Genomic DNA, 45,323 nt, shown 5'->3' with positions numbered 1-45,323 from the left:
GGCGCCTCCGGTGGGCGCAGCCGCGCCAGAAGGTGCCGGCTGGGCCTCGGCACTCTTCAGAGCCGTGCCGCCCTTAGCAGCTGCATCCGCCGGATCCTCACCGGCAATTGCCTGCGGCTCCGCTGTTCCAGTATTCCCGGCGGTGCCGGCAGGCGCTGTGTTCCCGGCCTTGGCAGCAGCGCCTGGCAAACCCGCTGTTTCCGTCGCCCCGGATTTGACTGGCACGCCAGTTGCCGTGGCAGCATCTTCTGCATCCGCAGACTGCGGGTTAAAGCCTGCACCAGCAGCCTCTGCTCCGGTCCGGGCTGCCGGATTTCCCGGCATTCCTGCAGGTGGGGTCCCAGCCGCTGCAGGTCCAGTAGCCGGCAATTCCTTGACGGTTGCTCCTTTAACAGCCGCCGTTGCTCCGGCACCATTATCGGGCAATCCTTTACCAGCTGCCGGCTCTCCGGCTTCGTTATCCGCTGCCATATGCCCGGCATTATCCTCCACTGCCAGTTCTCCGGCTTTACCCGCCGCTGCACGCGCAGCATGATCAGCAGCTCCGGCACCCGGCACCTGTGTGCCCGCTGGTGCTGTGCGGGAGCCGCTCTCAGCAGCGGCAGTCGAAGCTGCGGTCTTGGCAATGCCGGCAGCTTCCTCCGGCTCTGCAGCCGGGTTGCCAGCCACTACAGTTCCGGCAGTATGATCCACTGCCGCAACGCCCGCCCCCTTATTCAAAACCGGACCGCCAGCTTTTCCGCTCTCCGCCTCCCCTGCCTGCTGTGCCCATACACCAAGCTCCGTTTCAAGCTTTGACAGCAGCTCATGCAGCTTTGGCCCAAAGACTGCCTGCTGAAGGCCCTTCACACTCTCGGCGGTTACCGGCAGCCCGCGCTTCACTGAGAGAACAGCCGCCTCCAGCCACTCCGAAGCCGGTACTCCCTGAGGCTTGGCGTTCATAATCGCGTCCAGTTTGGCTGCGGTTTCTTTGGTCAGCGGTATTCCTCCGGACTGCATTGCTATTACAATCTCTTTACCGGCCTTCGCGTCTTTGAGACCCAGTGATTCCAGCGCCTCGCCCATACTTTGCGGAGACACCAGCGCAGCTTCACCAGGCGAAAGCGCCTTTAGCACCGGCAGGCCGCCTTCTCCCGGAGGTGCGACCTGGAGTGTCATTGTCTGCCCCGGTGCCAGCGGTGTTTCCAGCTCAGCACGGACAGGGGTTCCCTGAATCTGCACCACTGCCTCCTTGCCGGATTCCGAAACACTCAGCACCACACCCCGGACAACCTGACCTTCCTTCAGCTCCAGTGACTTGGCCTCCCCGGGTCTGCTGTCACCCAGCAGGCCGCGGAATAATGACCCGATATTCATGCCGCACTCCCTCCCCTCTTGATATTCTGATATTTAATTATATCGACATTTACCGTCCATTTTATAAAAGGTTGCCGCTTTAAAATAAGGTCTGCTGCTCAGCCAGAATTTTTCCGATAAAGCTGCGCCGGTGCATCGGGGTTGGCCCCAGTGACAGGATTTGCTCCCGGTGGAGCTTAGTCGCATAGCCTTTATGTATTTTGATGCCGTAATCCGGATATAACTCCTCCCACAGCCCTTCACACAGCCGGTCCCGGGTCACTTTGGCGACAATCGATGCTGCAGCGATGGACTGGCTGTTAGCATCCCCTTTAATGATCGCCTGCTGCGGCAGCGGCAAATCCACCTTTTCCGCATCAACCAGCAGATAATCGGCAGCTTCACCAAGTCCCTCAACCGCTTTTTTCATTGCCAGGCGTGAGGCTTGCTTTATGTTAATCTCATCAATTATTGCAGATTCCACATGACCTACACAGACAGCCAGCGCCTGCTCCATAATGATCTCGTACAGCGCATCCCGCTTCTTCGCTGTCAGCTTTTTCGAATCGTCAACCCCGTCTATAATCAGGCCTTCCGGCAAAATTACCGCTGCTGCCACCACATCGCCAAACAGACAGCCTCTGCCTACTTCATCCACTCCGGCAATCCTGCGGTATGACTGTTCCCATCCCGCTTTTTCAAAACTCAGCATATCTATGCTACTCATCAATTTCCCACCGCCATATCTTTTTTAAGGCCCTTCTCTATTTGCCAGCTTATCACAAGAGGACTTCCGGGGTCATCCATCTTTCTGCTTATAAAATAATCCAGGACTCCCCGCCCCTGTCACCGGCCAAAACATAAAAAAGCCACCCAATAGATTGGATGGCTCTCATCACTTTAATATCTGCCTGTTATGGTGTTTCCAGTGTGAACGTCCCCAGCTTGCCGGCGCGCAGCTCGTGAAGCAGTGTCCGGGAAGCCTTCTCCAGATCGACACGGCCGCCGCTGATCAGACAGCCGCGCTTGCGTCCGACCGCTTCCATAACGGCCACAATTTCATCCGGATTGTCCAGATCCTCAGGAAGCTTCTCAATGCCGAAACGTTCCTGGAAGCGTGAACCGTAATCCTTGATCAGATATTTTACCGCGTAGTAAGCAATGTCCTCAACGTTAAGAACCTCTTCCTTAATCGCTCCGGTGATCGCCAGACGTAACCTACTTCCTGATCCTCGAACTTGGGCCACAGAATTCCCGGTGTATCAAGCAGCTCGAGTGTGCCGTCCGTCTTGATCCACTGCTGGCCTTTGGTTACACCGGGGCGGTCACCGGTAAGGGCGATGTTGCGTCCGGCCATCTTGTTAATCAGTGTGGATTTGCCGACATTCGGAATGCCGACGATAAGCGCACGGTTCGCCCGCGGGTTCATGCCCTTGGCAATCTGCCGGTCAATCTTCTCCTTAAGAAGCAGCTTGACCTGTTCGGGAATTTCCTTTATGCCGGTTCCTGTGGAAGCATCCACCGGATGGGCTACATGCCCCTCAGCCCTGAAATATGCCAGCCACTTACGTGTCACTTCAGGATCGGCAAGATCGCTTTTGTTAAGAATAATCAGCCTTGGCTTATCCCGCAAAATATCGTCAATCATCGGATTGCGGCTGGAAAGCGGCAGACGGGAATCGAGCAGCTCAATCGCAACATCAATCAGCTTCAGCTTATCTTCAATTTGCCGTCTTGCCTTCGTCATATGACCGGGAAACCATTGAATGGCCATAGCCGTCACCTCCTCTGACTTTTGTCAGCATCATTTAGTGGTTAATAATCGAAATATCCTGAATCGGCCAGAATATCAGATCTGCACGGCCGACAATATCGTCAAGCGGCACGTAGCCGATCATCCGGCTGTCTGTACTATCTGAACGGTTATCCCCCATTACAAATACATGACCCTCAGGTACAGTACCGTCCGGAACCTCTTCATTCGGGAAGTCCTTGTTATTATAAAGGGAGTTAATAGCATGTCTGGCGTCAATGGCCTCCTGGATATACGTTTCGTCCACCGGTTCGCCGTTAACAGTAACAACATCCCCTTCAACCTTTACCGTATCTCCAGCTACCGCAATAACGCGTTTAATAAAATCTCTGCCTTCGGAAGGCACATGGAACACAATAACCTCACCGCGCTGCGGAGAACGGATGTCGTATAAAATTTCATTCACAATGACCCGCTCACCTGTATGGAAATTCGGCTGCATCGAAGGCCCGTCCACAATAAACGGCTTGAACAACAGCCATCTTATCAGGACCACCAGAACCAGTGCAATTGCTATGGCCTTGATCCATTCCAGCACTTCATTTTTTGCTTCTGGGGTGGCTGCCCGCCCGGGTCCACCGTTTCTCCTTGTCCCTGCTGTAAATCCTGCTGCATAGTTCACCGTCCTCTCTTTATGCTACTCTCACCATACCTCCAATATACAACAAAAAAACTTCTGCCAAAAACTCCTCCACGAATACTCCTTCAGGAGGCCTTTTCGGAAGAAGCTGATCCTAAGGCATTTATGTTAAAGTCTGGCTTTGTATACAAGGGCCGGAGATGCCTGTAAGAATAAAGAAAAGGGCTTGAAATCAAGCCCCTTTCTTTGCCGCTGATTCTAGCGACGGATTTCTTTAATTCTTGCAGCTTTACCGCGAAGTTCACGCAGATAGTACAGTTTCGCACGGCGAACTTTACCACGACGAGCCACTTCAATTTTCTCGATCTTAGGCGAGTTGATTGGGAAAGTTCTTTCCACACCAACACCGTAAGAGATTTTACGAACCGTAAAAGTCTCACTGATTCCACCGCCGCGACGTTTGATTACAACGCCTTCGAACAACTGGATCCGTTCACGAGTTCCTTCGATAACTTTTACGTGCACCTTCAAAGTATCACCTGGACGAAAACTAGGGATATCTTTACGAAGTTGCTCTTGTGTAATAGCTTGTAGGATATTCATTTAGGACTTCCTCCTTCCGTACAGGTGTTCATGCCTCTTCCGGAGAGACCCAAGCTCTCCCTCATTATCCGCAGCGGACCACCGTATTCCACACAACAGAAATAATATTATCATAAAAGATAGGCTTGTGCAATAGTGAGTTTTTCAGGTTAAAGCGGCATCATATCCCGCTTCTTCGCTTTCACCTTGCAGTCTTTGCATAGCCCGACCACACTTCCGTCATCCTGGGCATAAAAAATCAGCTTTCCGTTCTTTTTCCTGCACGAGGAACAGGGCTGTATGGCAGCACTCTGTTTGGCTTTGCGGTGTCTGTCCATGGATATAACATTGCTGGGCACGCCCTGCTTCGGGCTCTCCGGCTTGCTGCTGCGGCTCCGGGATCTGAAAGAAACAGCAACAATAACAAGCAATACCACAAAAACCGCTGCATATCCCATTTGCTCATCCGCTCCCTTAACCTTTACTGACTGCGTGGTTGGCAATTTTCCTGCCGGCTGGCTCCGCTGCACTTGACAGTTCATCTTTTAGCTATTTTACCATAAAAAAAGTTCGAGATACAGTTGGTCTAACAGCCCCCGACTTTAGTCCAGTGAGCAACCCGTCTACGGCCCGTTCTTCAATTATTTACCATAATATATACTTATGACTATACATAAGCAAATCAGAGATTACACTAGGAGGGTTACCATTGAGAAAAAAACATAACACAGCTATTATAGCTGCCGTTACAGTATTCTCGCTTGTTCTGCTTGCCGGCTGCCGTGAGCTTCCGGGCAAGGAAGCTGCGGACCAGCAGCTCGAAGAGAGCTTATCCGGCAGCAACAGCGCAGGTTTTTTCGAGTCACTAAGTCTGGACGCCGGCATTGCTGCAGAGGATCTTGGCAGGGAGATTGCCGAGGCGGCAGACGACGTGCATGATGCTGTTAAGGAAACGGCAGCAGAAACGGCGGAACAGATTAATGAGAACAGCCTGAGGCAGGAGCTTACCACCTCGCTTACAGCGGGCGGGTCTACCAGACTTCAGCTGGACAATGCAGTGGGCAAGATTGAGCTTATTCCCGGGAAGGGCGACACCCTTTCTGTATCAGCAACCCTCATCGCGCATAATCCGCTTACCCGTGACACAGACCACAAAATTTTGGACAACGCCGAGGTTTCAATCGAAAATAAAAACGGCAGGCTGACCGTCTCCGCCCATTCCAAAGACAATCCTGACAAAAACCTCTGGACATGGGCACAAAGAGAATACGGCCATTCCGATTTCAGCATCAATTATGTAATTGAGGTTCCTGAAATTGTCACAGCCTATGATATTACCAATAACGTCGGCTCCATAGAAGCAACCGGCCTTGAAGGCAGCTTTGATATTACCAGTGATGTCGGTACCATCACCCTTAAGGATGCGGTAATTACCGGCAAATCCAAAGTACAATCCGAAACAGGAAGCATTGTATTGGACCTTGAGGGAATGGAAAGCGGCAGCAGCCTTAAAGCCAGCAGCACAATCGGTGCCATCAAAGCCAGTCTCGCCGGCGGTTTGAACTGCACTGTTAAAGCTGACAGCGAGCTTGGAGCCATTAGCGGAGTAACGGACGGGAGGCAGGATTACAACGGGGGCGGCCCCATGCTCTCACTCTCTACGGAGATCGGAGCCATCTCTGTTCAGCAGTAGCCAGGATAATTAGCATTTATGTATAAAAAAAAGCGGGCTGCCCCGGAATACCGGGAAGTCCGCTTTTTTGATGTCAGATCAGCGCAATGGCCAGCAGAGTGAACAGGCTCAGGGTTAATATTTCGCTGCCATAACCGTAATATCCGCCGTAATAGCCGCCAGGATAAAAGGCCGACGTTTTCATCCGCCCGTTACCCTTGGTTTTCAGATACACATTATTCTGGTCAACATCGACGATGATTCCTTCATGCTTTTTTCCGTCTGTTGTCAAGATACGCACTCTTTTGTTTTTGCAGTGCAGACAGTTGTAATAAGCTTCCACCAGAGTATCCCTCCTCCTTCGTTTGCTGTATTTTATGAGGGACGTGATATTGCGGCAACGGCAGGGGTACAGGTATACGGTAGAAGGCATCTTTTTTTTGAAAATCGCACTACAAAGTGAATTTATTGTGAAATAAAGTACTTGTGAACAAAGTGTGTCTTTTTCTGCCAAAAAGGTTTATAATGATTACAAATAGTAAAACGCTTACGGACTTGTACATCTACTATTATAATGACTTTGAGGAGGCAGGAATCATGAGCACAGCAAGCAGAAAATTTATGAATGAAGGGGTCCTCCGGATCGCCATCTTCATCATGTTCGCGTCCCTCACCTATAGCGTGCGCAATTACACCTGGGCCATTGTTGCCCTGCTGGCTGTGGGAACCTATTCACTGGTTACCGGTATTGTTCAGCTGAGACGCAGTCGGCATACGATAGAGTAGCCGGACATTACAACAAACCAAAAACCGCTTCTCCAGGATGCTAATTCCTGAGGAAGCGGTTTTTTATCGGAGTAACAGGATTTGAACCTGCGGCCTCACCCACCCCAAGGGTGCGCGCTACCAGACTGCGCTATACCCCGACGACTATGTATTTCTTCACCTGTATTTATATATACTCCAGAAAGGGTTTTCATTCAAGAAAAATTTTCTTTCTCTGCAAAAATATTATTTGAAATTATTGTTTAAATTTTATAGATTTTCAGATTTGGCTGTGCTATACTCTTGTCACAAGGAAAGGAGGTGCGTTCACATCTATCATGATATGCTGAACGTATCCCTTACCCGGACCAACGGCTGATTGATTTAGCCTTGGTGGCGCGGGATACGGATCACAGTTTTACAAAGCGCCTCGGGTAGAGAGACCGTCTTCGGACGGTCTTTTTTATGTTTTGCGGCAATCCCTCGAATCACAACAAAAAAACTTTAAAGCTGCACCCGCCGGGTACGTCTTTAAAAGTTTTTTGATAAACCCTGTCCTGCCTTTATTCAACCTGTCTCCAGGTTATTCAAATGGAGAATTTCGATTTACGGTTTGTATAAAACTCAATAATATCGTTAACGGTGCGGAGCGGCTCCGCTTCCTTGTGGACAGTGTCCACGTCAGGCTTGAGTGGTTCATGCGTATTCGTAGTCACTAGTGTTCATTCCTTTCGATAGTTAAACTGCTTCTGTAAAAGTGGTGTACTGCGGCACCTCTATTCATTACCCTAAAATAAGGATGTTAACGCACATTTGCTCGCATTTCTTTGTGAAGCTTCTGTGTCTGCTCTCACAGGCCTGCATCTGATCCGCTGAGATTTATATACCCGTCTGGACATAACAAAAAACGCCTCCTCAACGTAATATACGTTAAACAGACGTTAAAAATGACTACTTTTACAAAATATGCTTAAGCCTTACCTTGCCGCTGCTGCTTAAGCACCTCCAGCGTCTTCTTGTCCTTCGCCGTTAGCTCAGCCGTCTCCAGCAGATCGGGTCTGCGCTCCAGCGTGCGCTGCAGAGCCTGCTCCCGCCGCCACAGCTCAATATTGGCATGATGGCCGCTCAGCAGCATATCCGGTACCTTCCAGCCGCGGAATTCCGCAGGCCGTGTATAATGCGGATACTCCAGCAGCCCGGTGCTGAACGAATCCGTTATGGCCGAGGTCTCATTGCCAAGCGCTCCCGGCTGTAGCCGTACTACAGAGTCAATAACCGTCAGCGCTGGCAGTTCTCCACCCGTCAGCACATAATCCCCGATTGACAGCTCATCAGTCACCAGATGTTCTCTGATCCGTTCGTCATAGCCCTCATAATGACCGCATATAAAGATCAGATGCTGCTCCATGGCCAGTTCCTCGGCGATTTGCTGGTTGTACGTCTTCCCTTGCGGGCACATGAGAATAATCCGCGGCTTAACCGGCACAGCAGTAACTTCAGCCTCTTCAGCCAGCTCTTCGATATCCTGAACTGTCCCTGTTGTACCGCCCGCTTCTGCTGCACCTGCTTCTTGGGCCCGCACAGATTCTGCTGTAACCGGAGGAATACCCAGCACATGCTCCACCGCTGCAAAGATGGGGTCCGGCTTCAGCACCATCCCTCCGCCTCCGCCGTATGGCGTATCATCCACCGTATTATGCTTGTTGCCCGAGAAGTCACGAAAATTGACCGCATTCAAGGAAACGATGCCTTTGTCGCGCGCCTTGCCCAGAATGCTTGTGCTGAATACGCCCTCACACATTTCCGGGAAAAGCGTCAGCACATCGATCCGCATCATGGCAGCAGCCCTTCCATCAGATGCACGGTAATCTTCTTGGCGGCAATATCCACATCCAGCACCACATCATTAATAACCGGGATCAGGATATCCTGCCCCTTGGCAGGCTTCACTACCCAGACATCGTTAGCGCCTGGCTGCAGAATATCTGTAATTGTACCCAGCGGCTTGTCCGCATCCTGATCGGTATAGACTTCACAGCCGACGATCTGATGGAAATAATATTCGTTCTCCGGAAGCTCGACCAGATCATCGCCGGGAACCTTCAGCAGACTGCCTTTATACTTCTCGATCTGATTGATGTTCGTGTAGCCCTTGAGCTTGGCAATATACATGCCCTTATGTTCTCTGGCCGATTCCACAATAACCTCGAATTTCGGGCTGCCGTCCGCCGGAATGACCAGCATCTTTTTACCAGGTGCAAACCGCACTTCCGGAAAGTCGGTATGCGACAAAATTTTGATCTCTCCGCGGATGCCGTGTGTGTTAACGAGCCTGCCTACGGTTAATTCTTCTGCCATTGTATCCACTCCTTTAAAGGTCACTTCTCTATATTTGAACAAAAAGGAGCCGGGATATACTATCCCTAGCCCCTCCTTGTGCGTATCAGTTATGATAAAATATCCACGGTTACGCGTTTATCGCTCTTGACTGCTGCTGATGTAACTACTGTGCGGAGCGCTTTGGCGATCCGTCCCTGCTTGCCGATGACCTTGCCGACATCATCAGGATGTACGGAGAGCTCATATACAATCAGGTGATCCTTCTCCACAGTCCGCACCGTCACATCTTCCGGATGATCCACTAAAGCCTTAGCAATTACTCCAACTAATTCTTCCATAGAGGACCCTCGCAATCAGTCATTATTTCTGTTGCTTCAGCTCATGGAACTTCTTCAGCACACCAGCTTTGGAAAGCAGGTTGCGAACGGTATCAGATGCTTGTGCACCTGTCTGAAGCCATTTAAGAGCTTTTTCCTCATCGATCTTAACTACTGCCGGTTGTTCAACCGGGTTATAGTAACCGATTTCCTCGATGAAACGACCGTCACGAGGGGACCGGGAATCGGAAACCACTACACGGTAGAAAGGCGCTTTATGTGCACCCATTCTCTTCAAACGAATACGTACTGCCACGAAATTCACCTCCTTAAAAAAGTATCAAAAAGTATGGGAAGAGTTTAGTGATAAACCTTTTTTCGAACCCTCCCAAACCCTCCCTTCCAAGGGAGGGCCCCAAGGGCTCTGCCCTCTGGACACCCGCTTAAGTGCAACTAGCGTGGGCGTTCAGACTGGCGGGATCTTGGGATAGGGGGAATAAGGATCGCTTTTCGTCCCTTACGGGACCCGCTTGACTACGGCGTTACCGGGCGACGGGTTTAACACAAACTACTGCTTAAAAGATTAAGGTCAAAAGATTAAGGTCAAAAGATTAAGAGCGAAAACCGCTCGATCATCTGATGTTGTACTATGTCTGATCTGGAAAGATCAAAACCTTAACGGAACGGGAACTTCATCCCGGCCTTGCCGCCAAGACTCTTGAGCTGCTTCATGGCGTTTTTCTTCCCGCCCTTGCCGCTCATTCCGCCCATCATACCGGAGAACTGCTTCATCATCTTGCGCATCTCATCGAACTGCTTGATGAGGCGGTTGACCTCGGCCACGTTCGTTCCGCTGCCGGCGGCAATCCGCTTGCGGCGGTTGTGGTTGATGATCTCAGGCTGGGCTTTCTCGGCTTTGGTCATGGAATGAACAATCGCCTCGACTCGTCCCATCTGCTTGTCGTCCACCTTCAGGTCCTTCATGCCCTTGGCCTTGTTCATGCCAGGCAGCATGTCGAGAATCTGGTCGATCGGGCCAAGCTTCTTGACCTGGTCCATCTGCTCCAGGAAATCGTCGAACGTAAATTCCGCATTGCGCATCTTACGTTCCATTTCCTTTGCTTTCTCGGTATCAATGTTGGCCTGGGCCTTCTCGATCAGGGAGAGCATGTCGCCCATACCCAGGATACGGGAGGCCATCCGTTCCGGATGGAACGGCTCCAGCGCGTCGATCTTCTCGCCGAGAGCGGCGAACTTGATCGGGCAGCCGGTTACAGCCTTGACAGACAGCGCGGCACCGCCGCGGGTGTCGCCGTCAAGCTTGGTCAGCACAACGCCGGTAAGCTCAAGCTGCTTGTTGAAGCTCTCAGCTACGTTTACGGCATCCTGACCAGTCATAGCATCGACTACAAGCAGCACTTCATCAGGCTTCACTGTACTGTGGATCTGCTTTAGCTCATCCATCAGCGCTTCATCTATATGCAGGCGGCCTGCGGTATCGATGATGACATAATCCAGATTATTATCCTTCGCATGCTGGATAGCCTGTCTGGCAATCTCTACCGGACTGACCTGGTCACCGAGTGCGAATACCGGAACCTTAATCTGCTCACCCAGGATCTGCAGCTGCTTGATCGCTGCCGGGCGGTAAATATCGCCTGCTACGAGCAGCGGGCGGTGGTTGCCCTTCTGCAGGAGCTTAGCCAGCTTGCCTGAGGTGGTCGTCTTACCCGCCCCCTGCAGACCCGCCATCATAATAACGGTTGGCGGCTTGTTCGCTTTGGCCAGCTTGGACTGGCTTCCACCCATCAGCTCGGTCAGTTCCTTGTTAACGATGTCGATGATTACCATGCCGGGAGTAAAGCTGTCCATTACTTCCTTGCCAACGGACTTCTCCTTCACCTTGGACACGAAGTCCTTAACTACTTTGAAGTTAACATCGGCTTCCAGAAGCGCCAGACGTACTTCACGCATGGCTTCGTTTACGTCATCTTCGGATACCTTCCCTTTGCCGCGCAGCTTGCTGAACACATTCTGCAATCTTCCGGTTAAACCTTCAAATGCCATATGCGGCTTGCTCCCTTCATGCTACTCTAACCTCTGCAAACGATCCACAAGCTCCTTGAACCGCTGTTTATATTGCTCAGGCAGCATCCCATTATCAGGCAGTCTGCGCAGTTCTTCTAAATACCGGTTGCGGTCGTCATGCTTGGCCAGCAGGCCAAGCTTCTCTTCATAATTCTCCAGCACCTGCTCGGCACGCTTGATATGCTCATACACGGCCTGGCGGCTGATCTCAAATTCCGCGGCAATCTCTCCCAAGGAGAAATCATCGTGGAAATAATATTTCAGAAACGTTTGCTGTTTATCAGTAAGCAGCCGTTCATAGAATGCGAATAACAGGTTGATCCGGTTCGTCTTCTCGAGCCTATTCTCCTGACTCATCAAGGGCACTCCCTTCGTCAAGGAAAAACACTTTACAGCTTCACAACGTCCCTTATGATACCGAAAACAAAGAAAGATGTCAAGCTTTTTTGCTTGTCATCTTTTTTTGTTTGCAAAATGCAGGATCTCCCTGTTATTTTCAGCACTTTTAACGGATCGGAAGCAGATAAATCAGTACGGCGAAGAAGTGCGTCACACTTCCGGCCAGCACGAAAACATGCCAGACTGCATGGTGAAACGGAAACCCTCTCCATACATAAAAGATCGTGCCCAGCGTGTACAGGATACCGCCAGTCATCAGCAGCGCCATTCCGCCGCCGGCAACAGCCGCAGACAGCGGGTTCCAGGCAATGACGATCAGCCAGCCCATCGCAATGTAGAAGATAGTCGACATGAACAGGAATTTTTTGACGAAAAAGGCCTTAAAGGCCACTCCGAACAATGCCACTCCCCAGACAATCCCGAACAGGCTCCAGCCCAGCGGTCCGCGGATCGCAACGAGCAGGAACGGCGTGTAAGTACCGGCGATAAACAGATAAATGGAGGAATGATCGAAGAATTCGAACAGGTCCTTCGCCTTGCCCTCCCGCAGACTATGCACCAGTGTAGAGTTGAGATACAGCAGCAGCATCGTTGTCCCGTAGATCGAGAAGCTGACAACATGCCAGGCCGTTCCCTTCAAACTGGCAAAAACAACAAGCAGAACAAGTGCAGCAACACTCAGTACCGTTCCGATACCGTGAGTAATGGCATTTGCGACCTCTTCCCTGCGACTGTAGGTATACGTATTAGCCATAACAAAATCCTTCCGTGTGCGGTTTCCTTCTATTATACCGTTAACCCGGAGCTCATTCCAGCCTATCTGCGCACAGACAGGCCGGAGTTCGATTACAGCTTATAGAGCTCCGTATATTTCGCTTCCAGATAATCGGCCAGATAATCCGGATTAAGCGGCTCACCGGTTACCCGTTCAATAATTTGCGCCGGAGTCAGACTCTTGCCGAAGCGGTAAATTTTGTCCGTCAGCCATTCTTTAACCGGAATCAGGTTACCTTCAGCAATCAGACTGTCGAATTCAGGCAGCTCTTTGCGGAGGGTATTCAGAATTTGGGCGGCATACATATTTCCCAGCGAATAGGAGGCAAAATAACCAAAATCACCGCCGGACCAGTGAACATCCTGCAACACACCCAGTGCATCTGAAGGCGGAGTAATGCCCAGATATTCCTGATATTTGGCATTCCAGGTCTTAGGCAGATCCTTGACTTCCAGCCCTTCATTAAAGATCAGCTTCTCGATTTCATAACGGATAATGATATGCAGGTTATAAGTCAGCTCATCCGCTTCAATCCGGATAAAGGAATTGGCAACGCTGTTAATCGCCCGGTAGAACTGCTCCACTTCAACCTCTGTTAGCTGTTCCGGGAAATGCTGCTGCAGATCGCCATAGTAACGCTGCCAGAAGGCGCGGCTGCGGCCGATCATATTTTCCCAAAGTCTTGACTGGGATTCATGGATACCCATGGAGGTTCCCCCGGACAGCGGAGTTCCAATCAGTTCCTTGCTGATATTCTGCTCATAGAGGGCATGCCCGCCTTCGTGCAGGGAGCTAAAAATCGCACTCGTTACATTATCCAGCAGATAATTGGTCGTAATGCGCACATCCCCCGGATTGAGCCCGGTAGCGAACGGATGCACACTCTCATCCAGACGTCCTGCCTCAAAGTCATAGCCCATCTGCTCCAGCACGAACAGGCCGAACTTTTCCTGCTGCTCCTTGGCATAGATTTGGCTCAGAAATTCCGTATCCGGCTTGTTTGGAGAAGCGCTGATTGCCTCCACCAGCGGGACAAGACGGCTGCGCAGGCGGTCGAACAGCTCGTCCACTTTGGCAACGGTCAGATCCGGCTCATACATGTCGAGTAGCGTATCATAACGGGTATCCTTTACACCCCAATAGTCGATAAACTCCTGCTTGAATGCGACAATTTTGCTTAAAAACGGTTCAAAGGAGGCAAAATCATCATTCGCCATCGCCTCCTCCCAGATGCTCTGGGAATGGGCAGCCAGCGCGGCATATTCTTCGAATTTTTTGGACGGAATGCTCTTGCTGCGCTCGTACTCCTTGCGGCAGTCCTTGACGATTTTGTTCTGGACATCGCTCAGCTGTGAAGCTACCTCCGGCGTGCCGAAAAAGGCTGTAAATTCGCCCATCTCCTTAGACGTCTCCAGCCTGAACAGCTCACCAGTGAGTACCCCGATCGTTCCGGAGCGGACCTCTATCCCTTTACGGGGTGCACCTGTCTGCAAATCCCAGTGAAGAAGTCCGATGGCTTCATTATAGCTGCTAATTTTAGATAATAATTCCTGAAAAGCTTCCCATTTGTCTTTAACTGCCTGTTCCATTTCCATCCACCTGCTTTCTCTGTTTTCCTTATTCTTCTTGATGATACTTTTTTGGCTGGGGATAAGCAACTTTGCCTGTCACATACGAAAATGAACCGCTTCCGGCAGTTGCAATCACACCTGGTTATTGACGTCCGTGTTTTATTATCCTTATAATCATTTCAGAGCTTTCCGCTTCAAATTTGAAATAGTTCATTCATTACCAAACCGGTGAATAGACCTTACGTACATACGTAAAGCCTACATTACACAATATTATTTTTAGGAGGAAGCATGGTCATGACACACGTATCGGAGATTTTGAATTTTAACAAGAAATTTGTGGAGGAAAAAGAATACGAAGCCTATCTGACCAGCCGCTTTCCGGATAAAAAAATGCTTGTCATCACTTGTATGGATACACGGCTGGTAGAGCTTTTGCCGAAAGCCATGAATTTCAAAAACGGTGATGTCAAAGTTATCAAAAACGCCGGCGCCGTCATCTCCCAGCCCTTCGGTTCAGTTATGCGAAGCGTTATGGTCGCGCTGTATGAGCTGGATGCGGAAGAGGTTATTGTAGTTGGACACTATGAGTGCGGCATGGCATCCCTGAACGCGGACAAAATGATCAACTCCATAAAAGAACGCGGCGTATCCGATGAAGTCCTGTCGACACTTGAGAATTCGGGAATCAAGCTGACCAAATGGCTGCGCGGGTTTGACAATGTGAAGGACGGGGTAATTCAGACTGTGGAGCTTATTAAGCGCCATCCCTTACTCCCCCCAAACGTACCTATTCACGGCATGATCATCGATCCGGCTACCGGAGCGCTTGAGCTTGTCTCGGACGGGTATGTGGAGAACAAGGCAACTCTCTGAAAATGTTTTTGGCGTGGACGTGATGTCCACGCACTTTTTTTGTCCAAAAAGCGGCCAAAAAATAATCCCAAAGATTTTTAATTAAAATTGAAACCTCCTTGGGCATACTGCGTATTACCGGGCAGAACCACAAAATTTTGAGACAACCTTAGGAGGGTACTCGTACTAAATGAAATCCATGAAACGCGTAATGATGATCGTAATGGCCTTTACCCTGTTCTTTGCTGTAACCGCTCCCGATTTTGCGGATGCGAGACGCGGAGGGGGTTTTAAATCCGGCAGCCGCGGCTTTACCACGACTCCGAAGAAATCAACTACGGATAATGTTAGAAAAAGCGATAGCACTACTGGTACTACAGCCGGAACTGCCGGTACTGCAAAACGCGGATTTTTCAGCGGCGGCTCACTGATGAAGGGATTGATGATCGGCGGACTCGCCGGCTTCCTGTTCGGCAGCATGTTTGCCGGAATGGGCGCTTTCGGCAACATCCTCGGTTTCCTGGTTAATATGCTTGCCATCTATCTTGTTGTGGTGCTTGTAATGTCCTTCTTCCGCCGCAGAAGAGAAAGACGCAGACTTGAGGAAAGAGACGGCCGCTACTAATGTCTACAACTGTTCTCAGTATGGATGAAATTATTAACGCCATCTGCCTTCATATGGCTGAGCGTAAAGGCGTCCGGGTTCAGGAGGTCCAGGTTGAGCTTAGCTGGGAGGAAGACACCGGCTATACCGCAGAGGTCTGGATCCAGGGACGCAGCCAATACCTGGTCGAATCCAACATGATTGAAGCGATTCTCCGCTATCTGCACAGCGAGTACGGTATCCGGGCTTACCGTGAGGATGTACGGCTGGATCTGGATGAGGAAATTACGGCAATTGTGAATACCTAAAGCAGATTGTGTAAAAGAGACAGCCCATACGCTGTCTCTTTTTTCTATGTTTATACAGCCGGTTCGCTATTCACGGAAATATTGTATCAATGTGCCCCGGCCCCCTGCCAGCTCCACCTCGGCATAAGCACCGTTAACCAGCGTCATCTGAGGCGGAACATGACCGAAGTCCAGATCATAAAGAACCGGCAGCTGCAGCTCTTCCGCCAAATCCCGGTACACTTCCTCTGTGGTATATCCGTACAGCTGCTGATTGCCCTCGCACCGCCCGAACAGAATCCCCGAGCAATTGTCAAACCAGCCGGCATATTTCATATGTACAAGCGATCTGCGGAGATCCGCCGTATTCAGTTCACAATTTTCCAGATACCAGAGAATCGGCTCCCCCTGGATGAAATTCCGGCTGAATTGCTGCACATTGCCATACGGCGTTCCGATGATATGCCGGATAATGTCAATACAGCCGCCGAGCAGACGGCCCTTTATTGAAACATCCTGACCCGATACGCTCTTCCATAAGGTTGGAGTATTAAGGTTAAACAGGTAAGGCGACGGGCTGACTGTTCCCGCTCCTGCTCCCTGATGCTTTTGTGAGGATTGCTGTACAATGCTGCCGCCGGGCGGGGTTGAAAGCACCTTTTGCCACATGACACTCGTCTCATCGGTCTTCTTGCCGCGCAAATCCCCGAGACTTGGGCCGTGTGCGGTAGCTATGCCCGTGCGCAAGGTGATCGTAAGCAGCAGCAGGCTGATATCGGAGAATCCCAGCACCCATTTGGGTCTGAGCTGGTCAAAATCAATAAACTCCAGCATCTCAATCAGCAGCTCGCCGCCCCAGGGCGGTATGATCAGGCCGATGGATTCATCCTGCATCATCTCGATGAACTCCATCCCCCGCTCCCTGCCCGAAGCGGATCTTGCTTTGTCATGCTTGTACACCGTCTGGCCGAGACTCACCTGGTAGCCTCTTTCCGTCATCCGCTCCACAGCCTCGTCTAAAACCTCCCGATGCTGCTCGTCCGCCCCAAACGATGAAGCAGTTACACCTATAACCGCTCCAGGTTTAAGGATTGGATATGTAATCATTCCGATTCCCCCCTCGATTTGGCTGTCCCTGTACCCGCAACCGGCCTGGAAATGGTACGCTAAGCCTATGTTTACGGTTCTTTCCAGTTTATCATCTTACCTGCTTACCCTGAAAGCAGAATAATTCTGCTTACGAGGATTAAACTGGCCGAGCCGCACCAACCAGAGGAGTTCTCCATAACATTAAAAGACATGACCGGTTATCCTGCAACGCTGCAGCAACCCGGATCATGCCTTTTTTTCATATACCAGAAACCTGAGGTTAAATCAATGAGATGGCAAGCAGCTCGAACAGGACCAGCGGCAGAATGACATTGTTGTTAACAGGACCCGGATAAGGCGGATAAGGATAAAACGGCCCAGGGTACGGCTTGTAGTAAGGGTTATAGAAGCCGCGCGGCGTGTCCATGGTGACTGTGACCATGAGGTACATATTTTTGCTGTCCATCCCGGCAATGATGCCTTCATGCGTCATTCCGTCGAGAGTCTGAACCTTCACCTTATGATTTAAATAGGGTTTACAGGAATGATGCAGGGACTCGCGAACCCCATGTAAATGCTGCACAACCGCCGGATCTGCCTGATAGATAACCGTAGCTGTCTGGCCGGTACTGTATGTCGACATAGCATCCTACCTCCGTTATTGGATTTGCTCCATTCTATGCAGATGCCTATATGATGGTGTCTTTGGAGAATCCGCCCCGTTGTCCGGCGCTCAGCCGTTTCCGGGTATTGACTGCTTCACCCACGCCAAAAAACCGCACATCGGCAGCAGGCCAGGTACGGTTCTACGGGCTTTAAACACTAGGCAAACCAGAACGGCGCAGCTTAAAAAGCCACTCCAATCCCGCCTTCACCGGCATACGTCCCCATAACCGGGCCCATGCTGGAGAATACCACCTCTTTGAAGGGGTGTTTTTCGAGAATACGTGCTTTGATCTCCAGCGCCAGCTTCTCGCAGTTGCTGTGAACAATGGCAATCGCCGCTTTCTCGTAATCGTACTGCTTCTCGTCGAGCTTGCTTAACAGAAGATTCAGCGCTTTTGGCAAACCGCGTGTCTTCTCTACTACCTCAACTCTGCCCTCATCACTGATCTTCAGCAGCAGCTTGATGTTGAGTACAGACGCTACCGCGCCAGACAAACGGTTCAAGCGTCCGCCTTTTATAACGTTTTCTAAAGTATCCAGCGTGAAATAGGCTGTAGTTTCTTCAACTTGTTTAAGTACGCTTTCCTTCAGTTCGGCCAGGCTGCAAGTTAGTGACAGACGCGCCGCCGTTGCCACAAGAAGTGACAGGCCTCCGGAAAATCGTTTCGTATCTATAATTTCGATCGCGTTTGGATGTCCTTCTTCCTCGTACATCTCCTTGGCAATCGTGGCTGTCTGGTAAGTGCTGCTGATGTTGGAGGACATACAGAGGACCAGGATATCCGTGCCCGGCTCCACCTCCTTGAATGCTTCGAGAAAACTTTGCGGGCTTGGGCTGGCCGTTGTCGGCAGCTCCTTGGACCCACGCATCATTTCGTAAAAGGCTTTGGTCTCCGTGTGTTCAGGCATCAGATCATGCCCGAAATGAACCGGCAGATGAACAATAGTCACATTATACTTCTCAACATACTCAAGGGGCAGATCGGAACCGCTGTCCGTAATTATCTTGATGGCCATCAGGGTACTCTCCTTTCAAATTCTATATCATTATAGACAGGAGTCCGGATTATCAATAGTACATTTTATAACTTGTCAAAATTGTGGTTTTATGCTTAGGCATTACAATATGGATGATTCCCTTTATTACCCCGAATGCTGAAGATAATACATAGCGGTTTCCGGTTATCCGGAGCTTTCTAACCTTTTCCTGATGTGATATGGTGTATAAATCAGCGAAAAAGGGAGTGTAGCAAGTGAGCAAGAACAGAGTATGGAACCGGGGCAAGCATAACGGCGGGGGTCTGCAGAAACGGCAGCATCCGGAAGCAGTCGCGGCAAGATCAGAATCGCCTGACGTAAATGTCCAGGAACCGGTTAATCCTCGGATTGACGCCGTTAAACCGATGAACCGCAGTAACTGGGTCAGCCGCCCGTCACGGGTCGCTCCGAAGGATAGAGGACGGACGGAAAAGTAATTATGCTACAGGAACGGGGCAGCCACGTGAAGATAGATAATTTGCCAACGGACAAACATGATTTCAAGAGTGTTGAACTGCTTGCCGGTCTGGAGGAATCCCAGGTGATTCCGCTGATCCCTAAGCTTTTGGAATGGGTGCAGGATATCAACTGGCCGATAGCAGCTGCTGTTGCTGATCTACTTCAAAAGTATAAGGTTCATACTGTCTCTCATATTGAGGCAGTGTTCTTACTCCGAAACGATTCCATCTGGATATATAATATCCTGGCTTATTTAATGAATGAGTGGGACAGCAGATCAGTATCTGCCCTATCGTCATCTATACTCAAACTGGCACAGGCACCGGACGTTTATGAAGATACTGATTTGCTGGCTGTTGAAATGCTCTGGAAACATCGTTTGATTACAAAAAAGGCTGCCGCCGTTCTGCTGGAGACAAAGCTGAGCGATACGGAGGGAATGTTGAACCGTTTCACAGCTGAACAGAGGAATTTATATCAGACAATGGAAAATGAGCGGCTGCATATTCTTGGCACCGATCCTGCACAAATGATGAACCATCTCCTCAATTACAGCGATGAAACCTTTGGGCAGAAACGGGAGCTTGAAAATTTGCTTCGCCGTCAAGAAGAAATAGCAGCAACAATAAACAGAATTATGGAATAGGCTTATCCGACTTCAAGTTCCAGTTATCTAGTTGGATTTTCGCCACTTAGTTTCTGTATTTCTCATCCTCCACAACGATTAGGTGGAAAATCACCACCTATTTCGGGCTATTTACCGGCTTGAAGGTAATTTCGAAGGAATTAAGTGGCGTTTTTCCAACTAGATTTTCGATAGCGTGGTTTAGCGGAGAATTAAGTAGCGTTTTTCCAATTAGATAAGTTTTATCGTGACCTTCTAACGGGATAGCCGTAGCGGTTCGCCGTAGTTCGCACTATCCAGACATGTACATACTTCCCGGCAAAAAAAAGATGACTCCTTTATACCGAATCATCTTTTTTGAGTTATTCACTTTCGTTTTATAGCAATCCTGCTTCATCTGCTGCGTTACAGGCTTACACTTCTCATCCCCTGCTCCGGGTAACGCGTTCCGGCCGCGCTGCCTTTAGGTGCTGCCTCATTAATACGCTCCAGGTCGCTGTCACTTAGCCGGATCTCCAGTGCACCAGCGTTCTCTTCCAGGTACTTTGTCCGTTTGGTGCCGGGGATCGGCACGATGTCATCGCCCTGGGCGAGCAGCCAGGCCAAAGCCAGCTGGGACGGCTGAACCCCCTGCTCCGCTGCAATTTCTTTGATCCGCTCTACAAGCTCAAGATTCTTATTGAAATTCTCGCCCTGAAAGCGCGGGGAATTGCGGCGGTAGTCATCCTCAGCCAAATCCTCAAATGTACGGATCTGTCCGGTAAGAAAACCTCTGCCGAGCGGGCTGTACGGCACAAAGCCAATGCCGAGCTCACGGCAGACCGGGAGGATCTCATCCTCCACATCCCGGCTCCAGAGTGAATATTCCGTCTGGAGCGCTGTAATCGGATGTACCTGGTGTGCACGCTGAATGGTAGCCGCTCCGGCTTCCGACAAGCCGAGAAAACGGACTTTACCCGCCTTAACCAGATCGGCCATAGCGCCAACAGTCTCCTCGATAGGCGTATTCGGGTCTACCCGGTGCTGGTAGTACAAATCGATATGATCGACGCCCAGCCGCCGCAGGCTGGCATCACAGGCAGCCTTCACATATTCCGGCCGGCCGTTGATCCCAAGCATCCTTCCGTCACTGCTGCGCACATTGCCGAACTTGGTGGCGATAATGACATCGTTGCGGCGTCCTTTGACCGCCTGTCCTACCAGCTCCTCATTCCGCCCGACGCCATACATATCCGCCGTATCCAAAAAATTAATGCCCAAATCAAAAGCACGGTAAATCGTCCGCACCGACTCCTGATCATCCCGTCCGCTGTAGAAATCAGACATTCCCATGCAGCCGAGTCCAAGCGCCGATACCTTCAGACCTTCACGTCCCAGTGTTCTGGTATTCATTATGCATTCCGCCTCTCCTGAGCATAAATTGTACAAAAGGCTTTTCAGATAATCACATTACTCCGCTCACCGGTAAAAAGCAAAAAAAGGATGAGCGGCTGCACGGCCGTCCATCCTTCTGCTACTACTCTTTCAGCCTTTGCCGGCTGATTGCCCTTACAAATCCCTGCCCTCATACCGGAAAAACGAGAAATCCGCATAGCTGCCGGCGAACTGGTTCATGTCGTGGGCGGCGATGCCGACAAAGTTGCCGGTGAAGCCGCCGGTGAGGAAGCCGAGCTCCTGTGAACCGTACAGGGCTGTCCACTCCTCTGTATTACTGCGGCGGTAAAAGAATTGTCCCGCAGCCCCTTCAACGGATACAGCCAGCTGGACCGGCGACTGCCCGTCTAAAGCAATAGCCGCAGGCTCATAGCTGAAGCTGTCCGCTTCGCATTTCATCAGCCGCAGCACTCTGCCCTGGCCCTGCTCATGAGAGACATACGCGTACAGATAATTGTCCTCGTTCAGATAGAGCAGCAGGCCGGCCATCTGCAGATAGCTCTGCGGCTGATATTCCAGCGCCGTTTCCGCGCGGAAGCTTATATCACTCTGGCGTACTGCCAGAATGTGATGCTTGAACAGGCTCTGTACGGATTCACCGGCAGTAAGCCGGAGATAACCGGGACGGGCTGTAAATGAACACCAGCTGTCGTCCGCCAGAATCCGCAGCGTGTTCCAGGTCTTCTTCAGCTGCGGGCCTTCGAAGCGGTCCTCGAATACTGTACTGCGGCCAGCCCCGCTAACAGTCACGCCCTCTGGAGCAGGAAGCGTAAGCTGCGGCTCATTGCCGCCGGCGCTAAGCCGCAGCCAGCCTGCTTCATCCCAGTACACCTGCTGCAGCGCTGTTTCGCGTCCGAGAATAGCATACTTGCCGTCTACGGGCCGGGTGCAAAGATGCGCCATGTACCACTCCCCGCCCGGTGTCTGCACCAGGCTGCCGTGTCCGGCACACTGCAGCGGCAGGTCCGGGTTATTGCGTGAGGTGAGCATCGGGTTCTGGGGATCCACCTCATAAGGACCGGCAAGCTCCCGCGAGCGGGCAACCGTAACGGCATGACCTGTACCTGTTCCGCCTTCGGCGGTAATCAGGTAGTAATAGCCGTTCTGCTTGTAGATATGCGGCGCTTCAGTCTTCTTCAGCGGCGTACAGTCAAACAGCTTGGCCGGCTCGCCGGTCAGCCGCTGTGCAGCTGCATCATACTCCTGGATTACAATGCCGCTGGACTTATTGCCTTCCAGAATGCGGTAGTCCCACAGGGCATTCAGCAGCCATTTCCGGCCGTCGCTATCATGAAACAGAGAGGGATCAAACCCGCTGCTGTTCAGGTAGACCGGCTCTGACCAAGGGCCTTCGATGGATGGCGCCGTCATCAGGTAATTGTGGCAGTCCTTGAACGGGCGTTTGGTGCTTTTGACATCCGTATACAGCAGGTAGAATAAATCATCGTGATAGCTCAGCTGCGGCGCCCAGATGCTGCAGTTCTTGGGATTACCCCGCAGATCGACCTGCGAGGTAAGAATATCGGTGCAGTGCTCCCAGTCCGCGAGATTAGCAGATGAATAGATCCGCACCCCCGGCAGCCATTCAAACGATGAAACCGCGATATAATAGATTTTTCCGACACGCAGAATACACGGGTCCGGATTAAATCCGGGCAGTACCGGATTACGGATGATTGCAGTCATAGCTAACTCCACCTTCCAAATATCTTGTCTTACAAATGCTCCGCCAAAAAAGCCTGCCAGGCCACGCGCATCTCCAGCGTTTCCATATGTCCGCCTGTTGCCGTGACGTTCCGCCAGTTCTCCGGCTTGCCGGCCGCCTCATAGGCTGCAGACAACCCTTCGTCCAGCAGCCTTACGCCCTCAGCCGGACACATCCGGTCGCTGCGGCCGTTCAGGCTCATCCGCGGCCGCGGAACGATCCGCTGCTGAATCTCAAGCGTCGTGTAATGCTTGAGCAGTCCCGGTACATAGGAGTAGAAGCCGTGATGATCGAGGCCTCTTTTGTCGATTAAAGTCTGAGCATCCACCTGTCCGCAAATATCGACCGTTACCTTGACCCGCTCATCCAGCGCCGCCAGCCACCAGGCCATCAGCCCGCCCATGGACATGCCGATGGTGCCGATCCGCTCAGCATCAATGTCGTCGCGGCAGCACAGATAGTCCAGCGCCCGGCGGCTGTCGTAGAGCATCATGCCCCACAGGACTTTACCGGTCCAGAGCATTTCCTTCACCAGCTCGCTCTCGGCCTTGCCGCCGCGCTCGTTGAAGCCCCACATATCAATGCAGCAGACGGCATAGCCCATGGCTGTCAGCGTCTTGGCAAAGGAAGGCGACTGCAGATAAGTGCTGCTGTTAAGCAGCTCCTTGCGGCCATTCGTGTAGTTCCCGCCGTGCGAATGGTTGAACAGCACCAAAGGGAACGGCCCGTCACCTACCAGCGGCTTAACGAGCGTTGCCGGCACCTTCTCCAGCCCGTTCAGCTCCAGCAGCAGTGATTCCATGCGAAAGCCGTCATAAATCTCCTGCTTCAGCAGCACCGCTTCAACCGGTCCTGGACCATGCTCCGGCAGATCGCCGAGCAGCGACTCCAAAGGAACTTTATGATTACTCATCTTAAGCACCGTCCTATCCCTTCAGATTCAGATCAGCCCCGGCAAGCGTTACCCGCTCTTCCAGCTGCTCCGGCTTGCGGGTGTTCCGCGATTCGCAGCCGATAAGCTCAACCCGGTCACCGTTCTCGATGTAGAAAGCCGGTCCCTCATGATTCTCGACCGTCACCTGATGGAATTTCACGTTCCGCACATTGCCGAGGTAGAATCCGCGGTTATTCATATTCTCCATGCCGGTCATCATGTCCGGATGGCCCGGCACCGCATTCTCCGCCATGGAAATATCAACATTGCTGAACGTTACTTCAGATACATACTGCTCAGCCAGCCCGTACAGGAACCCGGCAGCGGCATGCACATTGCGTGCGGTAATGTTGGCAAAATGCACCCGGCGGAAGCAAGGCGTCTCATCCGTAACGGGATACGGATTTTTGTCCCAGACATATTTCTCCTTGCCGCGGGGGCCGCAGAAGTAATACAGATTCATCGTGAACGGACACAGCACATGGTCCATCACAATGTTCGAGATGCGGATATCTTCAACGATTCCGCCCCGGCCGCGCCGCGACTTCATGCGGATCCCGCGGTCCGTCTCCTTGAAGATACAGTTGCTGATGACCACATTGCGGATGTCTCCGCTCATCTCGCTGCCGAGCACTACAGCGCCGTGGCCGTGGGCCATGGTGCAGTTCGTGATCGTAATATTTTCACATGGAATCCGCTCGGCCGTATCCTCGGTTCCCGCCTTGATCGCAATGCAGTCGTCCCCGACATCAATGCTGCAGTTGCTGATCCGCACACCGTTACAGGACTCAGGATCGATACCGTCCGTATTCGGGGAATCGGCCGGATTGATGATTGACACATTGTCCACAGTGACATTGCTGCACTCAATCGGATTAACTGTCCAGCTTGGCGAATTGAGCAGCGTAACGTCCTTGATCGTTACCCGGCTGCAGCGGTCAAAGCTGATCAGCTTCGGACGCGGATAAGCCAGCTCCCCGCGGCGGTTACGGAACACATCCCACCATGGTCCCCCGTTGCCGTCAAGCGTTCCGCTGCCTGTGATGGAGATGTTGAACAGGTCACTGCCGTAGATGCAGGAAGCATAAACCTGCTGACGGACGCCTTCCCATCTGGATTCCACCACCGGGTAATCACCCTGATCTGTACTGAAGGACAGCACAGCCCCCGGGCATAAATGCAGCTCGATATTGCTTTTCAGAATAATAGCCCCGCTTAAGAACCGACCTGCCGGAACATAGACCGTTCCGCCGCCGGCTTCACTTGCCGCTGCAATCGCTTCATGAATCGCTGAAGTTGCAAGGATTCCGCTATCCCGCTGTGCGCCGTAATCGGTAATGTTATACACCTGCAGCATGGGAACCTCCTTGTCCGGACAGCCCGGAATCGCCGGAGCCTGCTCTTAACTGCTCATACTCCGCGCAGGCCTGCAGGAATGCCCCCAGCCCCTTCTGGTCGTTCGTAATAATCGGCTCGCTGATGTAATACGCATACGTTCCGTCCCGTTTGTCCGCACCGCCGAGTCCGGCGACCTGGCAGTTTTTGTTCAGATTGACCCGGCCTTCCTTCGTTAAAAGCACAAATTCGGCGATCAGCCCGGCGTAAGCGCGGTCGAGCATCTCAGTCCAGCTGTCGTCCAGAGCACCTAGCCGGATGCCTTTGCCCAGTGCATACACGATCATGCTGGAAGCCGATGCTTCCAGATAGTTGCCCTTGCGCTCCCCAAGATTAACGACCTGATACCACACGCCTGCTTCGGCATCCTGATAGTTCTTTAACGCATCAAGGGTATCCCGCAGAATGCGCACCAGCTCGGCATAGTCTGCATGATCTTCCGGCAGTATTTCCAGCACATCGACCAGCGCCATCAGATACCAGCCCATCGAGCGGCCCCAGAAATTTTCGGACAGGCCGGTCTCCGGATTGCACCATGGCTGAACCTTTTTTTCGTCCCAGGCATGGAACAGCAGGCCGGTTACCGGGTCTTTGGTATGCTTTTCGCACAGGATAAACTGCTTCGTTACATCACCCAAATCTGCCCCTTCCTCAAAAGTCAGCAGATACTCCAGATAGAACGGTGAACCCATATAGAGTCCGTCGAGCCAGATCTGGTACGGATAGATTTGTTTATGCCAGAATGCGCCCTCCGAGGTCCGGGGATGGGTCTGCAGCTGATCGCGCAGGTTAGCGGCCGCCAGCTTGTATTTTTCAAGTCCGGTCTCTGCATACAGCGTAAACAGCAGCTTGCCGTTATTGATATGATCAATGTTGTATTCATCCTTGCGGTAGCCGCGGATACTGCCGTCCTCCTGAATGAAATAGTCCATATTGTCAGCGATATAATTGAAATATTTGCGTTCACCCGTCTGCTTCCACAGCAGCTCATAGCCCTTCAGCACCACACCGTAATCGTACGACCATTTGCCGTTGTAACCCTTATCCTCATACAGTCTCGGCAGACGCTCCATCAGCGTATCAGCCGTCTTTACAGCCCATTTCTCTCCCACTTTGCATCCTCCTCTTATTGTAAAAAAGTCCCTCTAACCTTCAGCGAATCCAGCTTGCATCCCCGCCAAAAACGGCCTCCAGCGTATACCGCTCCAGCTCATGCTCCTGCAGCGGCTTAGACCAGCCCACCCGCTTGTCCGCATGCGCTCCCGGTCCCTCAGAACCGGCTTCGCCGTAATGCACGGTGTGCCACACACTGGCCTTGTCCCAGTCATTCCAGCCCTCACGGCGGATATGTGCTCCCATCCAGCAATCGAGGAACACCGTCCGGGCGTAGTCGCGCCACGGTCTTCCCAGGTATACAGTGTCTTCGGCCGCATCGCTGACCAGCCGGCATTTATGAAACACAAAGCCTGTCTGCTTATCTTCAGGAGTAGCGGCAGCCGTAACGAAACCGTTAATCTCCTTGCCCAGATCCAGGCTGACAATTTCGCATTCATGAAAATAAGCCGTAGCCGATCCGAAAATAAAATCGATATCCCCCGTGATCCGGCAATACTCAAAATAATTGCGCCCGCTCCGGTTCACCTTTTCTTCCTTGGGCTTCGCCAGATACAGCGTATCCTGGGCCGCAAGAAAGGTGCAGTTCCTGAATGACACCTTGTCGGCATCGACATAGAGCGCTACCGCCTGGCCGACCTCATCGCTGCTGCCGGCTGTATTTTCAAAAATGATATTTTCCACCGTGATGTTATCACCGGTAATATAAGTGCTGCATGAGCCAAAGGTGCCGATTGGCGTACCTTCATTCCCAGGCTTTCGCGCATAATCGTCGTAGGACAGTCTTACCCCGCCTTCGCCAATCAACCGTAAATTAGGTTTATTGATGCGAAGCTTCTCATAATATACACCCGCTTTAATGTGCAGTACTGTTACTTCCCCTGTTCCTTCCGGTATGCTGTCCACCGCGGCCTGAACAGAGCTGTAATCCCCGCCAGTCTTGCTGATCAACATCTGCTTCATTTTTTATCACCTCAAATCCCGTATATCCTGCACAACGAACCCACCCGGTACGGGTGGGCTCGCCAAACTTGACGCAGGTCTTAAAGTCTTACTTCTGAGTCAGCTTGTAAGCTGCTTCATACTCTTCAGTAATCTTGGTCCCGCCGGAATCCTTCCAGGTCTGTACTGCTTTTTTGAAGTCATCTTCCGTTGCCTGTCCCATGATGTACTTGAATGTAGCATCGGTGATGATCTTTGCAAGCTCGGTACCCTGCTCGTTGTTGGTTGCAGAATCGAGCGGCACAGTCGGATCAAACACGGCATACTGGTCATTTTCACGGATCAGTTCATTAGCCAGCTGCTTCTCCGGATTGGCATCCTTCAGGGTAAACGTAATTTCACTTGGTCTGCTGGAGGAGAAAGGCTGTACATCTGCCTGCCAGAGCTCGGTATTAAGGATTTTATAAGCGCCGTTTTCATCAAATTCATAGTGTGTGCCTTCAATACCGCCGGTCATCAGCATGAATGCTTCTTCATCGATCAGGTCATTGATGAACTGCAGCAGTCTTTTCAGCTCGGCTTCGGTTTTAACCTCGGATTTCGGGAATGCCATCAGACCGCCGACGCCGCTGCCTTCGGACCAGATGTGGTACTTGCCGTCACCGTTGGAGATTTTGTTCACCGGCACGAGTTCAAGACCTTCCTGCAGATCCTGGGCCAGTGTTCTCAGACTGGAGATGTCGACCATACCGGTGTAAATCCCGGTTTTACCCTGGGCGAACTGCTGCTGCTGATCGGTTTTGGCTGTAACGGCGAAGTCCTGGGCCAAGTATCCGTTTTCATAAAGCTTCTTGGAGAAGTTCAAGGTATCCATATATTCCTGCGTATCGAATTCCGGTGTGAACTTGCCGCTCTCATCCACTTTCCAGCCGTTCGGTGTGCCGAAGTAGGAGCTCAGTGTCTTGAAGCTGCTGTAGCGCAGATCGGAACGGTCACCGAAGCCAGTTGTATCGTCAATACCGTTGCCGTCCGGGTCATCCTCGGTAAAAGCTCTCGCGACTTCATACACTTCATCCAGCGTAGTCGGAACCGGCAGGCCCAGCTTATCCAGCCAGTCCTTGCGCATGATCAGGCCGGAGCGGGCCAGATTCTTCTGGAACGGTACGCCGTACAGTACGCCTTCGATGGATGCCGCTGCACGGACTTCCGGAGCGATTTTGGCCAGATTGTCGTAATCATCAAGGTAAGGGCCAACATCCCAGAACAGCCCGGATTTCAGCGAGCTCCGCACCGAGGAGTTAGTCATCATGGTCAAGGTTACAATGTCGGCCAGCTCGCCGGAGGCCAGCGCCGTGGTGATCCGTTCCTCCTTGGAGGCATCAGGCACCCAGTTGAAGGTGATTTTGGTGTTGGTGTATTCCTCAAGCAGCTTCTTAATGGTTTCCGTCGGCGGGGAGGCTGTGTGCAGAATGTTCAGCCAGGTTAATTCCAGTGGTGTATTCTCGTCTGCTACGGCAGCGTTTTTCTCTGCTTCTTTATCTCCTCCGCACGCCGACAGTAATGTGGAAAGCACGGTAACGCAGGCAAGCATACTGACCCATCTTTTTTTCATAACTCTTCTCCTTTAAAAGTAGATTAATTGGCACTGCCTTAGTAAACGCCGTCTTCGCCCATTTTTTTGGCCAGCTTGTTGGAGGCCATTACGAGAATCAGACCGACTACGCCTTTGAACAAGCCTACCGTGGTACTGAAGCTGAGCTGGCCGTTCTTCAAGCCCGCCGTATAGATGTAGGTGTCAAAAATTTCGGCCACTTCGCGGTTGAGCGAGTTGAGCAGCAAATACATATGTTCAAAGCCAAGATCCAGCGTGCTGCCGATTTTGAGGATCAGCAGGGTGATGATGACTGGACGGATGGCCGGCAGTGTCACATGCCAGGTTTTGCGCAGACGGGCAGCGCCGTCCATTTCCGCAGCTTCGTACAGCTGAGGATCTACTACAGTAATAGCGGCCAAATAGATGATCGTGGACCAGCCGAGCTCTTTCCAGATGATCTGGCCGATATAGATCGTGCGCAGCCATTCCGGCGAGGTCAGGAAGCTGATTTTTTTGAAGCCCATGCTTGCGATCATTTCATTGATGACCCCGCCGTCCACAGTCAGGAATACATAGGTAATGGAGACAATGATAACCCATGACATGAAGTGGGGAATGTACACAATGGTCTGAATCCAGTTTTTGAGATGACGGTTCTTAAGTTCATTTAACATTAAAGCGACGATAATCGGCAACGGAAAGAAAATCACGATATTCAGCGCGAACAGGATGAGCGTGTTGCGCAGCAGCATCATAAAGGTAGGTTCCGTGAACAGCCGGATGAAATGCTTGAACCCTACCCAGGAGCTGCCCGTGATTCCGAGGAACGGCTGGTAGTCCTGAAACGCGATCACAAGCCCGCCCATTGGCAAATACTTAAATATGATGAAGTACACCAGTCCGGGCAGGATCATCAGATATAAGAGCTTGTATTTCTTTACTGCGGTCAGGAACGCGCTGCCTTTCCTCTTTTCCAGATTCAGATTTGATGGTGCGGTGATGCTTGAAACTTTCACTTGTCAGCCTCCTTTGGTCATTCGGGGATTACGCTCCCTAGACTAAAGAATTTCCGGCGTTACGTATATAATCATTATGTGATTGCGTAGTCCAAACCCTTATGGCTGGGGCGTTTAGGCCCTTTTGACCTCCTGTGATGATTACAGGGTAAGATAATGATTATGGGCTGGCCAAGGCGCTTATCCCGGCGGTAAACCCAACACCTCATGCCCGGATTATATACGTAATTTGTCCCTCTTGTTACAGTTGAAAGGTAACCGAATACGAGGAGGATATGAAATGAACCACAGCTCACGAAGAAAAGAATCACTCGGCGGACAGATCTTCACGGTCGTAAATGCCGGTATCCTGATTCTGATCGCACTAGCTTGTCTGTTACCTTTTGTAAACATTATCGCCAGCTCATTCGCGACCACCCAGGAAGTGATTGCCAAGAAATTCATTCTGTTCCCGACCACCTTTTCACTGGATGCATACCGCTACATTCTGTCCACACCAACGATCTTCAAAGGTCTAGGCGTATCCGTAGGTGTCACTATTGTAGGTACTATTGTTAGTATGATTCTGACGGCGCTGATGGCCTATGGCCTCTCCCGCAAATATCTGCCGCTCAGAAACACCATTAACTTCATCGTCGTGTTCTCCATGCTGTTCAGCGGAGGCATGATCCCAACCTTTCTGGTTGTAAAATCGGTCGGCCTCATCAATTCCTACTGGTCCCTGGTCTTCCCGGTGGCGATCAACGCCTTTAATATGATCATCATGCGCAACTTCTTCCAGGCGCTGCCGGACAGCCTTGAGGAGTCAGCCAAGATTGACGGAAGCAATGACTTCGGAATTTTCCTGAAAATCATGCTGCCGCTGGCTCTGCCGTCCATCGCGACCATCTCCCTGTTCTATGCCGTTGCTTACTGGAACACTTACATGAACGCCATTCTCTACATTAATGATTCGGTAAAATGGCCGATACAGGTGCTGCTGCGCCAGATCGTTATCGTCTCCAGCGGGATGCAGGCTGAGGGCACCTCGGTTGATATTATCCCGCCTGCCCAGACGATCAAAATGGCGGTTATCGTAGTCGCTACCGTTCCGATGCTGGTCGCCTATCCGTTCGTGCAGAAGCATTTTACCAAGGGTGCCTTGATGGGGGCTGTGAAGGGTTAATTGTATAGCAGTAAAAGAAACACTGGTAAAAAGAAACGGTACCGCCTTCACTAAAGGCCGATACCGTTTTTTTGTACCTGATCATGCTAAAAAGGTTGTGATGATTATTGCTGTGACCTAAGGATCATGCTTTTGGGTTAGGCACCCTGCTGCAGCTTGCGGTAAGTGCCAGGTGTAACCTGCTCCTTCTTGCGGAAGGAACGGATAAAGTTCTGCGGATTATGGTACTGCAGCCGCTCGGCGATCTCCCGGATGGTCATATCCGTCTCCGACAGCCATTTCTTGGCCATCTCCAGCCGGTAATTCATCAGATACTCACTGAACGATGTGCCGTATTCCTTCTTAAAGATGCTGCTGAGATAATTCGGATTGTAGTGCAGCCGTTCGCCGATGCCCTCCAGCGTCAGCTCCTGGTCGAACTCGGAATGTACAATTGCAGTAATCTTGTCGGACAGGCAGCGGAATTGCTTGCTCGTCTTCTCCTTCATGGCCGTGGTCATCGGGTAGATGACCTCCTGCACTAGCAGGTGTTCAATCTCTTCGGGATTACGGATGTCCAGCACCCGGTGATACAGCTTGTTGTTATCCTGGGTCAGCAGAACCTGAATGCCGAGATGCTGCTCGAGCTGTATCAGATTGTTCACCAGTCTTACCAGCATGACCTCAAAATTCAGTGTGCTCTTGTTCTTGCCGATCAGCTGGGCCAGGAACGGATAGAGTGCCTCTGTTACCTGCTCCCTGTCCCCCAGCCGGATGCCGTTGAACAGCTGCGACTCCAGCTCAGCCGGATAATGGAGCAGCACCGGACCGGAGACGACCTTATATATATCCTCATAAAAGATAATCGATTCCTTGCCGAGATTCAGCCGCTGATGCAGCGCCTGCTTGCCCATCTCACAGGCTTCCTTGCTCTCCAGCAGATCACTGTAGGACATGCTGAATCCGATGCTGATCGGAACCTTCAGATAATTGCGCACTGCCCTCAGCAGCGCTGTTGCATATTCCAGCAGCTCCTTGTTCAGCTCCTGGTCGCTCAGCTCAGCCATGGACAGTATGGTCGCCTGCGTATCATCATTGAGGATAATCGGCAGCATCCGCTGCGTCTTCGGTATAATCTCCTCCACCATCTTGTTGATGGCCAGCAGCAGCACGTCCTTGTTCGAGGCCCCCTGGTCACCCAGGCTGTCCAGCTGAATCAGCATCGTGATGTATTTCCGTGTTCCATTAGGCGGATAGCCGAAGCGCTGCAGATTCTTCTCCAGCTCCTCGGCTGTGACACGGCTGCGGAACAGATTGAGGATGAGCTGGGTCTCCAGCTGCGGCATCTCCGCTTCAATCAGACTGGCTAGCGATTCTTTCTCCAAAAGGATCGTATCAATGGACTGGATAATGTATTCGAACTCGTTTTTGGTGTTCACCGGCGGGACCACGGATAAACTGCGCTTGATCCGCTGTATAGGTTTTGTGAAATAAGTAGCGACAATATAAGCGACAACCAGAATCAGCAAAATACTCAGCAGCCCGAGGGCGTACAGGCCGAATTTGGTCATTTTGAGCGTACCGGCGATTTCTTCCTGATCCAGCTCCGTAAGGTAAATCCAATTATTATAGGAGGACTTGGAATACAGCAGCTGAAGAGGCTGGTGTCCGCCCGTCCCCATCTCAGCCTTGCCATTCTCCTCACCTGCAGTAACGATGCCGCTGAGCTCCTCCAGTTGCCCCGCTGTCAGGCTTGTCTCCTTCTGCCCGGAATCATACAGCAGCTCACCGGATTTATTCAGAATGTATACCTGGGCCTTCTCATCCGTCTTAATGATTGAATCCAGCGTGTACTGGGAGATGTCGGATAAGGCGATGGCCTGCTTTTTGCTGGAGAACACAGGCAGTGTATTTACGAACCTTATGCCCTTATCCGTCTTGACCCAAAATAAACTCTGATTCTGGTGGTCGATATACTGCTCACGCAGCTGCTCCACATCGGCTTCACTCAGGCTGGTCAGCCGCTCATTCATGATCTGCCAGTTCTGCTCCAGACTGATCAGCGAATATTCCGTACCCTCCGCCGTCATGGAAGCAATATAGTTCAGCTGCGAATTGACACTGCGGTAAGCCTCAAAGTCCTTGATTGTAATCGGATTCGTGACCAGCTCCTGAAAAGAGCTCGTCGTGCTGAACGTATTGAACGCATATTCAATGCTCTGGATTTTGTGCTCCAGATTGTTCTTGATCTGCTCGATATAGCTCTGCTTGCTGCTGGAGAACTGCCCGACCACCGACCGGATCGTACTGATATAAATATAGCTGCCGAAGCTGGCAACCAGTCCCACCCCGAGGATCAGAATGGGAATGAAAATTCCGTAGAACATTCTCCCTTTTTTCATTGCGCTGCCCCTTTTATTTCTGCTCATTAATATTTATTATAGCGCTTTCAAAAAGGGGTTTCCATGATTTTTTTTAACGTGTGCAGCAGGTTTTTCCACTTTTTTGCCAAGCAGGGCCGTTGATTGAGCACGTTAACAATTAAGAGGATTGGCTATCGTTCAGATCAGAGGTTCCATATACGAACTGAATAAAATATTAGAAGGTTATGACACAGATTGTTACCCAACAGCAAATAACTTTATGCCATTTGGGGACTTTCATCAGGAAGGGGCTGTACTCACAGCAAAACTGTAAAATGGTTGTTAACGTGTTCAATGTTAAATCAACGCATATAAGTTTCATCCATTTAATCCAATTTATCCAGTATCTGATTTTGGAGGAAAGAGTTATTTACGCAGAATAACAGTCCACTGTGGTTTGGGTGTGTGGGAATATGCTGAATGCTTGATGAACCGCTCGCTTTTAAATAATTGGTAGTACGAGGAGGAAAGGTTCATGTAACTGCATTTCGTGCAACTAAAACGCCGCTTTTTTCCCGAGTTATAAACATAACTGCACTCCGTACAACTAAAACGCCGCCTATTCCGGTTTTTGAACAATTCAGGCCATTTTAGTTGTATAGAATGCAGTTATACGCTGCAAATGCGGGATTTCGCCAGTTTTAGTTGCATAAAGTGCAGCTAACGTACCGCATTACGGCAAATGTATAAACAACAGACTTCTGGAAGCTGAAACGATGCATTATCAAAAAAGACTCTGCCACACACATGAAGCAGTTGTACAATTATCAGTTGTCCAAAACACGGGACTGTTCATTCAAAAACATACTAGGCAATCTCCTTCTATTTTCCTGCTCAATCAGCAGCCCCGTCTGCCTGTCTAAGCTGTATACTCTGCCGCCGCTTCATCCCGCGAAGGAGCCTCTCCGGCCATTTGCTTGAGCAGCTTCTTCATCATGACCGAGCCTTTGACCTTCGTGGACAGGCACGGGGACACTTCAATGGTATACATGCCCTGCTGTATAGCTGCCTTAAGCTCCGCAACGGTTAAGCAGTCCTCCTCCAGCCGGTTCACAACGCTGCCGTACTGCAGGCATTGATGGCTGTCACTGCCGGCAATGACCGGGATACCTAAGCGCGCTGCAAACGGTTCGATCAGTGCCCGGTACGGCTGCTCACCCTGCATGTAAATATCCTTGGCATTGAAGTCAAAAGCGTCCAGCCGGGCCAGCAGCTGCGGGTCCAGATGATGCAGCGGCGTTGAGGTCCGGAACGGATGGGCGCCGATTTTCCATAAACCATGTGCTTCGGCCAAATCTAGCAGCTGGCGGAACGGGATAAAGGAGTCTTCAAGCGTATTGCCCTCAAGGGCGCAGCGTGCTTCCAGGATGTCCTCTTTTAGTCCGATCAGCAGGATATGGCCGGTCTCGGCAATATCGACCTCCATGCCCGGAAAAATCCGCAGGCCGTCAGCCTCGTAATAATGTCCGTTGTACGGGTACATCCGGTCCAGCGTCTCATACATTCCGAAGAAATTGGAGGTGTTGAAGTGCTCCGTCAGTGCCAGCGCCTGCAGGCCGTTCGCCAGCGCCTCCGTGACCATTTCACGGAAGTATTCTTCCGAGAAAGCGGATTTCTTCGATAGCTTGCCGTGGGTATGCAGATCTATTTTCATATAGGGATGACACTCCTTAGTTTTCTGGGTTAATAGAGCAGATTAATATAGCAGATTAGGAAAAGCGGCTCCCAGCGGGAATAGCAGGCTGATATATACAGCGGAGAAGGCAACAAACAGCCAGTCCCGGCGCTGCATGGCCAGATAGGACAGACGCAGCTTTTTGACCTTGGGGTTATTAACGGCATAGGTATAGCCTCTGGTCTCCAGCGCTTCAACCGTGGTGCGTGAACGCTTGGCCGTGTTCAGCATCAGCGGATAGAAGACCAGTACGAGAATCCGCAGGTAATACGCGGCGGTTCGCAGGTAGAGAAACCCGTGCTTCGCCGGCCGCTGCCCCCTGAGCCTGAACGAGAGCAGAATCTGGTGGAACTCCTCCAGCAGCGTCGGCAGAATACGGTAGCCATACGACAGGCTAAAGGCAAAGGCATCCGGAACGCCGAGCGCGGACAGCCCGTCACTCAAACGCTCCGGGTCAAGGCTGGAGAATACCGTGATGCTTGCCAGTGAAATGACCGACAGCTTGAGCGTCAGGGTCAGCATCGGCAGCAGCGATTCAGCACCTCCGCCAAAGAACAGCGACAGCAGGAACATCCAGCCTATCTGGCTGACCAGACCGAGACAAAGGATGAAGACAATATACGGACTGACTTTGGACAACACCGTAGTAACTACCATAAAGACAAACATGCCGAGCAGAATCGTGCGGTTATAGATGAACCACGGCGTAATGGCAAAAAATAAGTACCAGATCAGCAGCATCCGCGGGTCAAGCCTGCCCAGGAACGTGCTGCTGCTGTTATACGCGGTGCCGAGCAGCTCCAGCTTGATGTGCTCAACGGAGATTTTGCCCAGCGCCCGTTTAACGGCTTCCACCATGTACAAGCTCCCCCTTTCTCCATTCCGTCATAGCAGTGAATTCTTCCAGGCTGCTGCAGATTTGCGGCAGGTTCAGCAACCGGCTCATTTCCATGAGCTGGGTTTCAGCCAGCCCGGCGCGCCGCAGCAGCTGCCCATCCGAAAATATAGCCTCCTTATCGCCATCGGCTATAATCCGGCCCTCGCTCATCACGATGATCCGGCTGGCCCACTCGGCCACCAAAGACATGTCATGCGTAGCGATGACTACCGTCTCGACATGGCCGCGCAGCGCCTCCAGCACCCGGGTCATCTCCTGCTTCGTTGAAATATCGAGATTGGCGGTCGGCTCATCCAGCAGCATGACTGCCGGTCGGACGGCAGCGCCAACTGCCAGCGACACCCGGCGCTGCTGCCCGCCGCTGAGCAGCCGGGCATCCCGCTCAGCCAGCTCCTGCAGGCGGAAGGCCTCCAGCATCTCTTCCACTCTTTCGTCCATATCTGCGAGCTTTCTCGCTTTCAGATAATACGCAATCTCTCCGCGCACCGAATCGTCGATGAACATATCCTCAGGGTTCTGGAACACATAGGACACTATACCCGACAGCCGCTCCGGCGGCAGTCCGTTCACGGTAATATCCTTGACCTGAACTGTACCGCCTGTCGGGACAGTGATGCCGGCAATCAGCTTCATCAGCGATGATTTGCCTGCCCCGTTGTTGCCGATCAGCGCTACACGTTCCCCGGCGTACAGCTCCAGACTGATGCTGCCGAGCACCGGCTGCAGTGTCTTGTGGATCGTCCGGTAAGAGAGCCGGATCTGCTCCATCCGGACGATTGGCTCTGCCGCGGCCTTAATTGCTGCGGCTTCCGTTGCCGCAGGCGCTGCGGCGCCAGGCGGAACCGCCGGAGCACCATCTGAAGAAGCGGCAGCAAGAGAACAGGCATCGGCATTAGCAGGATCAGCAGCATTTACAGCAGCTGTCCGCCGCCCAAACCATGTCCGCCCCTCCTCACAGCTGAGCGGATAATCCCCCGCTGCCTGCCGGTCCGGCCGGAGCAGCCAGGCCGCCCGGGTGACATCGGGCGGATAAATCCCTAAGGCCAGCAGCTCCTCCACTGAGGTGAGCGCTTCACGGACCGGCTTCTGCCAGCGCAGCCGTCCGCCGTCCATGAGCACCACTGAGCGGCAGTACTCCGCAATGAACTCCGCGTGATGCTCAATCACCACAATAGTTTTGCCGTGGTGCTCATTCAGCCGGCGCAGGATCTCATAGATCTGCCGGGCATGCTGCGGATCGAGCTGGGCCACCGGCTCATCGATGACCAGGATGTTCGGGTCCATGGCGAGCGCTCCGGCCAGGGCGAGCAGATGCTTTTGACCCCCGCTGAGCTGCCAGATGAATTCGCGGCTCAGACCGCTGAGGCCGGTAAGCTCCAGCGCACGCAGCCCCCGCTCCCGGTAATCGGCCAGCCCGTAATTCAGCGGTGTGAAGCATACATCGTCCAGCACCGTCGGCCGGACCAGCTGGTTCTCGAAATCCTGATACACATAGCCAATGTGCCGGGACAGCTCGCTGACCCGCTTCCCTTCCGCAGATTCACCAAGCAGCTTAAGCTCCCCCTCGAAGTCTCCCGTATAATAATGCGGAATCAGTCCGTTGAAGCATTTGCACAGTGTCGATTTGCCCGAGCCGTTGCTGCCGATGACCGCCACGAAATCCCCCCGCTGCAGGGTAAACGAAACCTCCTGCAGCACCGGCTGATCCGCGCCGGGATAGGTAAAGGATACATTGCTCAGTTCCAGCAGCGGCTTATCCATCCAGCTGCCCTGCTTCCTGGCGCCTGCGCGCAGCGTTCCGCAGGATCACAGCCAGTACCACAGCCGCAACTACTGCAGCTGCCAGCATGCTGATCCAGATCAGCATCCCCTCATTCGATTCTGCCCCCGGCAGCTCGAATTCGCCGATGCTCCAGCCTGACTCGGACAGCAGCTCTGCACCCATCGCAATCAGGGCTAGCAGGATGGCGCCGCCCAGCAGCTTCGGGGACAGCCACGATTTGCTGCCGGAAGCATACTGCATATTCCGTTCGCGCGGCTTCATGCCGAGCAGCGGTTCGATTTTACCGTACAGCCGGGGTACCAGGTACATCGTCGGCAGCAAAGCGAACAGTATGCCCGAGAACAGCACATCATTCAAGAATCCGACACTTTCGATGATGACAATACTTTCAGCTAAGCCTTGAACCGCCTCAAGCTCCTCCACACCGACCCATACCTTGGCAATGTCGATAACCGAGCTGCAGAACTGGTGAATCGCCACCCCGCTGATCGCCGCGATGCCGACCTGCCTGCGGTTTTTGGGATCAGATACCATCCGGCCGGCGATATACATCGCGAGCGAGAACGTAATGAATTTTTCCAGCTCACCGAGCCCGCCGAACTGCCCCAGCATCAGCTCACCGAAGATCACCTCGCCAACTGCTGCCCCCACCGCCGCATACAGCGGATGAAACAGCATGCACAGCGTCAGCGGAATGAAGGCGAAATACTCAACCGACAGCTCAATCGGCCCCAGCTGGACACTCGGAATAAGCTCTGTGAACATGTTGGACAAGCCGTAGAGTGACATGGACAGCACGAAGATCATCATTTTCTGGGATTGGGTCAGCGTGTAGCGCGTTTTTAACGTACTCATTTCGTAATGGCCCCCTTCAAGAATTTAACTTAAGTATAGAAAGAGCGTGTCAGCACAGCTTTTCCCGTTTGTTAAGAGGGTGTAATCTTTTTTCCATGTTTTTTAACGCTGTAAAAATATTTACATCACACTGGCAGGCTATAGTGAAGAAGCATCATCATTCCAGGAGGACAACTGCCTATGTATAAGGACTGGAACCGCCGTCCCTTTTCCCCGAACCAGCGGGTGATTGCCGATTTTATTCAAAAGAATGAGCTGCGCGTCCTCTACATGACCGAGCAGGAAATGGCTGACGAGCTGGGCGTCAGCATTGCCTCGGTCTCCCGCTTCTGGAAAGCCGCCGGCTACCGCCACGCCAAGGACTTCAAGAACAGCCTGCGCTTCCGCTTCGAGTCCACCCCGTCCGAAAAAATGCGCGATGCCATGCAGCGGACCGGCGGCAGCTCCCTCCCGCAAATGCTGCTGGATGTGGCCTCACATCACCTGCAGGAGACGAACCGCTATTTGAACGAAGCCCACCTTGAGCGTGCTGTAGCCGCCCTGTCCGCTGCCCGGCATATTTACATTTACAGCCCCGGCCCCTGTGCCGGTCTCGCCGAGCTGATGACTTACCGGATGGCCCGCTACGGGCTGAATCTGAAAAAGATGGCCCCAAGCGGCCATGAGCTGATGGAGTCCCTGATGCATGCCGGCAAAAAGGATGTCGTGCTCGTCTTCGGCTTCGTACAGCTGCTGCCCGAAACGGATGTCATCCTCGACTATGCGCGGGAGGCGGGCTATTTCGTTATCCTGATTACCGACAGGCTGGTCTATCCCCGTTCACAGGATGCTGATATTGTGCTGTACGCCGGGCGGGGCGAGGTATGGGAGTTTCATTCGATGGTTGGACCCACCTACATTATCGAGAATCTGATCCTCGGCGTCGGCCTGCTGAGCAAGGACCGCAGCCTGAAGAAGCTCGACAAGCTCCAGCAGCTGCGGTCCAGGTATGGGAGCAGGCTGCCGCGGAGCTGACTAATGGTGCATAGCAAAAAGACGCCTGGCGCAGGACTTATCTGTCCTGGTGCAGGCGTCTTTTTAAGGATCTCATTAATCTAGTTGGATTTTCGTCACATAATTTCAGTACTTTTCGATATTTACATCATTTAGTTGGAAAAACGGCATCTATCTAAAGCTATTTACCGCTCGAAAGGCCATTCTGGTGAAAATAAGTGACGTTTTTCCAATTAGTTTACTGATAGCGGAACAAATCAGAGAATTAGATGGCGAAATTCCACTTAAATGTATTCAGCTCAACAAAGTGCTCCAGCTAACTACTCAGTCAGCTTTACTTTCAGCGCCTATCACACCGCTTCCGGCTCCGCCGTTACAATAGCAGGAACTGTCTCTATCGTCACATTTCCCGCCACGGCCCGCGAAATCATACAAGACTGCTCGGCCTTATGAGCCAGCCGATCTGTTTTCGCAAGCTCAGCCTCAGTCACATCTGCTCTAAGCACAATGCGCGGCTTATGCGTGATCCGTTCGTACGTGAACACGTTGTTCGTCACATCCACAGTCGCCTCGGACTCCAGTGTCAGCTCCTGAGGTGTAATACCGGAACGCTCCAGCATCGCCGCCAGCGTGATCAGATAGCAGGTAGCCGCTGCCCCCAGCAGCATCTCGTCAGGATTGGTCCCCGTTCCCGGCCCGCCCATCTCCTGGGGAATCGAAATGACTGTTTTAAGCCCGCCTGCGTCAATATGCCCCTCACTGTTACGTCCGCCGTTCCATACCGCTTTTAGATGAAAAGGATGTTTCATGTCAATCGTTCCTCCCGTTTCTTTCCGGTACACACCGGGATGTATATTGTTGATGGTACAATCCATCTTATCATAGAGAGGCCCGCAACAAAATTTCGCAACAGCACAGAAAAGCAAACTCGATCAGTAAACGGTAAGATGCAATCTGTTGCTTTAACTGGCACAATCTTCTCAATGCAAAGAGGAAAATATAAAAAAGACACCTTTGTTTTCACAAAGATGCCTGCTTCATAGAAGAGCACTTACAGCCCGAGAATCTGTTTTTTCTTGGCTTCAAATTCCTGTGTAGTAATGACACCTGAATCTCTCAGTTCTGCAAGCTGTCTCAGATCATCGATCGATCCGGTAGGAGCCGGGGATGCTGTGCGATTATTTCTGGTAGATTTATAGCTTGCTATATAATCACGGATTTTTACGGCGGTTTTCATTTTACCTGGCTGAATCAGTACAACGTTTGCGGCAGCCCCTTTTACATTATCCTTTTTAGTGGTTTTAAGGCCGGGGGTAATGACCTGCAGGTAAGGTACCCTTAAAAAGGGCTTAACTATGCTGATAGTTACCACCTGCTCTAATGGAATAGTTTGGGTGTGTCCATTCAATTTCTGCACGTTGCTTGGCTTAATTACCAGATAATCGTCATAAAGCTCTAATGATGATGTTCCACCGCTGATTTCGTGTATCATATTTTCCACCTCATCTTTAAGATAGATGTTATGTTAGCATATTTTTCTATTTATTCTCTATAATTATCCTCACAGTAAAAAAATCACTGAATCCCTGCTGTACCAAACGTAGCCTCTGGTACAGGGAATGTCCGTCAATAATCAGATCAGCAAACCTGGTATTTTTGTTCCCTTCCTGCGCAGGATCGGATTCTTCGAACCGGGTTCCGGGTCTGACAGCCAAGTGACTTATTGTTCTCATCGCTTCTCCTTATCAGCTGAAATAATGAAGCAGACGCTATGCCGTATTATACCATGCAAAACAGCATCTCAAGGTCCCCTAATCTGTCTTTATATTTCACAACTCCATATATACACATATTGTTACATATGCTATATTCACTATGAAAGCGCCATCATGAATCAGTAGACTATAAGTTATTCATCCTATTTCATTATGGAAAGGAAGATGACGATGAAAGATTTAGTCAAAAAAGCAGGCGCAATGATGCTAGTCTTTACTCTGCTGCTTGGAATGGTGAGGATTGCCCCCGCTCATGCAGAAGCCCCGCTGTACACGATTGAAAGCGAAAATGCCCAGCTCAGCTCCGACCTCCAGGTAGTTACGCAGATTTACGGAACACCCAAGCCCGGCTACTCCGGAAGCGGTTTTGTCTGGATGCAGAGCTCTGGCACACTAACCTTTTCAGTGACTGTCCCGGAAACCGGTATGTATTCCATCAGTACACGGTATATGCAGGAGCTCAGCGCTGACGGCAGACAGCAGTCTTTGACGGTTAACGGCGTTACCAAAGGCTCGTATATGCTGCCCTACACAACCACCTGGAAGGATTTCGATTTCGGCTTCCAAAAGCTGAACAAAGGCGTCAACACCATCCAGATCAAGGCAGGCTGGGGCTTCGCCTATTTCGATACCTTCACAGTCGATTATGCTGATCTCGATCCTCTGAATGTGCAGCCTGTCCTCTCCGATCCCCAGGCCACCCCGGAAACACAGCTGCTAATGAACTATTTAACAGAGGTTTACGGTAATCATATTATCTCCGGCCAGCAGGAGATTTACGGCGGCGGGAATGACGGCAATGCCGAGCTTGAGTTTGACTGGATTCACAATTTGACCGGCAAATACCCGGCTATCCGCGGCTTTGATTTTATGAATTACAATCCGCTGTATGGCTGGGAGGACGGAACAACAAGCCGGATGATCGACTGGGTCAATAACCGCGGGGGGATCGCTACAGCCTCCTGGCATATCAATGTGCCCCGTGATTTCACTACCTATCAGGCCGGCGAATTCGTAGACTGGAAGAAAGCCACCTACAAGCCGACAGAAACCAATTTTAATACAGCCAATGCGGTCGTTCCCGGCACCAAGGAATATCAGTACGTGATGGCGGCTATCGATGATCTAGCGGAACAGCTGCTGATTTTGCAGGATAATAACGTTCCAGTCCTATTCCGTCCTTATCATGAGGCAGAGGGCAACGGCGGGCTGAACGGGGAAGGCGCCTGGTTCTGGTGGGCATCGGCTGGCGCCGGGGTCTACAAGCAGCTTTGGGATCAGCTCTATACCAGACTCACAGAAACGTACGGCCTGCACAACCTGATCTGGACCTACAACAGCTATGTATATAGCACTTCTCCGGCATGGTACCCGGGCAAGACCCAGGTCGATCTGGTCGGATACGATAAATACAATACGATCTACAACCGTTATGACGGCTTGTCCGGCGTGCCTAATGAGGATGCGATTACTTCGATTTTTTATCAGCTGGTGGGCTTAACCGGCGGTACTAAGATGGTAGCGATGACGGAAAACGACACCATCCCGAGCGTAAAGAACCTGACCGAGGAAAAATCCGGCTGGCTCTACTTCCTGCCTTGGTACGGCGAGCATCTCATGAGCTCCGCTTTTAATTATCCGGCGACCCTGACAACGCTCTACCAGAGCAATTATGTCATTACACTGGACGAGCTGCCTGACCTGAGTGTGAACAATCCCATTCCAAACGCATCCATCACACCGACAAACGTCGAGTTCGACAAATACACGCCTAATCAGAGTGACAAAGCCATAACCGTGAATCCTAACGGCAATACGCTTACCGCTCTCCGGGTAGGCACTGCCGCCTTGACTGCAACGCAGGATTACACCTTGAACGGAAATACGCTGACTCTGAAAAAAGCGTACCTGGCCCAGCTGCCGGTTGGCGAGCATTCAATTGTGCTGGACTTTAATCAGGGACAAGACCCTGTCCTGAAGGTGAAAATCATTGATACAACACCGGGTCCGGGCCAGGACGCTTCAATTTCGCCGGTAACCGCAGCCTTTGACAAAGCAGCCGCTCTGCAGCAGGATGTCTCCGTAGCCCTTACCTTGAACGGGCACCAGCTGACAAGTGTGACCAAAGGAACTGCTGCGCTTGCCTCCGGCCAGGATTATACGGCAACAAGCACTGCTGTTGTTCTGAAAAAATCGTATCTTGCCACACTGCCGGTCGGCCAGCATGTGATAACCTTTCATTTTAACGCGGGGAATAATGCCGTTCTTACCGTAAATGTGACGGACAGCAGTGTTACCCTACCGTCAGGAAACCTGACGATCCAGGCCTTCAACGGCAACACCAGTGCCTCCAGCAACGGCATTTCGCCAAAATTCAAAGTAATCAACAACGGAACTTCCGCGATCCAGCTTAGTGACGTCAAGCTCCGGTATTACTACACCATCGACGGGGACAAAGCACAGAGCTTCTGGAGCGATTGGGCCAGTGTCGGAAGCGCAAATGTCACCGCCACTTTTGTGAAGCTGGCAACCCCGGTTGCCGGAGCGGATTATGCTCTGGAGATTGGCTTTACGAGTGCAGCGGGAACACTGAATCCCGGCCAGAGCGCAGAAATCCAGACCCGCTTCTCCAAAACCGACTGGTCCAATTACAATCAGGCTGACGATTACTCCTTCAAGGCCTCCGGCACCCAGTTCGCCAACCATGATAAAGTCACCGGTTATGTGAGCGGCCAGCTGGTGTGGGGGATTGAGCCTTAGGCAGACAAAAAAAGTGGATCAGGGGATTTGCCCTGGTCCACTTTTTATTTTGTACTAAAAAAAGTATTAGTGATTTCCCCTCACAACCTGGATGTTATTAATAAAACCGTCCTCAGGCGTAAATAGTGCAGTAAAAGTATTATTTTGCACATTATATTCATGTAAACCACGCTTGTTTTTAACAATCGCTATCGCATATATTTTATTTCCGTCACTTGAGTAATTGGCTTCCCCTCTTTGCAGCCTTGCCGTCCCCCACTTGGTCTCATTCGTTGTTTTCATAGCAATGTCATAATCAACAACTGTAGAAGGGTCTTGGCCCTTATTGTACTCCTTGTCACAAAACGCATAAACATGCCCATCAGTATTCATTAGCATACGAATCCAGTAATTTTTACTAAACAGCTTAGTTTTCTCTTTCAGGTCATAATCTGTTTCATAAACCGTATAAGCTGGCATTTTAAAATTGTTCTGACCTGCTGGTCCATCTTGATGGGTCTGACTATAATTTCTTTGTTCTAACGAGTAGGCAGAGACATAGATTTTCTGATTCGTATGATCCAGGGTTATTGCCTCTACAAGCATATCCTCATCACCCCAAAGCGTCATCGCATTGGTATTAAGATCAATAGCTCCTAATCGGATAGCCTGCTCCCCTTTCACATTAGCCACAAAGAACAGCTGGTTTCCCGAAGGAATCATGTAGTTAACTGCAAATAAGCTTTCCGTTAATTGAATGCTTGCTCCCTCCGCTAAATCTCTGACAAATATCTGGTCACCGTAATCTTTTTCAGTATCTACCCTTTGGGTGTAATACACTCTTTCATTAGACTTATCATAAAAGCCCAACGGATATTGAGCTGTGTAGTCAAATTCAAATACCTTTTTCATTTCTTTAGTATCCGGCTCATAGCTTAAAATTTGAGTCTTGATGGCTCCGTTATCATCCGTTGTGGCGTACTGTGAATATGTCATTGTTATGTAATCTGCTATATGGGGCGCTGTCGTGGATTCAACCTGTGGG

General features: G+C 51.4%; 43 protein-coding genes, 1 tRNA gene and 2 pseudogenes (1 of these 46 running past the window's edge). 10 read left to right on the top strand and 36 right to left on the bottom strand.

What is annotated here, in order from left to right; translation table 11 throughout:
• The 6 genes and pseudogenes from AWJ19_RS35265 to AWJ19_RS17340 all read right to left on the bottom strand — a co-directional run.
• Positions 1 to 1,356, bottom strand: a pseudogene (locus tag AWJ19_RS35265) (hypothetical protein); the annotation flags it as partial.
• A gap of 79 nt (positions 1,357 to 1,435) precedes the next feature.
• Entirely contained in the window at positions 1,436 to 2,062 is a 627-nt protein-coding gene (locus AWJ19_RS17360) for a ribonuclease HII (RefSeq protein ID WP_068725602.1), read from the bottom strand.
• 187 nt (positions 2,063 to 2,249) lie between these two features.
• Positions 2,250 to 3,109 (bottom strand): annotated as a pseudogene (ylqF, locus tag AWJ19_RS17355) (ribosome biogenesis GTPase YlqF).
• Between the two features lie 34 nt (positions 3,110 to 3,143).
• On the bottom strand, positions 3,144 to 3,686 hold the full coding sequence (gene lepB / locus AWJ19_RS17350) for a signal peptidase I (protein WP_347231125.1): 543 nt from the start codon (positions 3,684 to 3,686) through the stop codon (positions 3,144 to 3,146).
• 300 nt (positions 3,687 to 3,986) lie between these two features.
• Positions 3,987 to 4,331 (bottom strand): 50S ribosomal protein L19, encoded by a 345-nt coding sequence (rplS, locus tag AWJ19_RS17345; RefSeq protein ID WP_042128973.1) that lies wholly within the window; start codon positions 4,329 to 4,331, stop codon positions 3,987 to 3,989.
• Positions 4,332 to 4,480: 149 nt separating this feature from the next.
• A complete protein-coding gene (locus tag AWJ19_RS17340) occupies positions 4,481 to 4,768 on the bottom strand; it encodes a hypothetical protein (protein WP_128083629.1) in 288 nt (95 codons plus the stop codon).
• Positions 4,769 to 5,019: 251 nt separating this feature from the next.
• Here AWJ19_RS17340 and AWJ19_RS17335 point away from each other — a divergent pair, with 251 nt between their 5' ends.
• Positions 5,020 to 6,003: a hypothetical protein gene (locus tag AWJ19_RS17335; protein WP_068725598.1), complete on the top strand. Its 984-nt coding sequence runs from the start codon at positions 5,020 to 5,022 to the stop codon at positions 6,001 to 6,003.
• 73 nt (positions 6,004 to 6,076) lie between these two features.
• On the opposite strand, the gene AWJ19_RS17330 is transcribed toward AWJ19_RS17335, so the two are convergent.
• Positions 6,077 to 6,325: a hypothetical protein gene (locus tag AWJ19_RS17330; RefSeq protein ID WP_068725597.1), complete on the bottom strand. Its 249-nt coding sequence runs from the start codon at positions 6,323 to 6,325 to the stop codon at positions 6,077 to 6,079.
• A 254-nt stretch (positions 6,326 to 6,579) separates the two neighbouring features.
• Between AWJ19_RS17330 and AWJ19_RS17325 the strand changes: the two genes are divergently transcribed.
• A complete protein-coding gene (locus tag AWJ19_RS17325) occupies positions 6,580 to 6,768 on the top strand; it encodes a hypothetical protein (protein WP_068725595.1) in 189 nt (62 codons plus the stop codon).
• Positions 6,769 to 6,834: 66 nt separating this feature from the next.
• Here AWJ19_RS17325 and AWJ19_RS17320 read toward each other — a convergent pair.
• The 10 genes from AWJ19_RS17320 to AWJ19_RS17280 form a co-directional block, all read right to left on the bottom strand.
• Positions 6,835 to 6,908 (bottom strand) — tRNA-Pro (locus tag AWJ19_RS17320).
• 426 nt (positions 6,909 to 7,334) lie between these two features.
• Positions 7,335 to 7,463, bottom strand: coding sequence for a hypothetical protein (locus tag AWJ19_RS37365; RefSeq protein ID WP_260509852.1), 129 nt, complete (start codon positions 7,461 to 7,463; stop codon positions 7,335 to 7,337).
• A gap of 254 nt (positions 7,464 to 7,717) precedes the next feature.
• On the bottom strand, positions 7,718 to 8,581 hold the full coding sequence (gene trmD, locus AWJ19_RS17315) for a tRNA (guanosine(37)-N1)-methyltransferase TrmD (protein ID WP_068725624.1): 864 nt from the start codon (positions 8,579 to 8,581) through the stop codon (positions 7,718 to 7,720).
• Positions 8,581 to 9,105, bottom strand: coding sequence for a ribosome maturation factor RimM (rimM, locus tag AWJ19_RS17310; RefSeq protein ID WP_068725594.1), 525 nt, complete (start codon positions 9,103 to 9,105; stop codon positions 8,581 to 8,583). The genes trmD and rimM overlap by 1 nt, the downstream gene beginning before the upstream one ends.
• Positions 9,106 to 9,194: 89 nt before the next feature.
• Positions 9,195 to 9,425 carry a KH domain-containing protein gene (locus AWJ19_RS17305; RefSeq protein ID WP_019910364.1) on the bottom strand — a complete coding sequence of 77 codons (231 nt, stop codon included), beginning with the start codon at positions 9,423 to 9,425 and terminating at the stop codon, positions 9,195 to 9,197.
• A 22-nt stretch (positions 9,426 to 9,447) separates the two neighbouring features.
• Positions 9,448 to 9,720, bottom strand: a complete 273-nt coding sequence (gene rpsP, locus AWJ19_RS17300) for a 30S ribosomal protein S16 (RefSeq protein ID WP_068725592.1) — start codon at positions 9,718 to 9,720, stop codon at positions 9,448 to 9,450.
• Positions 9,721 to 10,079: 359 nt separating this feature from the next.
• On the bottom strand, positions 10,080 to 11,471 hold the full coding sequence (ffh, locus tag AWJ19_RS17295; RefSeq protein ID WP_068725590.1) for a signal recognition particle protein: 1,392 nt from the start codon (positions 11,469 to 11,471) through the stop codon (positions 10,080 to 10,082).
• A 21-nt stretch (positions 11,472 to 11,492) separates the two neighbouring features.
• Positions 11,493 to 11,849, bottom strand: coding sequence for a putative DNA-binding protein (locus AWJ19_RS17290; RefSeq protein WP_068725588.1), 357 nt, complete (start codon positions 11,847 to 11,849; stop codon positions 11,493 to 11,495).
• Positions 11,850 to 11,997: 148 nt separating this feature from the next.
• Positions 11,998 to 12,645, bottom strand: coding sequence for a hemolysin III family protein (locus AWJ19_RS17285; RefSeq protein WP_068725587.1), 648 nt, complete (start codon positions 12,643 to 12,645; stop codon positions 11,998 to 12,000).
• Between the two features lie 92 nt (positions 12,646 to 12,737).
• Positions 12,738 to 14,255, bottom strand: a complete 1,518-nt coding sequence (locus AWJ19_RS17280) for a carboxypeptidase M32 (protein ID WP_068725585.1) — start codon at positions 14,253 to 14,255, stop codon at positions 12,738 to 12,740.
• Between the two features lie 279 nt (positions 14,256 to 14,534).
• Here AWJ19_RS17280 and AWJ19_RS17275 point away from each other — a divergent pair, with 279 nt between their 5' ends.
• The 3 genes from AWJ19_RS17275 (at position 14,535) to AWJ19_RS17265 (ending at position 16,004) form a co-directional block, all read left to right on the top strand.
• Positions 14,535 to 15,113: a carbonic anhydrase gene (locus AWJ19_RS17275; RefSeq protein ID WP_068725583.1), complete on the top strand. Its 579-nt coding sequence runs from the start codon at positions 14,535 to 14,537 to the stop codon at positions 15,111 to 15,113.
• A 178-nt stretch (positions 15,114 to 15,291) separates the two neighbouring features.
• On the top strand, positions 15,292 to 15,717 hold the full coding sequence (locus tag AWJ19_RS17270; RefSeq protein ID WP_068725623.1) for a hypothetical protein: 426 nt from the start codon (positions 15,292 to 15,294) through the stop codon (positions 15,715 to 15,717).
• Entirely contained in the window at positions 15,717 to 16,004 is a 288-nt protein-coding gene (locus tag AWJ19_RS17265; protein WP_068725581.1) for a YxcD family protein, read from the top strand. The genes AWJ19_RS17270 and AWJ19_RS17265 overlap by 1 nt, the downstream gene beginning before the upstream one ends.
• Before the next feature lie 66 nt (positions 16,005 to 16,070).
• Here AWJ19_RS17265 and AWJ19_RS17260 read toward each other — a convergent pair whose 3' ends face one another.
• The 3 genes from AWJ19_RS17260 to AWJ19_RS17250 all read right to left on the bottom strand — a co-directional run bounded on the left by AWJ19_RS17260 (position 16,071) and on the right by AWJ19_RS17250 (position 18,755).
• Positions 16,071 to 17,090, bottom strand: a complete 1,020-nt coding sequence (locus AWJ19_RS17260; protein WP_068725579.1) for a S66 peptidase family protein — start codon at positions 17,088 to 17,090, stop codon at positions 16,071 to 16,073.
• 262 nt (positions 17,091 to 17,352) lie between these two features.
• Positions 17,353 to 17,715: a hypothetical protein gene (locus tag AWJ19_RS17255; RefSeq protein WP_068725578.1), complete on the bottom strand. Its 363-nt coding sequence runs from the start codon at positions 17,713 to 17,715 to the stop codon at positions 17,353 to 17,355.
• A gap of 203 nt (positions 17,716 to 17,918) precedes the next feature.
• Positions 17,919 to 18,755 carry a DegV family protein gene (locus tag AWJ19_RS17250; RefSeq protein ID WP_068725575.1) on the bottom strand — a complete coding sequence of 279 codons (837 nt, stop codon included), beginning with the start codon at positions 18,753 to 18,755 and terminating at the stop codon, positions 17,919 to 17,921.
• A gap of 236 nt (positions 18,756 to 18,991) precedes the next feature.
• Here AWJ19_RS17250 and AWJ19_RS17245 point away from each other — a divergent pair, with 236 nt between their 5' ends.
• On the top strand, positions 18,992 to 19,213 hold the full coding sequence (locus AWJ19_RS17245) for a hypothetical protein (RefSeq protein ID WP_068725574.1): 222 nt from the start codon (positions 18,992 to 18,994) through the stop codon (positions 19,211 to 19,213).
• Positions 19,214 to 19,239: 26 nt separating this feature from the next.
• Positions 19,240 to 19,881 (top strand): DUF5071 domain-containing protein, encoded by a 642-nt coding sequence (locus AWJ19_RS17240; protein WP_157890031.1) that lies wholly within the window; start codon positions 19,240 to 19,242, stop codon positions 19,879 to 19,881.
• 384 nt (positions 19,882 to 20,265) lie between these two features.
• Here AWJ19_RS17240 and AWJ19_RS17235 read toward each other — a convergent pair whose 3' ends face one another.
• The 8 genes from AWJ19_RS17235 to AWJ19_RS17200 form a co-directional block, all read right to left on the bottom strand.
• Complete coding sequence (locus tag AWJ19_RS17235; RefSeq protein WP_068725571.1) at positions 20,266 to 21,252, bottom strand: aldo/keto reductase; 987 nt, start codon at positions 21,250 to 21,252, stop codon at positions 20,266 to 20,268.
• Between the two features lie 156 nt (positions 21,253 to 21,408).
• Positions 21,409 to 22,980 (bottom strand): glycoside hydrolase family 43 protein, encoded by a 1,572-nt coding sequence (locus AWJ19_RS17230; RefSeq protein ID WP_068725569.1) that lies wholly within the window; start codon positions 22,978 to 22,980, stop codon positions 21,409 to 21,411.
• Positions 22,981 to 23,009: 29 nt separating this feature from the next.
• Positions 23,010 to 23,912, bottom strand: coding sequence for an alpha/beta fold hydrolase (locus AWJ19_RS17225; RefSeq protein WP_068725567.1), 903 nt, complete (start codon positions 23,910 to 23,912; stop codon positions 23,010 to 23,012).
• 13 nt (positions 23,913 to 23,925) lie between these two features.
• On the bottom strand, positions 23,926 to 25,287 hold the full coding sequence (locus AWJ19_RS17220) for a glycoside hydrolase family 28 protein (RefSeq protein WP_068725621.1): 1,362 nt from the start codon (positions 25,285 to 25,287) through the stop codon (positions 23,926 to 23,928).
• Positions 25,274 to 26,440, bottom strand: a complete 1,167-nt coding sequence (locus AWJ19_RS17215; RefSeq protein ID WP_277815821.1) for a glycoside hydrolase family 88 protein — start codon at positions 26,438 to 26,440, stop codon at positions 25,274 to 25,276. Before AWJ19_RS17215 ends, AWJ19_RS17220 begins: the two co-directional genes overlap by 14 nt.
• Positions 26,441 to 26,480: 40 nt before the next feature.
• Positions 26,481 to 27,404, bottom strand: a complete 924-nt coding sequence (locus AWJ19_RS17210) for a pectinesterase family protein (RefSeq protein WP_241781787.1) — start codon at positions 27,402 to 27,404, stop codon at positions 26,481 to 26,483.
• Positions 27,405 to 27,492: 88 nt separating this feature from the next.
• Positions 27,493 to 28,995: an extracellular solute-binding protein gene (locus AWJ19_RS17205; RefSeq protein WP_068725565.1), complete on the bottom strand. Its 1,503-nt coding sequence runs from the start codon at positions 28,993 to 28,995 to the stop codon at positions 27,493 to 27,495.
• Positions 28,996 to 29,033: 38 nt separating this feature from the next.
• On the bottom strand, positions 29,034 to 29,993 hold the full coding sequence (locus tag AWJ19_RS17200; RefSeq protein WP_277815820.1) for a sugar ABC transporter permease: 960 nt from the start codon (positions 29,991 to 29,993) through the stop codon (positions 29,034 to 29,036).
• Between the two features lie 280 nt (positions 29,994 to 30,273).
• On the opposite strand from AWJ19_RS17200, the gene AWJ19_RS17195 reads away from it, so the two are divergent.
• Positions 30,274 to 31,158: a carbohydrate ABC transporter permease gene (locus AWJ19_RS17195; RefSeq protein WP_068725563.1), complete on the top strand. Its 885-nt coding sequence runs from the start codon at positions 30,274 to 30,276 to the stop codon at positions 31,156 to 31,158.
• A 137-nt stretch (positions 31,159 to 31,295) separates the two neighbouring features.
• On the opposite strand, the gene AWJ19_RS17190 is transcribed toward AWJ19_RS17195, so the two are convergent.
• The 5 genes from AWJ19_RS17190 to AWJ19_RS17165 all read right to left on the bottom strand — a co-directional run bounded on the left by AWJ19_RS17190 (position 31,296) and on the right by AWJ19_RS17165 (position 38,771).
• Complete coding sequence (locus tag AWJ19_RS17190) at positions 31,296 to 33,539, bottom strand: AraC family transcriptional regulator (protein ID WP_068725561.1); 2,244 nt, start codon at positions 33,537 to 33,539, stop codon at positions 31,296 to 31,298.
• 880 nt (positions 33,540 to 34,419) lie between these two features.
• On the bottom strand, positions 34,420 to 35,214 hold the full coding sequence (locus AWJ19_RS17180) for a PHP domain-containing protein (RefSeq protein ID WP_068725558.1): 795 nt from the start codon (positions 35,212 to 35,214) through the stop codon (positions 34,420 to 34,422).
• Positions 35,215 to 35,256: 42 nt separating this feature from the next.
• The gene (locus AWJ19_RS17175) at positions 35,257 to 36,093 is read right to left on the bottom strand and encodes an energy-coupling factor transporter transmembrane component T (RefSeq protein WP_128083628.1); all 837 of its coding nucleotides are present in this window, start codon (positions 36,091 to 36,093) and stop codon (positions 35,257 to 35,259) included.
• Complete coding sequence (locus AWJ19_RS17170; RefSeq protein WP_068725556.1) at positions 36,077 to 37,894, bottom strand: ATP-binding cassette domain-containing protein; 1,818 nt, start codon at positions 37,892 to 37,894, stop codon at positions 36,077 to 36,079. Before AWJ19_RS17170 ends, AWJ19_RS17175 begins: the two co-directional genes overlap by 17 nt.
• A complete protein-coding gene (locus AWJ19_RS17165; protein ID WP_068725554.1) occupies positions 37,887 to 38,771 on the bottom strand; it encodes a cell division protein FtsQ in 885 nt (294 codons plus the stop codon). The genes AWJ19_RS17170 and AWJ19_RS17165 overlap by 8 nt, the downstream gene beginning before the upstream one ends.
• 180 nt (positions 38,772 to 38,951) lie before the next feature.
• On the opposite strand from AWJ19_RS17165, the gene AWJ19_RS17160 reads away from it, so the two are divergent.
• Positions 38,952 to 39,785, top strand: coding sequence for a MurR/RpiR family transcriptional regulator (locus AWJ19_RS17160; protein ID WP_068725553.1), 834 nt, complete (start codon positions 38,952 to 38,954; stop codon positions 39,783 to 39,785).
• Between the two features lie 329 nt (positions 39,786 to 40,114).
• Here AWJ19_RS17160 and AWJ19_RS17155 read toward each other — a convergent pair whose 3' ends face one another.
• Complete coding sequence (locus tag AWJ19_RS17155) at positions 40,115 to 40,573, bottom strand: OsmC family protein (RefSeq protein ID WP_068725551.1); 459 nt, start codon at positions 40,571 to 40,573, stop codon at positions 40,115 to 40,117.
• Between the two features lie 242 nt (positions 40,574 to 40,815).
• Entirely contained in the window at positions 40,816 to 41,256 is a 441-nt protein-coding gene (locus AWJ19_RS35915; protein ID WP_068725549.1) for an SHOCT domain-containing protein, read from the bottom strand.
• Positions 41,257 to 41,710: 454 nt separating this feature from the next.
• Between AWJ19_RS35915 and AWJ19_RS17145 the strand changes: the two genes are divergently transcribed.
• Positions 41,711 to 44,299, top strand: coding sequence for a glycosyl hydrolase (locus tag AWJ19_RS17145; RefSeq protein WP_068725548.1), 2,589 nt, complete (start codon positions 41,711 to 41,713; stop codon positions 44,297 to 44,299).
• Positions 44,300 to 44,365: 66 nt separating this feature from the next.
• Here AWJ19_RS17145 and AWJ19_RS17140 read toward each other — a convergent pair whose 3' ends face one another.
• Positions 44,366 to 45,323 carry the 3' portion of a hypothetical protein gene (locus AWJ19_RS17140; protein ID WP_241781786.1) on the bottom strand. Its footprint extends 110 nt past the window's final position, so only the last 958 of its 1,068 coding nucleotides appear in the window; its start codon lies off the right edge, out of view — the gene reads right to left on this strand; its stop codon occupies positions 44,366 to 44,368.

The organism is Paenibacillus sp. DMB5 (genome assembly GCF_001517085.1).
In the GTDB taxonomy this organism is placed as follows: Bacteria; Bacillota; Bacilli; order Paenibacillales; family Paenibacillaceae; genus Paenibacillus_AQ.
This window is presented reverse-complemented; position numbering and strand designations above follow the sequence as displayed.

Excerpts from the sequence above, each read along its gene's own strand:
- AWJ19_RS17360 (WP_068725602.1), bottom strand. The coding sequence starts at position 2,062 with ATGAGTAGCATAGATATGCTGAGTTTTGAAAAAGCGGGATGGGAACAG.
- rplS (WP_042128973.1), bottom strand. The coding sequence starts at position 4,331 with ATGAATATCCTACAAGCTATTACACAAGAGCAACTTCGTAAAGATATC.
- AWJ19_RS17340 (WP_128083629.1), bottom strand. The coding sequence starts at position 4,768 with ATGGGATATGCAGCGGTTTTTGTGGTATTGCTTGTTATTGTTGCTGTT.
- AWJ19_RS17325 (WP_068725595.1), top strand. The coding sequence starts at position 6,580 with ATGAGCACAGCAAGCAGAAAATTTATGAATGAAGGGGTCCTCCGGATC.
- trmD (WP_068725624.1), bottom strand. The coding sequence starts at position 8,581 with ATGCGGATCGATGTGCTGACGCTTTTCCCGGAAATGTGTGAGGGCGTA.
- rimM (WP_068725594.1), bottom strand. The coding sequence starts at position 9,105 with ATGGCAGAAGAATTAACCGTAGGCAGGCTCGTTAACACACACGGCATC.
- AWJ19_RS17305 (WP_019910364.1), bottom strand. The coding sequence starts at position 9,425 with ATGGAAGAATTAGTTGGAGTAATTGCTAAGGCTTTAGTGGATCATCCG.
- ffh (WP_068725590.1), bottom strand. The coding sequence starts at position 11,471 with ATGGCATTTGAAGGTTTAACCGGAAGATTGCAGAATGTGTTCAGCAAG.
- AWJ19_RS17290 (WP_068725588.1), bottom strand. The coding sequence starts at position 11,849 with ATGAGTCAGGAGAATAGGCTCGAGAAGACGAACCGGATCAACCTGTTA.
- AWJ19_RS17285 (WP_068725587.1), bottom strand. The coding sequence starts at position 12,645 with ATGGCTAATACGTATACCTACAGTCGCAGGGAAGAGGTCGCAAATGCC.
- AWJ19_RS17280 (WP_068725585.1), bottom strand. The coding sequence starts at position 14,255 with ATGGAACAGGCAGTTAAAGACAAATGGGAAGCTTTTCAGGAATTATTA.
- AWJ19_RS17275 (WP_068725583.1), top strand. The coding sequence starts at position 14,535 with ATGACACACGTATCGGAGATTTTGAATTTTAACAAGAAATTTGTGGAG.
- AWJ19_RS17270 (WP_068725623.1), top strand. The coding sequence starts at position 15,292 with ATGAAACGCGTAATGATGATCGTAATGGCCTTTACCCTGTTCTTTGCT.
- AWJ19_RS17265 (WP_068725581.1), top strand. The coding sequence starts at position 15,717 with ATGTCTACAACTGTTCTCAGTATGGATGAAATTATTAACGCCATCTGC.
- AWJ19_RS17260 (WP_068725579.1), bottom strand. The coding sequence starts at position 17,090 with ATGATTACATATCCAATCCTTAAACCTGGAGCGGTTATAGGTGTAACT.
- AWJ19_RS17255 (WP_068725578.1), bottom strand. The coding sequence starts at position 17,715 with ATGTCGACATACAGTACCGGCCAGACAGCTACGGTTATCTATCAGGCA.
- AWJ19_RS17250 (WP_068725575.1), bottom strand. The coding sequence starts at position 18,755 with ATGGCCATCAAGATAATTACGGACAGCGGTTCCGATCTGCCCCTTGAG.
- AWJ19_RS17235 (WP_068725571.1), bottom strand. The coding sequence starts at position 21,252 with ATGAATACCAGAACACTGGGACGTGAAGGTCTGAAGGTATCGGCGCTT.
- AWJ19_RS17230 (WP_068725569.1), bottom strand. The coding sequence starts at position 22,980 with ATGACTGCAATCATCCGTAATCCGGTACTGCCCGGATTTAATCCGGAC.
- AWJ19_RS17225 (WP_068725567.1), bottom strand. The coding sequence starts at position 23,912 with ATGAGTAATCATAAAGTTCCTTTGGAGTCGCTGCTCGGCGATCTGCCG.
- AWJ19_RS17210 (WP_241781787.1), bottom strand. The coding sequence starts at position 27,404 with ATGAAGCAGATGTTGATCAGCAAGACTGGCGGGGATTACAGCTCTGTT.
- AWJ19_RS17205 (WP_068725565.1), bottom strand. The coding sequence starts at position 28,995 with ATGAAAAAAAGATGGGTCAGTATGCTTGCCTGCGTTACCGTGCTTTCC.
- AWJ19_RS17195 (WP_068725563.1), top strand. The coding sequence starts at position 30,274 with ATGAACCACAGCTCACGAAGAAAAGAATCACTCGGCGGACAGATCTTC.
- AWJ19_RS17190 (WP_068725561.1), bottom strand. The coding sequence starts at position 33,539 with ATGAAAAAAGGGAGAATGTTCTACGGAATTTTCATTCCCATTCTGATC.
- AWJ19_RS17180 (WP_068725558.1), bottom strand. The coding sequence starts at position 35,214 with ATGAAAATAGATCTGCATACCCACGGCAAGCTATCGAAGAAATCCGCT.
- AWJ19_RS17175 (WP_128083628.1), bottom strand. The coding sequence starts at position 36,093 with ATGGTGGAAGCCGTTAAACGGGCGCTGGGCAAAATCTCCGTTGAGCAC.
- AWJ19_RS17170 (WP_068725556.1), bottom strand. The coding sequence starts at position 37,894 with ATGGATAAGCCGCTGCTGGAACTGAGCAATGTATCCTTTACCTATCCC.
- AWJ19_RS17165 (WP_068725554.1), bottom strand. The coding sequence starts at position 38,771 with ATGAGTACGTTAAAAACGCGCTACACGCTGACCCAATCCCAGAAAATG.
- AWJ19_RS17160 (WP_068725553.1), top strand. The coding sequence starts at position 38,952 with ATGTATAAGGACTGGAACCGCCGTCCCTTTTCCCCGAACCAGCGGGTG.
- AWJ19_RS17155 (WP_068725551.1), bottom strand. The coding sequence starts at position 40,573 with ATGAAACATCCTTTTCATCTAAAAGCGGTATGGAACGGCGGACGTAAC.
- AWJ19_RS35915 (WP_068725549.1), bottom strand. The coding sequence starts at position 41,256 with ATGATACACGAAATCAGCGGTGGAACATCATCATTAGAGCTTTATGAC.
- AWJ19_RS17145 (WP_068725548.1), top strand. The coding sequence starts at position 41,711 with ATGAAAGATTTAGTCAAAAAAGCAGGCGCAATGATGCTAGTCTTTACT.